Annotated in this window: 39 protein-coding genes; 16 read left to right on the top strand and 23 right to left on the bottom strand. The window is 46.5% G+C overall.

Annotated features, from left to right (window positions below; genetic code table 11):
* Positions 1–950: collagen-like domain-containing protein (locus AC27IJ_RS03140; RefSeq protein ID WP_487147408.1), on the top strand; the 950-nt coding region annotated here is incomplete at its 5' end.
* Between the two features lie 408 nt (positions 951–1,358).
* Here the strand turns inward: AC27IJ_RS03140 and guaA are convergent.
* On the bottom strand, positions 1,359–2,900 hold the full coding sequence (gene guaA, locus AC27IJ_RS03135; protein ID WP_312448259.1) for a glutamine-hydrolyzing GMP synthase: 1,542 nt from the start codon (positions 2,898–2,900) through the stop codon (positions 1,359–1,361).
* Positions 2,901–3,130: 230 nt separating this feature from the next.
* Entirely contained in the window at positions 3,131–5,956 is a 2,826-nt protein-coding gene (gene uvrA / locus AC27IJ_RS03130) for an excinuclease ABC subunit UvrA (protein WP_312448260.1), read from the bottom strand.
* Positions 5,957–6,663: 707 nt separating this feature from the next.
* On the opposite strand from uvrA, the gene AC27IJ_RS03125 reads away from it, so the two are divergent.
* The 3 genes from AC27IJ_RS03125 to AC27IJ_RS03115 all read left to right on the top strand — a co-directional run bounded on the left by AC27IJ_RS03125 (position 6,664) and on the right by AC27IJ_RS03115 (position 9,402).
* Positions 6,664–7,461 (top strand): class I SAM-dependent methyltransferase, encoded by a 798-nt coding sequence (locus tag AC27IJ_RS03125; protein WP_313260007.1) that lies wholly within the window; start codon positions 6,664–6,666, stop codon positions 7,459–7,461.
* A gap of 172 nt (positions 7,462–7,633) precedes the next feature.
* A complete protein-coding gene (locus tag AC27IJ_RS03120; RefSeq protein ID WP_313260005.1) occupies positions 7,634–8,548 on the top strand; it encodes an ABC transporter ATP-binding protein in 915 nt (304 codons plus the stop codon).
* Positions 8,545–9,402 carry an ABC transporter permease gene (locus tag AC27IJ_RS03115; protein WP_487147404.1) on the top strand — a complete coding sequence of 286 codons (858 nt, stop codon included), beginning with the start codon at positions 8,545–8,547 and terminating at the stop codon, positions 9,400–9,402. The genes AC27IJ_RS03120 and AC27IJ_RS03115 overlap by 4 nt, the downstream gene beginning before the upstream one ends.
* A 50-nt stretch (positions 9,403–9,452) precedes the next feature.
* On the opposite strand, the gene AC27IJ_RS03110 is transcribed toward AC27IJ_RS03115, so the two are convergent.
* The 10 genes from AC27IJ_RS03110 to AC27IJ_RS03065 all read right to left on the bottom strand — a co-directional run bounded on the left by AC27IJ_RS03110 (position 9,453) and on the right by AC27IJ_RS03065 (position 22,975).
* The gene (locus tag AC27IJ_RS03110) at positions 9,453–10,382 is read right to left on the bottom strand and encodes a BadF/BadG/BcrA/BcrD ATPase family protein (RefSeq protein WP_487147402.1); all 930 of its coding nucleotides are present in this window, start codon (positions 10,380–10,382) and stop codon (positions 9,453–9,455) included.
* A gap of 36 nt (positions 10,383–10,418) precedes the next feature.
* Positions 10,419–11,498 (bottom strand): SIS domain-containing protein, encoded by a 1,080-nt coding sequence (locus AC27IJ_RS03105; RefSeq protein WP_487147400.1) that lies wholly within the window; start codon positions 11,496–11,498, stop codon positions 10,419–10,421.
* Positions 11,499–11,549: 51 nt separating this feature from the next.
* Positions 11,550–13,919, bottom strand: a complete 2,370-nt coding sequence (locus tag AC27IJ_RS03100) for a glycoside hydrolase family 9 protein (protein ID WP_487147398.1) — start codon at positions 13,917–13,919, stop codon at positions 11,550–11,552.
* Between the two features lie 130 nt (positions 13,920–14,049).
* Positions 14,050–14,511: a RidA family protein gene (locus tag AC27IJ_RS03095; RefSeq protein WP_312448278.1), complete on the bottom strand. Its 462-nt coding sequence runs from the start codon at positions 14,509–14,511 to the stop codon at positions 14,050–14,052.
* Positions 14,512–14,534: 23 nt separating this feature from the next.
* A complete protein-coding gene (locus AC27IJ_RS03090) occupies positions 14,535–16,142 on the bottom strand; it encodes an N-acyl-D-amino-acid deacylase family protein (RefSeq protein ID WP_312448280.1) in 1,608 nt (535 codons plus the stop codon).
* Positions 16,139–17,260, bottom strand: a complete 1,122-nt coding sequence (locus AC27IJ_RS03085; RefSeq protein ID WP_487147395.1) for an alanine racemase — start codon at positions 17,258–17,260, stop codon at positions 16,139–16,141. The genes AC27IJ_RS03090 and AC27IJ_RS03085 overlap by 4 nt, the downstream gene beginning before the upstream one ends.
* A gap of 16 nt (positions 17,261–17,276) precedes the next feature.
* On the bottom strand, positions 17,277–19,784 hold the full coding sequence (locus AC27IJ_RS03080) for a beta-mannosidase (RefSeq protein ID WP_487147393.1): 2,508 nt from the start codon (positions 19,782–19,784) through the stop codon (positions 17,277–17,279).
* 15 nt (positions 19,785–19,799) lie between these two features.
* Positions 19,800–20,624, bottom strand: a complete 825-nt coding sequence (locus tag AC27IJ_RS03075) for a carbohydrate ABC transporter permease (protein ID WP_312448287.1) — start codon at positions 20,622–20,624, stop codon at positions 19,800–19,802.
* A 2-nt stretch (positions 20,625–20,626) separates the two neighbouring features.
* Entirely contained in the window at positions 20,627–21,550 is a 924-nt protein-coding gene (locus tag AC27IJ_RS03070; protein WP_312448289.1) for a carbohydrate ABC transporter permease, read from the bottom strand.
* Positions 21,551–21,631: 81 nt separating this feature from the next.
* The gene (locus AC27IJ_RS03065) at positions 21,632–22,975 is read right to left on the bottom strand and encodes an ABC transporter substrate-binding protein (protein WP_312448292.1); all 1,344 of its coding nucleotides are present in this window, start codon (positions 22,973–22,975) and stop codon (positions 21,632–21,634) included.
* 260 nt (positions 22,976–23,235) lie between these two features.
* Between AC27IJ_RS03065 and AC27IJ_RS03060 the strand changes: the two genes are divergently transcribed.
* Positions 23,236–23,874 (top strand): helix-turn-helix transcriptional regulator, encoded by a 639-nt coding sequence (locus AC27IJ_RS03060; protein ID WP_312448295.1) that lies wholly within the window; start codon positions 23,236–23,238, stop codon positions 23,872–23,874.
* A gap of 124 nt (positions 23,875–23,998) precedes the next feature.
* Here AC27IJ_RS03060 and AC27IJ_RS03055 read toward each other — a convergent pair whose 3' ends face one another.
* The 3 genes from AC27IJ_RS03055 to AC27IJ_RS03045 are packed head-to-tail and all read right to left on the bottom strand — an operon-like array spanning position 23,999 to position 29,395.
* Positions 23,999–27,406: an ATP-binding protein gene (locus tag AC27IJ_RS03055; RefSeq protein ID WP_487147390.1), complete on the bottom strand. Its 3,408-nt coding sequence runs from the start codon at positions 27,404–27,406 to the stop codon at positions 23,999–24,001.
* Positions 27,387–28,037 (bottom strand): DUF4194 domain-containing protein, encoded by a 651-nt coding sequence (locus tag AC27IJ_RS03050; RefSeq protein ID WP_312448298.1) that lies wholly within the window; start codon positions 28,035–28,037, stop codon positions 27,387–27,389. The genes AC27IJ_RS03055 and AC27IJ_RS03050 overlap by 20 nt, the downstream gene beginning before the upstream one ends.
* Positions 28,034–29,395 (bottom strand): Wadjet anti-phage system protein JetA family protein, encoded by a 1,362-nt coding sequence (locus AC27IJ_RS03045; RefSeq protein ID WP_313154452.1) that lies wholly within the window; start codon positions 29,393–29,395, stop codon positions 28,034–28,036. The genes AC27IJ_RS03050 and AC27IJ_RS03045 overlap by 4 nt, the downstream gene beginning before the upstream one ends.
* A 500-nt stretch (positions 29,396–29,895) precedes the next feature.
* Here AC27IJ_RS03045 and AC27IJ_RS03040 point away from each other — a divergent pair, with 500 nt between their 5' ends.
* Genes AC27IJ_RS03040 through AC27IJ_RS03020 form a run of 5 tightly spaced genes read left to right on the top strand, consistent with a single transcriptional unit; the run spans position 29,896 to position 33,170 of the window.
* Positions 29,896–30,312 carry a PTS sugar transporter subunit IIA gene (locus AC27IJ_RS03040; RefSeq protein WP_312448302.1) on the top strand — a complete coding sequence of 139 codons (417 nt, stop codon included), beginning with the start codon at positions 29,896–29,898 and terminating at the stop codon, positions 30,310–30,312.
* Positions 30,313–30,342: 30 nt separating this feature from the next.
* A complete protein-coding gene (locus tag AC27IJ_RS03035) occupies positions 30,343–31,080 on the top strand; it encodes a BtpA/SgcQ family protein (protein WP_313259199.1) in 738 nt (245 codons plus the stop codon).
* Between the two features lie 4 nt (positions 31,081–31,084).
* A complete protein-coding gene (locus AC27IJ_RS03030; protein ID WP_312448306.1) occupies positions 31,085–31,555 on the top strand; it encodes a PTS sugar transporter subunit IIB in 471 nt (156 codons plus the stop codon).
* 27 nt (positions 31,556–31,582) lie between these two features.
* Positions 31,583–32,362 carry a PTS mannose/fructose/sorbose/N-acetylgalactosamine transporter subunit IIC gene (locus AC27IJ_RS03025; protein WP_312448309.1) on the top strand — a complete coding sequence of 260 codons (780 nt, stop codon included), beginning with the start codon at positions 31,583–31,585 and terminating at the stop codon, positions 32,360–32,362.
* Positions 32,346–33,170 carry a PTS system mannose/fructose/sorbose family transporter subunit IID gene (locus AC27IJ_RS03020; protein ID WP_312448311.1) on the top strand — a complete coding sequence of 275 codons (825 nt, stop codon included), beginning with the start codon at positions 32,346–32,348 and terminating at the stop codon, positions 33,168–33,170. The genes AC27IJ_RS03025 and AC27IJ_RS03020 overlap by 17 nt, the downstream gene beginning before the upstream one ends.
* Positions 33,171–33,334: 164 nt before the next feature.
* Here AC27IJ_RS03020 and AC27IJ_RS03015 read toward each other — a convergent pair whose 3' ends face one another.
* Together AC27IJ_RS03015 and ftsH are read right to left on the bottom strand one after the other, a co-directional pair.
* A complete protein-coding gene (locus tag AC27IJ_RS03015) occupies positions 33,335–34,072 on the bottom strand; it encodes a GntR family transcriptional regulator (RefSeq protein WP_312448313.1) in 738 nt (245 codons plus the stop codon).
* 228 nt (positions 34,073–34,300) lie between these two features.
* Positions 34,301–36,280, bottom strand: coding sequence for an ATP-dependent zinc metalloprotease FtsH (ftsH, locus tag AC27IJ_RS03010; RefSeq protein ID WP_312503801.1), 1,980 nt, complete (start codon positions 36,278–36,280; stop codon positions 34,301–34,303).
* Between the two features lie 287 nt (positions 36,281–36,567).
* Here ftsH and pyrG point away from each other — a divergent pair, with 287 nt between their 5' ends.
* The 6 genes from pyrG (at position 36,568) to AC27IJ_RS02980 (ending at position 43,398) form a co-directional block, all read left to right on the top strand.
* On the top strand, positions 36,568–38,172 hold the full coding sequence (gene pyrG / locus AC27IJ_RS03005; protein ID WP_312503800.1) for a CTP synthase: 1,605 nt from the start codon (positions 36,568–36,570) through the stop codon (positions 38,170–38,172).
* A gap of 218 nt (positions 38,173–38,390) precedes the next feature.
* Positions 38,391–39,569, top strand: coding sequence for an ABC transporter substrate-binding protein (locus AC27IJ_RS03000; protein WP_487147383.1), 1,179 nt, complete (start codon positions 38,391–38,393; stop codon positions 39,567–39,569).
* A gap of 270 nt (positions 39,570–39,839) precedes the next feature.
* Positions 39,840–40,721: a branched-chain amino acid ABC transporter permease gene (locus tag AC27IJ_RS02995; protein ID WP_312448559.1), complete on the top strand. Its 882-nt coding sequence runs from the start codon at positions 39,840–39,842 to the stop codon at positions 40,719–40,721.
* A gap of 10 nt (positions 40,722–40,731) precedes the next feature.
* Positions 40,732–41,835 (top strand): branched-chain amino acid ABC transporter permease, encoded by a 1,104-nt coding sequence (locus AC27IJ_RS02990; RefSeq protein ID WP_312448561.1) that lies wholly within the window; start codon positions 40,732–40,734, stop codon positions 41,833–41,835.
* Positions 41,835–42,701, top strand: a complete 867-nt coding sequence (locus AC27IJ_RS02985) for an ABC transporter ATP-binding protein (protein WP_312503795.1) — start codon at positions 41,835–41,837, stop codon at positions 42,699–42,701. Before AC27IJ_RS02990 ends, AC27IJ_RS02985 begins: the two co-directional genes overlap by 1 nt.
* Complete coding sequence (locus AC27IJ_RS02980) at positions 42,688–43,398, top strand: ABC transporter ATP-binding protein (RefSeq protein ID WP_312503793.1); 711 nt, start codon at positions 42,688–42,690, stop codon at positions 43,396–43,398. Before AC27IJ_RS02985 ends, AC27IJ_RS02980 begins: the two co-directional genes overlap by 14 nt.
* 79 nt (positions 43,399–43,477) lie before the next feature.
* On the opposite strand, the gene AC27IJ_RS02975 is transcribed toward AC27IJ_RS02980, so the two are convergent.
* The 6 genes from AC27IJ_RS02975 to infB form a co-directional block, all read right to left on the bottom strand.
* The gene (locus tag AC27IJ_RS02975; protein WP_312448564.1) at positions 43,478–44,521 is read right to left on the bottom strand and encodes a C40 family peptidase; all 1,044 of its coding nucleotides are present in this window, start codon (positions 44,519–44,521) and stop codon (positions 43,478–43,480) included.
* Positions 44,522–44,555: 34 nt separating this feature from the next.
* On the bottom strand, positions 44,556–45,509 hold the full coding sequence (locus AC27IJ_RS02970) for a bifunctional riboflavin kinase/FAD synthetase (RefSeq protein ID WP_487147379.1): 954 nt from the start codon (positions 45,507–45,509) through the stop codon (positions 44,556–44,558).
* A 151-nt stretch (positions 45,510–45,660) separates the two neighbouring features.
* A complete protein-coding gene (gene truB / locus AC27IJ_RS02965) occupies positions 45,661–46,566 on the bottom strand; it encodes a tRNA pseudouridine(55) synthase TruB (protein WP_312448566.1) in 906 nt (301 codons plus the stop codon).
* A gap of 12 nt (positions 46,567–46,578) precedes the next feature.
* Complete coding sequence (locus AC27IJ_RS02960) at positions 46,579–47,529, bottom strand: DHH family phosphoesterase (RefSeq protein WP_312503790.1); 951 nt, start codon at positions 47,527–47,529, stop codon at positions 46,579–46,581.
* Between the two features lie 12 nt (positions 47,530–47,541).
* The gene (rbfA, locus tag AC27IJ_RS02955) at positions 47,542–47,904 is read right to left on the bottom strand and encodes a 30S ribosome-binding factor RbfA (protein WP_312448570.1); all 363 of its coding nucleotides are present in this window, start codon (positions 47,902–47,904) and stop codon (positions 47,542–47,544) included.
* 87 nt (positions 47,905–47,991) lie between these two features.
* The coding region (gene infB, locus AC27IJ_RS02950) for a translation initiation factor IF-2 (protein ID WP_487147375.1) at positions 47,992–50,291 on the bottom strand (2,300 nt) is incomplete at its 5' end.

The raw sequence follows: 50,291 nt of genomic DNA, 5'->3' as shown, positions 1-50,291 counted from the left end.
CTATCGGCGCTACTGGACCTACTGGACCTATCGGCCTTACCGGTGCTACTGGGCCTACCGGACCTATCGGCCTTACCGGTGCTACTGGGCCTACCGGACCTACCGGCGCTACTGGACCTACTGGACCTATCGGTCTTACCGGTGCTACTGGACCTACTGGGGATACCGGACCTGTCGGGCTTACAGGTGCTACTGGGCCTACCGGACCTATCGGCCTTACCGGTGCTACTGGACCTACTGGACCTACTGGACCTATAGGCCTTACCGGCGCTACTGGTCCTACCGGACCTATCGGCCTTACCGGTGCTACTGGTCCTACCGGACCTATCGGCCTTACCGGTGCTACTGGGCCTACTGGGGATACCGGACCTATCGGGCTTACAGGCGCTACTGGACCTACCGGGCCTACAGGCGCTACTGGACCTACAGGGCCTACAGGCGCTACTGGACCTACTGGACCTACTGGAGATACCGGACCTATCGGGCTTACCGGCGCTACTGGTCCTACCGGCGCTACTGGGCCTGCAGGTACCGCTGGGTTATCAGAATATGCTTATATCTACAATCTGGATGCTCAAGTTGTTGCTTTAGAGGCAGATATACTATTTAGTACCAATGGAATTATCGTCGGTACCATCGCACATGCACCCGGAACATCTACCATCCAATTTGGTAGCGCTGGTGACTACGCCGTTTGGTTTTATGCTGCTGGTGTAGAGCCCAACCAATTTACTGCCTTTCAAAATGGAGCTCCCGTTGCTGGAGCAGTATATGGATCAGGAGCTGGTACTCAAGCGAATCCAGGGATGGTAATTATTACTGCCGCCGCATCCGATATCTTAACTATACGAAATCATACAAGTACTGCTGCGGTTACGCTACAAACTTTGGCCGGAGGAACACAAATAAATACTAATGCTTCAGTATTGATTCAAAAGTTAAGCGCTTAGGATCATAAGATAATCAGAGATTGGATCAACCAAAGCAGCTGAGCGAACCATCATCCAACTGCTTTGGTTTGATTGCGTGACCAATATGGACCAGTCTATCCTTGTTTAAAGACAGTGGAAACATTCTGAAACACGTAATATGATAGTGGAAAATAGTTATATAATATTAATCTAATAATTCACCGACAGGGATATAAGCACTTTATCTTAAATCATAAGTGCCATCATAATATTCTTCCATTGTCACAATTCTCTCTCATGAAAATCCTAATTTCACAGTCAAGTCCACCGGCTTAGCCGGTGGCTTGCTCTACCCCTATAAGGGGTCATTACCGACATTCGGGTACCAATTGCCATAAAAAAAGTCCGGGAACCCGTACTAACACTAGGGGTTCCCGAAACTGTTTGTTATTCGAATTCTATCGTAGCCGGCGGTTTCCCCGTACAATCATAAAGTACCCGGTTCACGCCCTTCACTTCATTCACAATCCTTCTGGTCACTGTCCCTAAAACCTCCCAAGGCAGTTCCGCAGATTCAGCCGTCATAAAGTCAGAAGTAAGCACTGCTCTCAAAGCGATGGCATAATCATAGGTTCTCTCATCTCCCATGCAGCCAACAGAGCGCATATTGGTCAGTGCTGCAAAGTACTGTCCCAGTCCCTTATCAACACCAGCCTTGGCAATCTCTTCTCTATAGATCGCATCTGCTTCCTGAACGATTCTCACCTTCTCAGGAGTAATTGCTCCGATGATCCGGACACCAAGTCCCGGACCTGGGAATGGCTGACGGTAAACCAGATATTCCGGAATACCAAGCTCCAGACCGGCTCTCCTTACTTCATCTTTAAACAGCAGCCTCAAAGGCTCAATAATCTCTTTAAAATCCACATGCTCAGGAAGTCCTCCCACATTGTGATGGGACTTGATCACAGCAGATTTTCCAAGGCCGGACTCAATCACGTCAGGATAAATAGTTCCCTGCACAAAGTAATCCACTTTTCCGATCTTCTTAGCCTCATCCTCAAACACTCGGATAAACTCCTCGCCAATGATCTTGCGCTTTCTCTCAGGATCTTCCACCCCTGCCAGCTTATCATAAAAGCGGTCCTGGGCATTTACGCGGATAAAATTCAAATCATAAGGCCCTTCCGGTCCAAATACGGCCTCAACCTCATCTCCCTCGTTCTTACGAAGAAGGCCGTGGTCAACAAATACACAGGTAAGCTGTTTTCCGACCGCTTTTGCCAGCATAACCGCAGCTACGGAGGAGTCTACACCGCCGGATAAGGCACAAAGCACCTTGCCGTCACCAACCTTTTCCCTGATGGTTTCAATGGAAGACTCCACAAAGGAGTCCATCTTCCAGTCACCGGAACACTTGCAGACATTATAAACAAAATTGGAAAGCATCTTGGTGCCTTCCTGGGTATGCATAACCTCAGGATGAAACTGTACGGCATAAAGACCGCGCTCTTCGCATTCCATACCAGCAACCGGGCATACCGGTGTATGAGCGGTAACATGGAACCCTTCCGGCGCTTTCTCTACGTAATCTGTATGGCTCATCCAGCAGACCGTCTTGGAATTTATATTTTCTAAAATTTTACTGTCAGTCTCCACGTCAACTTCTGTTTTTCCGAATTCACTGACAGGTGCTGTGGCAACTTTGCCGCCCAGCATATATGCCATTACCTGAGTGCCGTAGCAGATTCCCAGAATCGGTATTCCCATATCAAAGATTTCCTTTGAACAGAGTGGGGAATCCTCCTTATACACGCTGTTTGGACCGCCTGTAAAAATGATTCCTTTCGGATTCATTTCCTTAATCTTGTCCAGAGACATTGTGTAGGGATGAACCTCACAGTAAACATTGCATTCTCTGACCCTTCTGGCAATCAACTGGTTGTATTGTCCACCGAAATCCAGAACGATAATCATTTCTCTCTCCACGGTATTCCTCCTAATATAGTCTTCAACAAATAAAGCTTTGGGTTACATTATATTCTACTTCCACTTGCTTGACAAGTATTTTCTCGAAATCTTCCCAGCCCTGTTTTTACAATTTGTTTCATTTTTATAAACAAATGAATCAAGCAGACATGCTTGCACATCCACTTGATTCACAAACTCAAAACGAAAAAAAATATTCTTTACAACCTTATCTCATTCAACCAAAGAACCTATTCCAAGTATTTTTTCACATAATACCCTGTGTAGGAAGATGAACATTCTGCTACCTCTTCCGGCGTACCCTGGGCAATTATCGTACCGCCCTTTTCGCCGCCCTCCGGTCCAATGTCAATGAGGTAATCCGCAGTCTTGATCACATCCAGGTTATGTTCAATAACAACCACCGTATTGCCGCCTTCCGACAGTTTACGTAAAATTTCAATCAGCTTATGGACATCTGCAAAATGAAGGCCGGTCGTAGGCTCGTCCAGAATGTAGATGGTTTTTCCTGTTCCCCGCTTGCTCAGCTCCGTAGCCAGCTTGATTCTCTGGGCTTCTCCGCCGGAAAGCTCTGTAGACGGCTGTCCAAGCCTGATATAGGAAAGGCCCACATCGTTGAGAGTGGCAATCTTCCTTGCAATGGTAGGAACATTTTCAAAAAATTTCAGCGCTTCCTCTACCGTCATGTTCAGGACGTCATATATGTTTTTTCCCTTGTATTTTACATCCAGTGTTTCACGGTTATACCGTTTTCCGCCGCAGACCTCGCAGGGAACATAAACATCCGGAAGGAAATGCATCTCGATCTTAATGATTCCGTCGCCGCTGCAGGCTTCGCAACGTCCGCCTTTTACATTAAAGCTGAAACGTCCCTTGGAATACCCCTTTGCCTTTGCGTCAGGGGTGGATGCAAACAAGTCACGGATCAAATCAAAGACTCCTGTATAAGTTGCCGGATTGGACCTAGGCGTCCGCCCAATGGGGGACTGGTCAATGGCAATGATCTTATCCAGCTGCTCCGTTCCTTCAATTACCTTATGCTTTCCAGGAATGATCCTGGCACGGTTCAATTTTTTCGCAAGGGTTTTGTATAGGATCTCGTTGACCAGAGAACTCTTTCCTGAACCGGACACACCGGTCACGCAGGTCATGACTCCCAGTGGGAAAGTCACATCAATGTTTTTTAAATTGTTTTCTGCCGCTCCCTTAACAGTCAGATAACCGGTAGGCTGCCTTCTCTCATTTGGAATCGGGATTTTAATCCGTCCGCTTAAATAAGCGCCTGTGATGGAATCCTTATTCTTCATGATCTGCTTTGCATTCCCCGTGGCAACCACATTTCCGCCGTGTTCCCCGGCTCCCGGGCCGATATCCACAATATAATCCGCAGCCATCATGGTATCCTCGTCATGCTCCACCACGATTACGCTGTTTCCCAAATCCCGGAGGTGCAAAAGGGTTTTTAACAATTTATCGTTATCCCTCTGATGAAGACCGATGCTTGGCTCGTCCAGAATATAAGCCACGCCTACCAGGCCGGAGCCGATCTGGGTCGCCAGACGGATTCTCTGGGCTTCGCCGCCGGATAAGGTACCTGTAGCACGTGTCAGGGTCAGATAATCAAGTCCAACATCAATGAGGAACGAAATCCTGGCCCGTATTTCTTTTAAAATCTGGTCTCCAATGGCGTGCTGCATAGGGGTCAGCTCCATCTCGTCCATAAAATTCCGGAACTTGACAATGGACATATTGGTAGCTTCATAAATGTTCTTATCCCCTACCGTTACAGCCAGGGATTCTTTCTTAAGCCTCATGCCGCCGCAGGAAGGACAGGGAGTGATCCGCATAAAGGATTCATACTCTGCCTTGGAGGACTCGGAGTAAGTCTCCCGGTATCTCCGGGCAACATTCTGGACCAGACCTTCAAATGCCACGTCATAAATGCCCTCTCCCCGCTGCCCCTTATAATGGACCTTAACTTCCTTTCCATTGGTTCCATTAATGAGAACGTCATGGACTTCCTTAGGATAATCTTCAAACGGCGTGTTCAGGCGGAATTTATATTCTTTTGCAAGAGCTTCCAGAACAGCCCGGGTATAGCTGCCCTTATCCGTACAGGACTGCCAGCCCAGCACCACAATGGCCCCCTGGTCAATGCTTAAGCTCTTATCCGGGATCATCAGATCCTCGTCAAACTCCATCTTATATCCAAGTCCGAAACAGTCCGGGCATGCGCCGAACGGATTGTTAAAGGAAAAGCTTCTGGGCTCCACCTCATCAATGCTGATACTGCAGTCCGGACAGGAAAAGCTTTGGCTGAAATTAATAGGCTGTCCATCCACCACATCCACAGTCATAAGACCGCCTGCCAGCTCCATAACCGTCTCAATGGAGTCGGTCAGACGCTTTTCGATTCCTTCCCGGATCGCAAGACGGTCTACCACAATCTCAATGGTGTGCTTGATATTCTTATCCAGTTTAATTTCCTCGGAGAGTTCATAAAGATTTCCGTCAATGCGTACCCTTACGTATCCACTCCTCCGGGCGTGCTCCAAAACCTTTGCATGCTCCCCTTTACGCCCGCGTACAACGGGAGCCAATAGCTGGATCTTCGTCCGCTCCGGCAGTTCCATGATCTGATCCACCATCTGATCAATGGTCTGCCTGCGGATTTCCCGCCCACACTTGGGGCAATGGGGAATGCCGATCCTGGCGTATAAAAGCCTCATATAATCATAAATCTCAGTAACCGTGCCCACCGTGGAACGGGGATTGCGGTTGGTAGACTTCTGGTCAATGGAAATAGCTGGTGACAGCCCTTCAATGCTCTCCACATCCGGCTTTTCCATCTGCCCCAGGAACTGCCGGGCATAGGAGGAAAGAGACTCCATATAACGTCTCTGCCCCTCAGCATAGATGGTATCAAAAGCCAGGGAAGACTTACCCGAACCGCTGAGGCCGGTTAGGACAACCAGCTCATTTCTTGGAATATCCACGGAAATGTTCTTTAAGTTGTGCTCATTGGCACCTCTTATCTTAATATACTGTTTTGCCATAATAAACTCCTGTAATAAACTCCTGTTATAAACTAAAATCCTGAATATGGAATGCGTACCATATCTGGTCCGCACCAGAATCACTCAGCAACCGATTTTCTCTATTATATCATATCTTTTTCTTTATTGCAAACATTTGTTCGAAGAATCCTTAACTTCTGCCGCGATTTATGACCAGCCAAGTTCCAACAGAATGCGTTCCGTATGCAATCTTTTCCAAGTGACAGGAGGAATAAAATAAGTTTTCCTGCCCGTTTTTCGCGCAGGTGCTGAATCTCCTCTTTTATTGCTGCATCTGATCCCTGTATATATTTGCATATTGGATGGTCATGGAAAGCTTGTCCTCTGAAATAATGGATGGTATAATATGGCATACGCAAAGCCAATGAGAAAGTACAAACTTTAATCTTCAAAGGCCAGGTTTCTGGGCATCGATATATTACGAATGAATATAGTAACGTGCTTTCAGATGGTGGATATACAGAACTAACATCATAGTTTCAAGAGTATAATTATAAGTAAAAAAGTATATGATGGATTCAACGCAGAAGGCACAAAACAAATTGCGGCGGCCAGGCAAAAAATCGCAGTAGACTTTTTAGCTCTGTTTGGAGTAGTTACACATAATGACAGAATAGGCGTGAGAGGTCTCACCGTTTTAATTGCTGAATAAAGTTTACAGTTTTAATGATCACGGAGGTAAGAGCATGAAAGAGATAGATTCAAACAAACACGCATGGAGCCAAGTCTCACAGGACCATTATTTTGCATTCAGGAAATCCCTTTTGGATGGAAGCCATAAGTTTAATAAATATATTCAAAATGAGCTTGGAGATTTGAGCGGTAAGAAGATAATACATTTACAATGCAATACCGGTGCAGATACTATACTGCTTGCAAGAATGGGGGCCAGTGCAACGGGTGTTGACTTAGTGCCGGATAATATTCACTATGCAAAAAAGCTGGCAGAAGATTTGAATATAACAAATATTGATTTTATAGAATCCGATATCATGAAGTTCATGGATCACCATAACGAAAAATATGATGTCGTATTTGTATCCGAGGGAGCAATCGGTTGGCTCCCTGACTTAAAAAAATGGGGAGAAACCATTCGTCATTTGCTTAAGGATGATGGATTTTTCTACGCTTTTGACAGCCATCCGTTTTTCCTGTCAATGGATGAACAAAAGCTTGCCAGCAATGTGATGGAAATAAAGTATCCTTATTTCGGGAAAGAACCCGACGTTGATGATTCTATAGGCGGATATGCATCAGAGGCAAAGCATGGTGTTAAGGCATATTTTTGGATGTATACTGTTTCAGATTTAATCAATTCCCTTGCTTCTGCGGGTCTGCATATCGAGCATTTTAATGAATTTAAGGAAAACTTTTTTGATGCTGGCGGCTTGCACAATGTAGGAGATGGACTTTTCAATTATGATCATAATACTGATAAGTTCCCAATGTCCTTCAGTATAAAAGCAACTGTGTATGACAAGTAAAGAAAAAAACCTGAAACGACGTTGCCATTTATATTTATAATGCCGGGACGGTTTGCTGATTGCAGTTTGCCGTCTTTTTACCGCTTACTTCGCCTTATTTACCGGATGCGGCTTCCGGTACTAAGCAGTCTCATAAGCTTTGATATAGCAGAGTTGAAAAGGGGATCATACTATGAACAAAATTATAGAAGTAGCCAACCTAAGAAAGAATTACGGCAAGATAGCCGCCGTAAAGGATATCAGCTTTTATGTGGAGCAGGGCAAGCTGTTTTCCTTTCTTGGTCCAAATGGTGCGGGGAAATCCACCACCATTGATACCTTATGTACTTTATTGGATTTTGACAGTGGGGAAATCACGATCAATGGGCTTGACCTTAGGCGGGATAGCCAGGCGATCCGGCAAATGATCGGCGTAGTGTTTCAGGACGGCGTGCTGGATGAGTTACTTACTGTAAGAGAAAATCTGACCATCCGGGCAGGCTTATATCAATCGGATAAAGCCGGGATTAAAAATTCCGTATATGAAGCCGTGGCAGCAACAGAATTGGAGGAAATTGTAGACCGGCCTTATGGTAAGCTTTCGGGCGGTCAGCGGCGCAGGGCTGATATTGCCCGTGCGCTGATTCATACCCCAAAGATCCTGTTCCTTGACGAACCTACGACCGGCCTTGATCCTCAGACCCGGAAAAGCATTTGGAACACGATCAGACAGCTTCAAATAAATACAGGTATGACGGTTTTTTTAACAACCCATTACATGGAGGAAGCTGCCGAATCGGATTATGTGATTGTAATCGACCATGGGGAGATTGCGGCCAAGGGTACGCCTGCCGCATTAAAGACGCAGTATACCACCGACACCTTAAGATTGTCCATTCTGGATGAGACAGCCCTGCGGCAAATCATGGAGGAACTAAAGCTGGATTTCACCGTTTCCGCAGGCGAGTTTGTTGTAAAGCTGCCGGACACCATGGCTGCTATTCCCATAGTAGAAAAATGCCAAAGCTATATCAACAGCTTTCAGGTCCTGCAGGGCACTATGGATGAAGCTTTTATCGGCATTACAGGAAGGGAGCTGCGGCAATGAGAGTTTTTATTGAACGGAATTTAAAGCTGTTTTTTCGTGACAGAAGTGCGGTATTCTTTTCTCTTCTTTCTGTTTTCATTATTATTGGACTTTATGCATTGTTTTTAGGAGATGTCTGGCTGAACAATTCCATGAAGGATTTAAGCCATGCCCAGGTTTTGATGAACAGCTGGCTGGTGTCAGGACTTCTCACAGTGACTTCCATCACCACCACAATGGGGGCGTTCGGTATTATGATCGATGATAAAGTACTAAAAATCAACAAAGATTTTGATTCTTCCCCCATAAAAAGAAGCAGCATAACCGGCGGTTATATTGGAAGTTCTTTTTTAATCGGTGTGATCATGTCCCTTGTTACAGCTGTGGTCTCGGAAATTTATATTGTGTACAGCGGCGGAGAGTGGCTCACTCCCCTGGCCTGCATCAAGGTCTTTTTGTTAATGCTTCTTACATCGTTAACCAATACTTCTTTGGTTTGCTTTGTCGTGTCTTTTTTCAACAGCCATAGTGCATTCGGTACTGCCAGCACCATTCTTGGCACTCTGATCGGGTTTCTGACCGGCATATATCTTCCCATAGGGACTTTACCTGCGTCGGTCCAAACGGTCATAAAAGTATTCCCTGTATCCCACGCCGCATCGCTGTTTCGCCAGGTGCTGATGGAGTTACCCATGCAGAACTCCTTTGACGGAATACCTGACATCTATTTGGAGGAATTTAAGGAGTATATGGGAGTGACATTCCGCTTTGGAGGGCATGAGGTAACTCCGGCAGCCAGTATTGTGATCTTACTCTGTACTGCGGCAGTGTTTTATAGCCTCTCCCTTTTCAATATGTTTAGAAAAAGGAGATAGGAGAACAAAGAGGGAGGGCGTCTTAAGACACCCTCCCGGAAATTATCCATTTACACTTTTTTTGCACTGCTTTCCGCCACATCAACCGCCACATCAAGGGCCCGCTTTTCCGGGATCTTAATCTCCATATTGAAGTAACTGTCCCCGACTGATTGGATCAGCCGTTCTCTTATGTGCTCATTGTTGACGAGCACGCTTCCCCATATCCATAGATGGGCAGCCTGATCCTGTCTTAAGTTCAGCTTCCTGCAGGTGTCTTTTACTAAATCAGCCAAAGCCTCTGTGCTTTCCTTTATGATGGAAATCCCAGCGTTTTCCCCCGCCTCAAAGGAACGGGAAGCCAACGGTGCCAGGGCCCCGATCACGGACTTTTCCATTAAATTTGCATTGATAAACCCATCAAGCCCGGATAAATCCATGATCCCGGTCTGTTCGCAAAAATCCCTGTAAAGGACCGGGCACTCTTCTCTCCCATCCATATGGCTGCCCACATGCTTCATTACACTCATTCCGATATGAAATGCGCTTCCCTCATCGCTTAAGATATGACCCCAGCCGCCGGTTCTTACCACTCTTCCGTTTTCATCCTTCCCGTAGCTGATGGAGCCTGTTCCTGATACAAGTACCAAAGAGGGGGATTCTGACAAATTCAAAAATATCTCACAGTCATTTTGAACAATGATGACATTTTCATGAAATCCCATATTGATAAATGCCCTGCGGCAGGACTCCTCCAATTCGGGAGAGTCAATCCCGCTTGCCGCAATGCAGATACCAGCACAGTCCCGGGGCTTAAGCTGCCTTTCCTCAAGCGCCGGAAGAACCAGATTTCTGTACCGCTCCTCGCTCTTCTTGTCTCCGTCCGTGTTGATGCTGCAGCCCTGCCCGTATACTTCCCCCAGGGATTCCCCTTCCAGGCTTTGCAGCTTCAGCCTTCCGGTCGTGCCTCCAATGTCCAGGCCCGCGATGTAACCTTTCATAATCTACCTTCCTTCTCCTTTAAGTGCGGCTTTCCGTTATTTACTCTTTGTTCCCAGTAAATCGTAAAAATCATGGAATTTAGGCCGGTCACACTCTATGGCCCGGTCCTCAGAGCCAAAAGCGCTTAAATACTGAAAAGCCGGCAATATTTCAAAGGGGGCAGTAAAGCTTGCTCCTCCCTTTTCCAGTTCCAGAAGGTTTGCCTTTGTCCTGACTCCTTTGACCGTAGAAATCACCCAGTCGTTGCAGCCTTTTTCTTCACAGTACGCGATCAGCTTTTCCATGGAGGAGCTATTAGCCTCCTCCGAGATGACAAACAGATTACAGATTCCTTCCTCAATGGTATTTTGTATCCCATGGGTATATTCTTCCACCTCATATGAGAATACCGGAACATACCACGTTTCAAGGAGCTTGAGCGCGCCTTCCCGGGCCGCAAGACTGCTTTCCGGGTCTGCAATGACAATTGCATGTTCGTGCTGTTTAAACCGGGAAATATTTTCTTTAAAATACTTCTCACATAAGGCAATATTGGCCCTTGCAGCCTTTATTCCCTCCATGAATCCGGAAATTATGTTTTCCGACTCTTCCATGGAAATCCGGCTTTCCTTCATAGCCGCTTCCAGGATCAAAAGCTCCAGCAGCAGCACCGTGGAGGTCATTCCCTTTGTTTTCGGGCCTACGGTTTCTTCCCCGCAAGGGACCAGATAATGCAAGTCCGCAAGCTTTGCAACCGGGGAAGAAGAGTCTGCGGTAATCCCTGCCACCACATATCCAGCTTCTTTCCATGCGCGTATGGCATTCATTGTGGAAACACTTTTTCCGGATTGAGAGGAAGCGAGAACCAGTGTTTTCCCTCTGTCACAGGAGCCTCGGGTTCTTAGAGCCTCGGCCGGTGTCATCACCCTGCAGTCAAAACCAGCTGCATTGCCGGCAAATTCAGCTGCGATCAGGGAGGCGATATACGAGCTTCCTGATCCAAGGAAAATCAGGTGTTCCATTGGAAGGTCTTTCATGTCATGAGAAAAGTCTGCAAAAACCTGTTCTCTGCTTCCAAGTATCTGCTCCCAGACCTCAGGCTGTTCCTTGATGTAATTTAATAATTGTTTTGCCATTTATTTCTCCTCCGGATTTTCATACCTGGCCGTAAGGCAGCCGTCTTCCTCTTAAATCAAATCAGCGGCAACCCACAAGAAACGTCCCGGCGGTGTTGTCCAAACCTCTCTGTAGGTGGCGATATTGGCTGGCGGCCAATAGGGAAGGTCTTCATTTCCCCTGGTCTGGACACCTACCGGCATCTCTCCAACGGTCTCCCCTAATAGAGCCGTATATTCCTGTCCGTAATGGTTTCCTTCCCCGTAAATTAATGACTGGCCAAAGGGATTCTTTCCAAGAGTCCAGTAAAGCTGCTCCCTGGCAATTTCAATTAACTCCCTATCTCCGAAATACATTCCTATGATGGAGGCAGCTTTTCCCATGGACAGCTGGATCGCTGAATTTCCACGGTAGGAAAACCACACCGGGAAGGTTCTTACATAGTATCCGTCTCCCAGATCAATGCCCCGCTTCAGCTGTTCCACATAATTGACCCGTTCTCTTTCATAATCAACCTTTGGATGGACCACATGGAAGGCTTCCTGGTCTTCTGCCTCGCTGATGTGATGAATTCCGGCCGGAAGCATGCCATAGGGCGCCGTATATTTTTGAAGGCCTTTTAAATACTCCCCATGGAGTTTTAAGCCCTCTTCCCACACCGCCTTTTTTTCATGCTCTGCAAGAGCACCGCATACCTCTGCCAGGGCCATGGCAAAAACCTGATCCCTTGCCTGATGGGAAAAATGCACGATATGGTTTTTGCTTTCATCCCTGTAGAAGAATCCCTTCATTGGCAGATCATCCCTGATCTCCTGACAGGAAATCACCTTATCTGCATACTCGGCAGCTTTATCATAAAAATAGCTGTCACCGGTGATTTTATAAATCCTTGCCGCCGCCCATGCTGCTACGGCATAATACTGGGAAAGGCTGGAGCCTGCCGTATGTTCCAGTAAATGATACGGTCCTTCCACGCCAACTTCCCGGAACCGATCATCGGCAAAACGGAAGTCTTCCTTAGCTGCATCTACGCACTTCCATGCCAGCTCCCGGTCCAGTTCCTTAAAGGCTTCTCCGGCACCGGCTTCTACTGCAGCAAAAACAAAGTTTTCAAAGGACCGGTTATGAACATCCGCTTCGCAATCGTCCAGATTTCCGATGAAGTTGTCGGTCCATCTGCGGATAGCCGCATGAGATGCCCGGTAGCCGTCTCCAAAGCGCATGCGAAGCACAAAATCCAGTCCCCAGTTGGCTTCTTCCATCATTCTGCGAAAAAGCATTGGATCAGAATCTTTCACCTTCCCTGCGGAAGCGATCATGGCATCTAAGATCTCTGCCGTCTGCATGGTCTGCTGGGAAACGTCCGCCGCGTCGTGCCAGCCTCCCGCATACACCACTTTCACACCGTTGTGTTCTGCGATCACATCCTGATGACAGGTTCCATGGCAGTTAGGAACCGGATAGCCGCACCGCTCACAATATAGGAAATTGGTCAGCTTCCACAAGGCGCTTTCCAAGACTTCATTTCCTATGATAAATCGTTCACTTACCGTATTTCCAAACCGGATCCTGTATGCGCCTTCGGTTTTTAAATCCGAGAAATCCAATATACTGAAGCTTCCCAGATGGTTTTCCACCTTCTCAATCTGTCCACGGTATGCCACTTCTTCTAAGCAGTCTTCTTTCACGATTTCAAACTCTTTGGCTGAGGTATTGGCGATTGCAGTTTTTCTCCCGTCTGTAAAGTAACCGGTTGTAGAAAATACTACTTCCTCTTCCTCACACTGCCAGCCATGGACTACTCCCGGCTTTACTTCCTGAAGCTGGATATCGCAGAGTTCAAATTTCAGATCATCGCCAGTACTCACTTCCTTGCCATAGCGGTGAATGTTAAATGAAATTTCCTCGATTGCATCATGGGCAATGGAATCGATTTCCCAGGTACAGGTATTCCATTCATTATTTTTCAGATTGATGGCATTAAAGCCTTCTCTTGAATAGACATCCGGTATCTTGGTTACCCCGTTATTGACAAAACCCACACGCACGATGGGGCTGTGAAGACCGGGGCAAATGGGACGGATCTTAAACCATATCCGGTTTCCTTTTCCCAGCTCCAGACCCTTCACATTCAACCTTGCGATATAGCTTCCAAAGGTGGCATAAAGTCCTGCTGCCGCATCGTTTGCCCGGACCTCATTATCCGGCCAGTGGTCTGCCCGTGACTTTGTTTCCAGGCACAATATGTTTCCATCCTTTACCTGAACTTCACCTTCACCGTCAAAGCTCCATGGCTCCAGGCTGGTTCCATCCCATAAACTCACAGAAGTCAAAACCGGCTTTTTTAAATTATAAGTCTCCATGCTTTTGTCGTATTCCGGTTTCAATGGGTAATGTACGTATAATGACTCTATTAAATTATTTTTAAATTGACGATCCATTTTTGCCTCCTAATAAATCAAGCGGATATGCTTTCATATCCAGTTGATACCCGGTAAAGCGGGGCACGCTGTTCATAAATTCAAGGTTAAAAGACGCTTTTCTTTCAGCCTTATCCCTCATTCAAAAAAATTATTCTTCAATTTCAAATATCGCTTCCGTTTCAACAGGAATATTTCCAGGCAATACGTTGACTCCTATGGCTGATCGGGCCGGTACATTCTCCTGTCCCAAAAGCTGTAACAGTAATTCACTTCCTCCATTAGCCACAGCCGGCTGCTCATAAAATGTATCCGCACTTGCCACAAAGGTAAGAATTTTGATCGCACGTTTTATCCGGTTCAAATCCCCGATTTTATCCTGTAACACTGCAAGAACATTTAACATGGCATCTCTGGAAAAGGTTTTTCCCTCTTCTGTGGTAAAATCATTTCCAAGCTTTCCACAAACCCCTTCTCCTCCGATCACCGGCCCGCAGCCTGATATGTATACCAGGTTGTTTCCAAATTCCTGGCACGGGGAGTATACTCCTCCCTTAGACGGAGCTGCCGGGATCTCCAAATTAAGTTCCTTCAGTTTTTCATAAATATTCATGTCTGCTTCCTTCTTTCCTTTTTTTACTTAAAACCCTTTCTTAACAGCTTCCCACTGGCGCGGTCCACAAGAATGCCGTCTGTCAGCACCTGTTTTCCTCCCATAAGCACCAGTTCCATGCCCGTACACGGGTCATGCTTTCCGGTGTAATCCGCATGATCCAGGAATCTCTCCGGCTGAAATACCAGAACATCTGCCTTGTACCCTGGCTTTAAAAGCCCCCTGTCCTCAAGTCCCATCCGTTTTGCAGGCAGATAGGTCATCTTCCTGATGGCCTGCTCCATGGACAGCACCTTTCGCTTTATAACAAAATCATTTAAAAATCTGGCAGTCGTCCCAAGGAGGCGGGGATGGGCGTTCTTACCGTCACCGCCGTACAGGGAGTCTGAAATCAGCAAGGTAAAGGGGAGACGGGCCACCGCATCCACATCCTCCTGGGACATGCTTAACACGATAATTCCCACTTTCCCGTTTTCTTCCACAAGTAAGTCTGCCACAAGACCGGAAGGCTCTTCATATCCCAGCTTTTCCGCCAGCGCACCAATTGTCTGTCCCTGCATAAACGCATTCTTCTCCAGGGTGACGGAGCTGATGATGATCCGGTCCCAGCCAATGCTTTCCGACATATTGTCCCAGCCCTGGTGGACCTTATTTAACTCGGACCGCAGCCTCTGCTTCCCTTCCGGACCTGATAAGCCTTTTACAAGAGCCTCGAAGGATTCTTCCATAATGGTTGGCGGAAGAAGGGACTGGAGGGTGGTGGAACCGCCGTCATAGGGGTAAAAATCCGCAGTGACATCCTGTCCGGATTCCCTTGCCTGTTCAATCCTTTGAATGGCCTCAAATATCTTGCGGTTCCAGTTCTTGATTCCCGTTGATTTCAAATGGCTGATATTTAGGGGAACCCCTGCCTTTGCCGCCACATCGATCACTTCCTCCACCGACTCCACCAGACTGTCTCCTTCTCCGCGGATATGGGTACAGAGAATACCAACCTTTCCGGCTGCCTTTACAACAGCCGTAAGTTCCTCCCGGTTAGAATAGCATTCCGGCTGATACATGATTCCCAGCGTAACCCCAAAGGCTCCCTGGGCCAATGCGCTTTTTACATACTCCTGAGCTTTTATGAGCTCTTCTTCCGTATATGCCTTGTTTCCAAAGCCCTTTAAAGCCACTTTGATGCTGTCCGAGGCCGCAAAGAAGCCCATGTTGACCGGAAGGTCTGCTGCTTCCAGAGCATTCCTGTAATCCTCATAGGTTTCAAAGGCCATATCCTCAGGCAGCCTTCCGATTACCGGCTCCAGATAATCATATAATTCCTTCCGCCATGAGGGAACCGAAGGAACAGGAGCAAGACCGCAGTTTCCCACAAAGGTGGTAGTGATTCCCTGGGCCAGCTCTATTTCACCAAAACGGGGATTGGTAAAGGCTGCAATATCGCAATGCCGGTGAATGTCAATGAAACCGGGCGTTACCGCTTTTCCGGAGGCATCGATCACCTGGGCGTCTTCTTTCTCAATATCCGGGGCAATTTCAATGATTTTTTCCCCCTCTATCAGAATATCGCCCTGAAACGGCATATCCCCGCTACCGTCATAAATCAATCCTTTTTTAATAAGAATGTACCTCATATCAACATTCCTCTTGCATCTACTTTTTGTTTTCTGAGAGAACCGTTTTCCAGAAGGTAAACGGAATTCTGCATATTGACAGCCGTACATACATGAATGGGTATCAGGGAAAGCACCTGGCCCACATGCAGCCCTGTCTCCCCGTTTATGGCTGTGATGATTCCATGTTCTTCATTCATTCGTGACAGCTTAAGGTTGTCATCTCCTTCCACCACCGCATATCCAGGATAGTAAAACGGCGGCTGTTCCGGAACCACATCCGTAGGAAAGCACTTGGTTCCTCCGTCTACCACGGCATATTCCGAGTGCTGGCAGCTGACTACGGTAGCATAGAACCGGACAGCGATCTCACTGATATCAGCCACCTTTTCCTTGGTCAGCATAAAATCGTCAAAAATGTAGGTGCCCGGACGGATCTCATTTACCATTCCCGTCTGCGCCACCTGGACGCCGGTGGGGGAAGAGCCGGCACTGATGTCCTGGAACTCTACTCCCGCGCCTTTCAACATCCTGGCAGTATCAGCCATCATGTTTCCCTCTTCCTCTGCAGCCAGCAGATTATCCTCCGTAGGCTTGCCGGACAGGATCAGACTCTTAAACGTATAAATACCCGTAAGGTTTAAATGCTTCATCTGTTTAAGGGCAAGGGCCAGTTCCACCGCCCGGTCCATGGATACTCCCGTGCGTCCGGCTCCCGTATCGATCTCCATACGGACCTCCAGGATCACATCCTGGTCAGAAGCCGCCTGATCCAGCACCTTTGCACCTTCCAGACTGTCAATGGCTAAAATGAGCCTTTTGATCCTTTTTGCCAGAGCAATCGCCCTCTTGATACGAAAATGTCCGATCATGGGATATGCAATGAAAATGTCCTCCATGCCGCCGTCAGCCATGACCTCGGCCTCGCTTACCTTGGCGCAGGTGATACCGCTTGCACCGGCCTTCATCTGCATTTCAGCAAATAAGGGCATTTTGTGTGTCTTGATATGAGGACGCAGCCGGCAGCCGGCTTTATCAGCCGCTTCCTGCATACGTTTAATATTCTTTTCCGCCAGATCCACATCAATAACCAGACAGGGGGTCTCTAACTGCTGTATCTGTTCCTGTGTAAGTTTCATCCTTCTTTCTCCCTTCTCAGCTTCCATAACTGTCAGCCACACTCCGCACCACCAGGTTCTCTTTCACCATGTCTGGGGTCATATGGTCTTTAAAATCTTCTTTGTTTACATGAACCGTAACTCCTTCCGGCGATGTGATGTCAAAGAAGTTATCAGAGAAAATAACATCAAAGTCCTTAAAGTAAAGCTCCACATACTGGCAGAAGCCGGCAGCTTTCACCGTGATTTCAAAGCTCTGCTCTGACTCTGAAACCGAAATATCATAAACCGGGGTGTTATAATCAAAATGCTTTGGTTTTACAAACAGCACCGTCCGTTCTGTAAGCAGCTCTTCTCCCCTGTACAGCCGGAATACGGAAAAAACAGAAGAACAAAGGGCTTCCTCATCAGTCCATGGAGAAAAATCCATTTCCATGCATTTTAACACCGACAGCGCCGGTAAGCCGCCTTCCCATGCTTCTTCCCATAATACCCTAAACTCTTGATCTTTAAGAAGAACTTCAGTCCTGCACTGCTGTTCCTCTCTGGTATCATTATGGACGTAATAGGAAACACGGGGAGATAATTCCTTTTCCTCGCCGATGGAGATCGTAACGGGCGAATAAAATCTGCGGGCTCCGTAATGGAGCGCTTTCCAGCGTCCATAATAGTCAATGCTCGCCCAGGATGCCACCGGCCAGCAGTCATTAAGCTGCCAGTAGAGAGAGCCCATGCATTGCCCCCGTTTTCTTCTCCAGTGTTCTACGCCATATTCAATGGCCTTTAACTGCAGGATCTGGGAGATATATGCCAGGGAATCCATATCCTTGGGATAAAGGAAGTAATCTGCTATGTAGTTTAATATTTTTCCGTTAGCCGCCGGGTTTTTCTGGTGGGATTCCATGACCTTGCTGAAAATATTCCGGTCCTCAGGTAAGGTAAATGAGGCTATGGTTTTGCTGTGGGGAAAGGATTGGAATCCATATTCCGAGCAAAAACTGAAATCCCCATATTCCGTGAAGGGTTTTCCTGAATGCCAGACCTCCCAGTAATGCTGATCTCCCCGGTCGGTCGCATTGGGATTATCAAAGGCTCCTCCTGATGAGGGAGAAGACGGCCAATAATAAGTAGTGTCATCACAGGCTCTTATTGCACGGGGAAGGATATATTCAAAGATCTTTGTATAGTCCGCCTTATATCTGGGATGATGGCCTTTCAACCTGGCCCACTCATCTGCCCAGCCCCACTCCATTTCATTATTTCCGCACCACAGGGCCAGACATGCATGGTGCCTTAAGCGCCGGACATTGTCCTTTGTTTCTTCCACAATGTCCTCTTCAAAATGGTCGTTTAATGCATAGACATTGCATCCGAACATCAGGTCCTGCCAGATTAAAATTCCTTCTTCATCGCACTTGTCATAAAAATAATCATCAGGGTAATAGCCTCCGCCCCAGACTCTTAAACAATTGAAGTTTGCGGCGGCGCAGTCTTCGATCAGCTGTGCGGTCCTTTCCTTCGTTACTCTTGTTAAAATATTATCTTCCGGGATATAATTTGCTCCCATGGTAAATATCTTTATCCCGTTGACCGTAATGGCAAACTCGCTTCCGTATTCATTCTTATCCGTGCTGACAGTCACCGTCCGAAGGCCAATCCGGCACTCATAGGTATCATGACAGGTTCCCGTATCATCAAGCAGGCGGATATTTACCCTGTATAAGGGATGCTCTCCCAGTCCGTTGGGCCACCATAGCCGAGGCTCTGGGATGGTCTCATCAAACTGCCATTCCCCGCTGCTGCGGACTATTTTGGATACTGGCCTGCAATCCGGATCTATTATTTCGGTCTCAGTAAACCATGTCTGCCGGTTTTCATCATAAGAGGAAAGCTGCTTTATTTTTACTTCAAATTTAAGCCCCACTCTGCCCTCTTCTCCATGGTCCTGCCTGATGCGGACATCCTGGAGTTTCGCTTCGCTGAAATATTCGATGGCTATATCCCGGAAGATTCCCATATCCGGAAGCTGCGGGCCCCAGTCCCATCCAAACATATAATGAGCCTTGCGAAGTGCCGCATTTCCGTGAATGCATCCAGTGGAGGCATAGAAGATATCATTTTCCTCATCCTCTTTTCTAACAAAGTCCAGCGGAGAGTGAAATAAGACCTCTATCCGGTTTTCCCCCTCCTGCAAGTGCTCTTTTACAGGGAAACGGTAGGTTCTGTGCATATCCCTTGTCTCCGCCACCAGGCAGCCGTTGATACGGATAGAGGCAATGGTATCGATCCCGGCGCAGACAAGTTCTGCGCGGGAAAAATCCAAATCCTCTCCTGACACCGTAAAGCTTCTCTTATATAGATAATCATTTGCCATCAATTCCCGGACAGCATACTCATTGCATCTCCAATAAGGATCCTCGATCAGCTTATGTTTCAGCATATGGCTGATCACCGTTCCCGGCACTTCTCCCGTATATACGGCATCGTGGGAGGCTCCTTCGGTATGCCATTCCCAAACTCCATTTAATGATTGTGTTTTTCGCATATATTCACCTGCTCATTACGCCTTCAAACCACTGGTTGCAATTCCTTCCACAAAGTTTTTCTGGAAAACCGCAAAGCATACAATGACCGGAAGAACAAATACAACCGCTGCCGCCATCAGCCTTGCCCAGTCCACGGAATACTCACTCATATACTGCTGAAGTCCCAGAGAAAGTGTATACATACCAGGCTTCGTTATAAAAATCAGAGGATATAAATAATCACTCCAGGCATCCAAAAAGGCATATATCCCGATTGTGGTTAAAACCGGTTTGCAAAGGGGAAGTGCGATTTTATAATAACGCTGGAATTCCGTAGCCCCGTCGATTTTCCCTGCCTCGATCAGACTGTTTGGAATACCTGCAAAAAACTGCCGGACAATGACAATATAATATGCCTTTCCAAAAAATGCAGGCAGGATTAAGGGGACGTATGTATTGGTAAGTCCCAGCTTGGAATAAATCTTATACAAAGGCACCATGGTAACTGTTATAGGTATCATCATCGTCGCCATGACCAGGCCTGAGATGATGTCAGCGCCTTTCCATCTTATTTTTGCCAGTGAATACGCAACCATGGGCGTGACCAGAAGCTGGCCTATAAGGGAGATGGCCGTGATAAACACCGTATTTCCCATGTACTTAAAATATGGAATTGCTGCAAAAGCTGCCGGATAGTTCCCCTTCACCCATTCACGGGGAAACAGCTTTACCGGAATGGTGAACGCATCGTTGTTGGTTTTGAAAGAAGTGAGCACCATAACCATAAAGGGTGATATGAAAATCAAAGCCAGCACGGCAACCATAGCAAAAAATAAAACTTTGCTTATATTTTTCTTCATCCTTATTCACCTCCGGCATTTTCTGTTGCTTTTCTCGTCACCTTGGTCATAACAACCGTCAGAACCGCAACAACGATAAACAGCAGCCACGCCATGGCCGAAGCCTTTCCCATCTTCAAATAGGTAAATGCATTATGGAATACATACAGCGGATACATAAGAATGGAATTTTCTGGTCCGCCGGCGGCACTTCCGCCTTTTACTCCGGCATTTGCAGTAACAATGATGTACACCTGCTGGAAATACTGGAATGCATTTATGGTGCTTAAAATGGCCTGATACACCAGAACATGAGCAATGCATGGTACCGTAATATAGAAAAATCTGGCGATTTTTCCGGCTCCGTCAATTTCGGCGGATTCATAATAGCTTCTAGGCACAGACTGTAAAGCTGACATGCAGACCAGCATCATGGTTCCGGTATTCCACGTTCCCATGAGGACCAGCGCCCACTTGGTATAATGGGCATCCATAAGCCATGCCGGCCCGCTGATTCCAAACCAGCCTAATACGTTATTGATGTAGCCGTAGGTAGGGTCAAACATCCAGATCCATACCATAGTCGCCGCAACCATGGGGATTACGGAAGGCAGGAAAAATGCTGTCCTGACAACCCCCCGCCCCTTAAAATCGGCGCATACGATGCTGGCCAGAAGCAGCGCTACGAACAGGTTGATCGGCGTAGATACAAAGGCCATAAATAAGGTATTTCCCAAACTCTTCCAAACAAGGGGGTCACTGAAGATGTCTTTGAAATTTTCAAGTCCCACCCACTGCGGAGCTGTTACGGCATTGAACTTTGTAAGGCTGTAATACAGAGAGCTTATCAGCGGATATACACTAAAAGCCAGAAAGCCCAAAATCCACGGAGATGAAAACAGCAGTCCGTTTATAAAATCCCGCTGTGTCGCGTTTCGTCCCTTCATTCCTTTTCCCCTCTCAAACAATAAGATTAGGGCACTGCAATATGCAGATTACTGCCTACAGCGCCCCTCATAAGTGAATTGCTATTTTAGATTTGCACTCTGTCCTGCAAGAGCTTTCAGTGCCTCTTCAGGAGTCTTTGCGCCTGAGTAGACCGTATCCAGTGTTGCATTGATCATGGATATGTATTCGTCAAAATCTGCCATTGCCGGATACTGAATGCCCTTTTCCAACTTCAGCGCGTCAATAAATTCTGCAAATCCAGGAACTGCCTTGATATCGGCATCATCGTATAAAGCTTTGACAGCCGGAAGATTTCCTGTTCCAAGGTCAATGATCTTGGCTCCTTCCTGACTGCAGAGCCATTTTGTAAAGTCCCAGGCTCCCTCTTTATTCTTAGCCATTGCCGGCACTGCCACAGAGTCAGTTTCATACCGGCTGGTTCCTCTCAGCTCCGGATTTGCCTGTGTACCGGGAATCAAGGTAATGCCGTAATCAACGGTGGAATTAAAGTTCTTCATCATGGTCGGCAGCCAGGAACCGTCAAGACGGAACAGCTGCTTGCCCTGGAAGAACATATCCTGTTCTGTATAACGGTTTGTATTTGCCGTACCGATAAACCCATCCAGAGCTTTTCCGCCAAACTGGTTTCTGAATTTTACGTTCATATTAAGACTGTCTAAAATGCCTGCGTTATCCGGGGTAACATTAGAATCCTCATCCCACCATCTTCCGCCAAATCCGTAGATCAGCTCCTGTCTGGCAGAAGCATATGGGAATAAGGGATATCCAAGCACCTCAATATTTCCGCTTCCATCTACCTTCGTAGCCTTTACTGCCATCTCATACATCTCTTCCATGGTTTTTGGCGGCTCGGTGTAACCGGCTTCCTTCAGCAGTTCCTTGTTGTAATACATCTGGATGGTGTATGCATCAAGTGGAAGGGCATAAATGACTCTGTCAATAGTATTTGCATTCATGGACTGCTCTGAATAAATGGAGGAATCAAAGGAGTCCTTGTCTGCATATGGCTGCAGGCTTTCCAGCAAGCCATTCTTCTGATACTGGACCACGGTCTGGTTGCTTATTTTGATTACATCAGGTGATTCGTTGCTGCTCATGGCTACGATTACTTTCTGGGCATCCGTAACGCTTAACCCTTCCACCTTATAATTGCTTTGGGAAGCATTGTACTCACTGATCGCCTTTTCATAGACAGCCGCTTCATCACCTGTGTTGTTGTACCAGAAAGTGATCACCTGTGCTTCCTTGTTTTCTGCCGGAGCAGATGTTTCCCCAACCGTTGTCTCTACGCCGGCTGCTGTTGTCTGTGCTGTGGTAGCCTGTGTTGAAGAACCGCTGCCGCAGCCTGTGACCGCCAATGCAGCCATACCTGCAGCCATGATAATACGAATTGCTCTTTTCATAAAATACCTCCTTTTAAAATATAGTTTGAACTTTTTGTTGATTACATTTCAACATTTTGTTTAACTCATAATCAATATATACTATACTTCTTATATTTTGTCAACAATAATAATCCTGTTTATTTAATTTTTTTGTTCGTTTTTTATAATATTTCTTTTTCACTTCAACAAAATCAATAAAAGCTTTATTATTACTGGACTTTATCTCTCATTTCATTTATAATTTATTTAGACATTTTGTTGAAAGGATAAATATTACTATGGGATATGTTTCTGATAACTTAAACCTGTTGTCTGATATTGCAAAATGCATTGCGATGCAATTCGGAGAAAACTGTGAAGTGGTTTTACATGATCTGACCCTGCCATATGACCAGACAATCGTCGCGATCTGGAACGGGCATGTGACCGGAAGAAAAGTCGGAGATGGAGGCACCAACGCCGGATTAGAGATTTTAAAGGGATCCACATCACCGGATGACCAATACAGCTATATCAACGCCACGCCCACCGGCCGGATTTTACGCTCTTCCAGCAAATATTTCCGTGACGAATATGGAAAAGTGAACGGAAGCCTGTGCATTAATTTAGATATTACAGATATGATTAAATGCGAAAGCACCTTACGGTCCTTTACCTGTTCTGGCTCCTCAGCCCTCACCCAGACCCCGGAACTGTTTGTAGGCAATGTTGATGAGCTGCTGGAGATCATGATGAAAGAAGCCATTAACATGACCGGAAAACCCGTGGGGAATCTGACCAAAGAAGAGAAGGTAGCTGTCGTCCACAACTTAGACGGAAAGGGGTTTTTCCTAATAAAGAAGGCTGCGGAAAAGCTGGCTGACTTTTTGGGATTGTCCAGATACAGCATCTATAACTATTTAAACGAAAGCCATTAGATCGCCATGATCGGTGAAAGAGTAAAGAGGGATCCAAAAAGTCGTAGAATGACTTTCGGGATCCCTCTTTTTTATATGAAACAATTACAATTCTAAAATCTTTGCAGCCGCGGCCCTGCTATTTTCAGGAATCCTGCAAATCAAGGTTGTCATCAAGTTCCTCCTCGTCGATCTCCCCTTCATCAAGCTCCCGCATCAGCTCCGGAAAGCTTTCCCGCTCGAATTCCTGAATGGATATGGACTTCTTATTAGGATTGGCGAATACAAAGGTCTTGTCCACATTCTCCACATAATTCTGAATCTTATCATTGGTTGCACTGATAATGGCCTGGAAGCCCAGTCCCCGGATCAGCTCAATGCAGCTTGCCACCTTCTCCGCATCCATCTTGGAAAACGCCTCATCAAGCACCACTAAGCGGAGGGTGGGATTTCTCTGTATCTTTGGAGACATGCTGATCCGGTAAGCCTGGGCAAAGCTTGCCAATAAAGCTACGTAAAGAGGATTCTGCCCCTCTCCTCCGGAATTCTTTTTGATCATCTTGCTTAAACGGATCTTAATGACCTCATCCTCGTTCTGAATGATCTGCTGCATATCAAAGGATAGGTACGTCCGGTAATCCGCATACTTATCCATGTTCCGCTTGGCCTCTTCCATCTCCTCCGGTGTGGCGTTTTCCGGCGGGATGAAGATGTTTATTAAGTCATTGATGATTTCCCCGTACTGGTTCTCATGTTCCATGGTGAATAAGTTCATCTGGTCATCCAGGGAATCCGTAAGATAAGCGGGATTTACCTCCAGGGAATTGTCCATGAACATGTCATAATATCTCCCATCAGGCCCTTTATTCCTTCCAATGACAAACTGATACTTATCCTTGCCGAAATCCAGCCTGCTGATGATCTTGTTCAGCTCATCTTTTCGTAAAAGTGCATCCCTTATGGCGCTTCGGATCTTGAACATAAAGTCATCCTTAAAATGAAGGACTGCAGACTTTGCCTGCTCAGCGGCCATGGTTTTATATTCCTCCAGATTTCCGCACTCCATGGTCTCAAGAAGACGGTCATATTCCCCATTATCCTTTGCAGTCAGGGAAAAATTCCGATTTGGATATTTTCTGGCATACTCACCCCTGGAGCCTACAAGGGCCTGGAATGCCTGATCACGGGCTTCTTCCGACTTCTTAAATTCTCCGAAAAATTCATTTTTAAGGCGGTCATACCGGCAATTTTCCCTGCTTTCCAAAATTTCTTTTACCTTAACTTCCAGCTCCTCATCCGGTTCAAATTCCCGTTCCTTTGAAACCAGCTCTTCCTGCAGCTGCAGGGATTCTCTGCGGAACCGTTCGATCTCGCTGTTGATGCCAAAAATCAGTTCTGCCACTGCACTCTGCTCTGCCCTTTTTCTATCACAGAGCTGTAAGATGGCTTCCCTTTCCTTCACCCATTCTTCTACATCCTGGGCCTTCAGCTTTTCAAACTTCTGTTCCAGCCGCCTGATTTCTTTTTCCTTTTCTTTAAAGGCCTCCATATCCTGCTGCCATTCCAGGTAAACGCCCGTGTCTTCTCCTAAGCTCTCCATGGATAAGATACGCTTGCATTCCTTTAAAACCTGTTCCTGAGGCTTTTTTTCCTCTTCCATGGAAACCAGATTCTTTTCCAGAAGCCGGATCCTTCTCCTGACGCTGTCCTTGCCGATATATGCAAATTTGGTATAATTATCTGGATTCATATGCTGCAGGCGGAACGTATGGTATAGCATGCAGTCAGGGGTCACTCCAATGCGGCTGCGGCGCAGCTCTTCCAAGTTCCTGCACTTGACGACCTTTCCCAAAAGCAGGTCAATGTACGGCTGCAAATAAGCCTCTCTCACCGTAACCTCTTCGGCAAGACCATCTTTCACTACTTCATAGGAATTCTGCCCTGCCTTTTCCGTATCCAGAACTGCCACATTAAAATATTCAGTCCTGTCCAGTTCCCCGTAAGCCGCCATGGCTGCTTCTGCATAGGCCGGAGCCACTACCAGGGACAGCTTATTATTGCCCAGATAGCCTTCCACCGCATTTCTCCAGGTCTCATCCCTGATATCCAGAAGGTCTGCAAGCACATGGACCTCCACCGCCTTGCCGGTTTCCTCCAAAAGCCGCTGCTGGATCAGGGACCGGGCACGTTCTAAATATTTTGGATATGCCTTATTTCCGGCTTTTAGCTGGGCCAGTTCTTCACTTGTCTGGCGCTCTTTTTTCCGGATATCCCGGAGAATTCCTTCTGCTTCTTTTTGAGCTTCTTCTGTTTCCTTTCTCATCTCAGCAATGGATTTTTTCAGGCGGTTTAACTTTTCCTCATCAATGGTATTATTTTCAAATTCTTCTATATCCCATATGGTCTGGTTGGAGGTTGCCTCTTCGTCGATCCATTCCTTCAGCCGCTCCCCTGTCTGAGACCATTTGGTAACGCTCTTATTTAAATGGTTTGATAATTCCTTCGCAGTGTCCAGCTGATTCTTAAGATCCTCATAGCCGGTGGAAGAAATCCGCCCAAGGAGCTCATTTCCCTGTCTGGTCAGATCTTCCGTCTGCCCTTCTAACGCTGTCCGCTGGCTTTCCTGACGGTCTAAATCCTCTCTGGCAAGCCTGGACTTATCTGTTAATGCCTGGATCCTTGCCTGATAATCCAGAATTTCCATCCTGCGGAAGAAATATGTATTTTGTCTTATCTCCGCTTCTTTTTCACAAACTGCTGAGAATTTTTCCCTCATTCCATTTAAATAACCGATCTCAATAACCGTGTCTTCAATCTTCTTCCGCATCCGCCCGTACTGCATGACGCTTTCCTGCATGTCCTCAATGTGGATGTCCTGCTCCATGCAGATGTATTCCTTTACAAAATCCTCCAGCTTGATGTTCATGCGGAAGGGAATGGCACGTTTGAATAAAAGGGGGAATTTCTCCGAATCAAGACCGCCTAAGTATACATCATACAGCTGCCTGCGGAACCGCTCGTTATGGGAGGTTGCAAAATAATCTTCTTTTGCGTAAATGGTCTGCAAATAAGCAGATACTTCCTGAGTGGTCATGGTCCTGGAACCGGTACGGTAGCCATTTTCCCAAAGAGGGCCTTTGTGCCAGAAGAATTTTCTGGATATTTCATTGGTTGCCGTCTCCACATCAAAGACAATCCCAACGCATTGGCATTCTCCTGTATCCGTCCGTTTTAGTTCCAGCACAATGGTGGCGGAGAAATTCTGGTTCCGCAAATAGGCAAATTCATTGTTCTCACCGATATTCACCATACCGCGCAAATATTCGATCAGGCTCCGGTCGGAATCATCAGCCGCTGCCTTATTAAAGAATCCCCGGCCGTCAGTATTGGCATAAAGGAGAATCTGCATGGCATCAATGACCGTAGACTTTCCGCTGCCGGAATGTCCGGTAAAAAAGTTGATCCCCTGGTTAAAGGATAAGGTTTTCCGACTGATATAATGCCAGTTATTAAGGAGTATCCGGGACAGGGCTTCAAATTTCTGATTCGTCATCGTCATCGTCTCCTTCTCCAAGTGCTTCTAACAGGGCCCGCACATCATCTCCGAACAACACCACATTGATGCTGGGATAGATGATCATGCGGCTGTCCCCATCCAAGTCCTCCAAAATATCCAGAGGCTCCAAAATCTGATACTTTTTTAACAATGTGATTGCCCGACGGATTTCCGTCGGGGAAGGCTGTTTCTTAAATAAACGGTAATTTCCCAGCTTTTCATGAATCTCGCTTAATGTGGTGTAGATGTTGACACTGGTGGAAACTGCCGCCATCTGTTCATCATAGATCAGTTTTAAGATCAGTAAATAAAGGGTAGCCAGTTTGGGAAGCTTGTCTCCCACCGTGTTCTCTCCCTGGATATAAATAATGCCCAGCTGGCTGTTTTCAAGAACAGACACTCCGCTGACTGCCAGATAGGCCCGGATAAATTCCAGATGCTTGTTGCAGATTTTAAATTCCGGATTATAGGCAAACCGGTTGGTACGCTTGTCGTACTTATGCTCCAGAACAAAGGTCTGCTGCTGAAGAAGCCTTAAACCTGCTCTTACCTCTTCCTTTTCTCCCTGTCCCAAAGCGTCAAAATATGGAATCTGGCAGATGATGCCAGCACTTTCTTCATAGGTCATGATTCTTTCCTCCTTACAAATACCAGCTTTGGATAGCGGTATCTGCCGTTGTCAATGAGCTCCGCCTCCTGCTCCTCCACCTGATACATGCTTTTCCTTCTGGTAGAGTAATCATAGGCCAGGATCAGCTTTTCAAATTCCTCAGGAGAACCCACCGTATCTTCTTTTACTTCCATACGGCCATTTTCCAGATGGGCTTCGATATAGCTTTCGATCTCCTTCCGGCTGTAGCGGCTTTTTAAACGGTTTAAATTCAGGATCTCCTCCATGGTAAGCTCTGCAGGCTCTTCCTCCGGCATTAAATTCTCCTTAAAGCCTGTCCTGGTCCTTCTCTTTTTATAGAGGGATTTCTCAGAGAGTATGGATACCTGGGATAAATTCATGAGGCCCCCCACTTCCTTTACAGCCTCATCCGGATCCTCTGTTTCAGACAGGTGATTTAAAAGCCTGATAACAAGCCCCTTCATGCTGTCCTCCTGATTTAACAGATAGTTAAGCCTTGTAACCGTAGCGCGGATATACCTGGAATGCTCCTTGTCCATGTTGGCAATGCGGTGCTCGATATCGTCAAATCCCCGTTCGATCTGATCCAGCTTTTCTACAATATCCCCTGCCGTTACCTTCTGGCCGCTGCGGCGGCTCATCTGCCCGATCCATTCTGTATCTTCCCGCATGGAGCTGATCCACCGCTTGATATCATTTTTGTAAAGATAGAAATTATCCGAAGTTTTCAACATATGGTATTTCTTTTTTACGATTTCTTCCACATATCCTTCCAGATGTTCCTTTAACAGTTCCCCATACGCTCTCTTCTCCAAAAGGCTTGCAAAAAATTTGTCCATGTTGTGAAGCATGTCCTGCAACGTCTTGTTAAGCCGCTTTGTATTAATGTAAGCCGTATTCAAAAGGCTTACGCCGGCCCTGGGATCATTTTTCAATGAGAAGAGGATTGCATAAACGTTCTGGATATAAATCTGGGTCTCATCCTCTTCATCACTTGCAAGCTTAAAAAACGCCTCGATCATGACGGCAGCATAATCAGGAATTACGATATTGACCGTCATGGAGGCATAGTCATCCACTTTCCGAAGCCATCCTGCCCTTAACAGCCAGTTTAAGACCCTGACCGCGGTCGGCTCTAAGGCATCCGCCTCATCTTCCAGCTCATCCTGCCAGATGACCAGCCGTTTAGCCGTAAAATATTCTTCCAGAACCTGAATACACACCTCCCTGCTTAAAAAGTAGTTGCTGTATTCATATTCCTCATTGATTTTTAACAAAGCTTCTATGTAGGTGGACCGGTTAATGGAACGGAACAATCCCCAGAACCGGTCCGGTATCTCATTCATTAATATCATTTGATTCTGCCTCATCTCCTGTTTTTTCTGCTTCCTCTGACTAAAACCATGAAGTACCGGCTTTATCTTATAAAAGCAGACAAAAAGAAACGGCTATCACCATTTTGACAGCCGATTGATCTTCGTTTTCACTGGTTTTTCTTTTAATCCAAGGCTTACTTCTTTATATTATATCAAAAATCCCCTTTTCTTACAATAAAATAATGGAAACAGGCGGCGTAAATTTACTTTTGAAAATGAAAAAACAGAATTACCCTGTGATAATCAATCCTCATTGTATACCGCCTGTTTTTTAGTATTTTATACAACTTTCACAACATATGTTATAACGTCTTTAAGTATATCTTAACATTTATCCTTATTAACTTTAGATAATCAAGTTTTTTTTAGCAAATTATTGACAGTTTGAATAATACGTGTTAACATGAGTTATGAAATAATTTCATTTAAGCAACAGACAGCTTTTGTGTTGACAGAAACCTATTTTAAGGAGACCAGCTATGAAAAAAATTATTATTGCGTCTCACGGAGATTTATCCAAAGGGATGAAAAATTCTCTTCAGATGATATTAGGAACTATGGCCGACCCCATCGTCACCTACAGCCTGTATCCAGGCCAGAGTGCTTTGGATTTTGCCAAACAGATATCTGAGGAGGTTCAAACCAATCCGCAGGATGAGTACGTTATCTTTACCGATGTATATGGTGCAAGTGTATGTACCTCAATGTATCCCTTGACTGCAAACCCTAATGTATTTCTATTTGCAGGCATGAACTTAAACCTTATCATTGAGTATATGGTATCCTACCCCAATCCTTTGAGACAAGAAGACATTGAACAGTTGTTACTGCTTTCCAGGGAAGGCTTACGGCAAGTAGCACCTGATGCGGCAGAATCGCAAGATGAAGATTTTTAATATAAATTAATAGGAAGGAGATTCTTTATAATGATAAAAAATGATTTTCTGGCGTTATTCGCCAAACCAAAACCAGTTATGGGCATGATACATCTTAAAGGAATTGATGATAATGATGTTTATCAACGGGCACAGAAAGAAATTGATATCTATTTGAACAATGGAATTGATGGTATTATTCTGGAGAATTATTTTGGTAACTACTACCAATTAGACAGAATACTGGAATATGCCCACACTCAGGACCTGCCCATACCATATGGAGTCAACTGCCTGAACATGGATGTCATGGGCTTTGAATTGGCCAAAAGGCACAGTGCTTATTTTGTTCAGCTTGATTCTGTTGTGGGTCATGTAAAACCAAGAGATGAGGCTACGGTAGAAGCATTTTTAAATATGTACCGTGAACGCAGCAACGTACCTGTCATGGGCGGTGTACGATTCAAATACCAACCTGTCTTATCCGCAAACACAACCGAAAAGGATCTGGTGATTGCAAAAAGCCGTTGTGATGCGGTGACCGTGACACAAGATGCAACTGGACAGGAAACTTCCATGGACAAGATCCTTCAGTTCAGAAACGCGTTGGGAGATTTCCCGCTAATCGTAGGAGCAGGAGTAACCAAGGAGAATATACGCAGCCAATTTGAAGTGGCCGATGGAGCGATCGTAGGCAGCTACTTTAAAGATACAAGGAAAGATACAGGTGAGCTTTGTGGCAGTCATATAAAAGAACTGATGGAACTAGTTAACGATATAAGGAGGTAATGATATGATTAAAATGGTAAGGGTGGACCATAGGCTGCTTCATGGTCAGGTAGCATTTGCTTGGACCAAAACTCTAGGCGTAGACTGTATTCTCATTGCCAATGATGAGGTGGCAAAGGACACATTGCGTATGGGGGCTCTTCGGATGGCCGCTCCGTCAGGGGTAAAATTAGTAATCAAAAGCATGGAAGATTCCATAGCCAACATTAAGGCAGGAAAAACAGACAAATACAACCTTTTTATCCTTCTGGAATCTATTGAGGATGCCTATCGCCTAACTAAAGAGGTTCCTGAAATTAAATTTATCAATCTTGGCGGTATAAAATCCGCCTCTGATAAACGTCAGATTTCTAAAGCCATCTTTGTATCTGATCAGGACTGCGACCTGCTTCGCAAAATGAATGACAAAGATGTGAAATTGGAAATACGCATGGTTCCTGACGAGAAACCTTTAAATGCCATGGATTTAATCTAAATAATACTTACGAAAGGAGAATAAAATATGCAAAGCTTAGGATTCCAGGCCGCCCTGCTATTTTTAGTTGCGGCATTCGGTTATTTGAACAGCTTCTTTGGAAGCGGTAACATTGGGCGCCCTATTATTATGTCCACACTGACAGGCCTTGTATTGGGGGACATGCAATTAGGTATCATCACAGGTGCCACCCTGGAATTAATCTGGCTGGGAGCCTTTCCTATTGGTGCCAGCAATCCGCCTGACTATACTGCCGGTGCAGTGATCGGCACCTCCTATGTAATACTTTCCGGTTCCGATGCTGCCTCCGCAGTACTTCTTGCTGTTCCAATCTCTACTCTCTGCGCTATGTTGTCCAATTTCTTAATGATGTTTGTAGTTCCCATGATTGGTGCGCGGGCCGACCGCTATGCAGAGAAAGGTGACTGCAATGGTGTGGATCATATGCATTATATGGCTATTATTGCCCAGGTTATACCTCAATCTCTGATTGTTGCACTGGGCTTCTATCTTGGAGTACCGGTCATGGAACAGATTGTAAACGGTATACCAGCATGGCTGAATGACGGCTTAAACTATGCCACAGGGATTATTCCTGCCATTGGTTTTGCCATGATAGCAAGAATGATTATGAACAAACAATTGTCCTGCTTCCTTTTCCTTGGCTTCCTTCTGGCTGCCTATTTAAAAATGCCGGTTATCGGCCTGGCTGGCATCGGGTGCTGCATTGTAGCATTCCTGCATTTTAATTCCCATGAAGAAAAGGCAGTTGTAGAAGGAGGTTCATTCGATGACAACGAATTCTGAGAAGAAAAAAATATCCCAAAAAGAATTGAAACAAATTTATATACGCTCCTGCCAATTGGATATTTCCTGGGACTATGAACGTCAGCAGCATCTTGGCTACTCCTATGGCATGACACCTGTTATCCGCAAACTGTATCCCGGCGAGGAACATAAAGAAAAGCGCATACAGGCATTAAAACGGGGTCTGGAATTTATGGCTATTACCCCACAGCTTTCCACTCTGCTTATGGGTATCAATGCGGCTATGGAAGAAGAAAACGCCTGCAACCCCGAATTTGACGGTAATTCCATAAACGCAGTTAAAACCTCTCTAATGGGACCTTTGGCAGGGATTGGCGATTCACTGATTCCTGGAACCCTGCGTATTATCGCTGCAGGGATTGCAATCTCCTTTGCACAATCAGGCAATATCATGGGTCCGCTTCTGTACTTGCTGATTTTTAATATTCCAGCCTTTATTATCCGCTATTACTGTTTAAAATATGGTTATGGGTTAGGATCCAGCTTCATCTCCAAGGTTGCTGACAGTGGAATCATGCAGAAAATATCCCACTATGCAGGTATCATTGGTCTTATGGTAATAGGCGGTATGATTTGTAACCAAATCTGGCTTGACTTACCAATCATGGTAGGAAGCGGTGATTTTGCTGAGCCCTTGACCAACTATTTGGACCAGATCATGCCCTGCCTGGTTCAACTTGGACTGTTTGGAGGCATGTACTTCCTGTTAGGTAAGAAAGTAAAGACCACCACCATATTAATCTCTTTGATTATTGTCTGCTGCGCACTTTGTTTTATCTTCAGATAAATTATAACTATCATTGGTGATTACGCATTATTACATTAAAAACCGATAGCACTGAAAAAGCCCATATTTCTCAGAGGAATTATGGGCTTTTAAAATATGATTCTTTTAATTATTTTATATCTATTTGAAAGGTTTTTCTTACATTCTTTGCTGGTGAAAGATGATTAATCAGACTGATTAATAGATTTAACTGTGAATTTATAAATATCTGTTCTGATATACTGCTGGTTAAAGTATAGAATCTGTCCCTGATCCCCAAGCACGCTCTGGCTGACGCACAGAAGTGGCATTCCCACTACACAGCCAAGCACTTCCGATTGCTCTTTATTTGCATACTTAATATCCATAATGTCATTAAAAGAATGAGCTTTTTTGCCAGTTCGTTTTCTTATAATATCCATCAGTTGATTATTCTCTACATCTTCGTTTAAGATAAACTCCAGATTGGCATGAAAATAATCTTCTTCCAGAATGGACGCCACATCGTTAACCAAGCGCAGCCTCTTTATGCAGATCACCCTTTCCCCTTCATCAATTCCCAGATGTCTGGTAATCCACTTGTCCCCCTCTATCAGCCCTTTTGAAATGATCTTCGTACTTGGTCTTTTCCCCATTTTCAAGCAAGACTTAGTAAAGCTTCCTTCTTCCGATATTGTATCCATATAAACTGGCATGGTGACAAATGTTCCTTTTCCATGCTTCTTTTCCAGAATGTTCTCGTTACATAGTTTCTGTATGCCACTGCGTACCGTAACGCGGCTGATCTTATACATTTCACTTAGCTTCGCTTCCGATGGAATCATGTATCCTACTGGATATTCCCCTGATTTTATTTTAGCCAATATGGTATCATATAACTGCTGATATAATGGTGTTGCAATATTATCGTGAAACTCCTCCATAGCAACCTCCTGCTCCGAATCTTTACCCGTTTTTGCTATAACTATGGAATATTTTAACATATTACTGTAAAAATAACAACACAGCTTAACACGTATTCCTATACAAGACATGATAACACGTATTATTACTTTGGTCAATACCTTTCACCAAACAGGCAGACAAAGGATGAAAAAAGCAGCTGCTGCACGGCTCTGTCCATGCATCAGCTGCCTGACGTTTCTCAAACATTAATCTTTAACATTTCCAACATCAATAACGGATTCTTTTATTTCCTTCTTTTCATCCGTCCAATCGGAAAGTCCGTCTTCCACTTCCTTTGACTCTTCGCTTTTTTCGGAATTCTTATTCTCTTCCTTTGGCTCCGGAATTCCCTTTGCCTCCCGGAATATCTTCATGAATTCCTTACCGGTAATGGTCTCTCTCTCAATCAGGAATTCTGCGATCTTATCCATTACATCCCGGTTATCCAACAGAAGGCTCTTGGCTTCTTCATAAGCTTCCTTGAGCATTTTCATGACTTCATCATCCACCTGGGAAGCAGTGGCTTCCGCACAGTTCATTACAGTACGTCCGCTTAAGTACTGGTCTTCTTTGGTTGCCAGTCCCATAAGGCCGAATTTCTCCGACATGCCGTACTGGGTGATCATAGCCCGCGCCACCTTGGTGGCCTGTTCAATATCATTGGCTGCACCTGTGGTTACGGTGTCAAAGACAATATCCTCTGCCGCGCGGCCGGCCAGATAGCCTACCAGCATGGCATGAAGCTCTTTCCTGGAATTTAAGAACTTTTCTTCTTCCGGTACATGCATTACGTATCCCAAAGCACCCATAGTCCTTGGAACGATGGTGATCTTCTGCACAGGTTCCGAATCCTTTTGAAGGGCGCTGACCAGAGCATGTCCCACTTCGTGATAAGAAACAATGCGCCGCTCCTCTTTGTTAAGGACACGGTCCTTTTTCTCTTTACCTACCAGCACCACTTCCACAGCCTCAAATAAGTCCTTCTGAGACACCGCATGCCGGCCGTTTTTCACCGCCAGGATGGCGGATTCATTGATCATGTTGGCAAGATCGGAACCAACGGCTCCTGAGGTTGCCAGAGCAATGGCATCTATATCGACGGTATCGTCAAGAAGCACATCCCTGGAATGAACCTTTAAGATATCCACACGGCCTTTTAAATCCGGCTTATCTACAATGATCCGGCGGTCAAACCGGCCCGGACGGAGAAGGGCAGGATCCAGGATCTCAGGGCGGTTGGTGGCCGCCAGCACTAAAAGTCCCTTAGAGGAATCAAAACCATCCATCTCAGAAAGCAGCTGGTTTAAGGTCTGCTCTCTCTCATCGTTTCCTCCGCCGAATTTGGAATCACGGCTCTTTCCGATGGCATCTACCTCGTCAATAAAAATAATACAGGGAGCGGATTCCTGGGCCTGCTTAAATAAATCCCGGACACGGGAAGCTCCCACACCTACAAACATCTCTACAAAATCAGAACCGGACAGAGAATAAAAAGGAACATGGGCCTCTCCTGCAACCGCCTTGGCAAGCAGGGTTTTTCCCGTTCCGGGAGGTCCTACAAGAAGCGCTCCCTTGGGAAGCTTTGCACCGATCTTTGTATATTTTCCCGGATTATGGAGGAAATCCACGATTTCAGTTAAGGATTCCTTTGCCTCATCTTCCCCCGCCACATCCTTAAATGTAATACCTGTTTCCTTCTGCACATAAACCTTGGCGTTGCTCTTTCCGACGCCCATGAGTCCGCCTCCGCCGACCCTGCGCATCATGAAGTTCAAAAGGAATCCCATGGCTGCAAACAGGAGTAAGTAGCTGACAATGGTCTGAATGAAAAAGTTACCGTCACGGCGGGTCCGAAGGGTTTCCACTCCGGCAGTGCGAAGGCGCTCCGCCAGATTTAAATCGTTGTCCATCCTTACCGTATAATAGGTAACGCCAGGTTTATATCCTTCCCAGGTCTTCTTGGGGTTTATGGTAATCTTTGTATCCTCAACATTTACCGACTCCACCTGCTTTTCATCTACCATATTCATAAAGGTATCATAACTCAGTTCTTTATTGGTCCTCGTCGTAATCGCGCCGTGCAGATATGAGATCCCTGCTACCGCAATAAGAAACGCGATGACCCATATGGCGATGGCCTGGGTATTCTTCGGCATCTTATTATTATTTTGATTCTTGTTATCCATCTGTGTGAATTCTCCAATCCGGATAGTTTCTACCCATTATATACCTCTATCATTATAGTGTCAGTTTCCCCATAAATCAAGAAAAGAATTATTAAATCCTTATAAACACCCTGGCTGGTTTTATTTAACAATCATGACCTTCTTAATCATATGAAAGCTTCCATACAGAATTTTACACTTAATATTCTAAGTTTTTTTCATAAGACTCTGGATTTTTTCAAAAAATAGCTGTATAATGTCATTTTTAAAAATATTCACATACTATCACAAAAGGAGGTTACACTGTTATGTCAGTGAAATACGTATTTGTCACCGGAGGCGTCGTGTCCGGGCTTGGCAAAGGTATTACCGCAGCATCTCTTGGACGTCTGCTGAAGGCCAGAGGCTACAAAGTCACGATGCAGAAATTTGATCCGTACATCAACATTGATCCAGGAACCATGAATCCGGTACAGCATGGTGAGGTTTTCGTCACCGAAGACGGCGCTGAAACCGATCTTGACCTTGGCCACTACGAACGTTTTATCGACGAAAACCTGACTCAGAATTCCAACGTTACCACCGGTAAGGTCTACTGGACCGTACTGACCCGTGAACGGCGCGGGGACTTCGGGGGAGGCACCGTACAGGTTATCCCTCACATTACCGACGAAATCAAAAGCCGTTTTCACTGCAGCAACAGCAACTCCTCTGAAACAGAAATCGCCATCATAGAAGTAGGCGGAACGGTAGGCGACATCGAAAGCCAGCCATTCCTTGAAGCGATCCGTCAATTCCAGCACGAAGCAGGCCACGAGAATGTCATTCTCATCCACGTGACCCTGGTTCCATATCTAAAGGTTTCCGGCGAACTTAAAACCAAACCAACCCAGGCCAGTGTAAAAGATTTACAGGGAATGGGTATCCAGCCCGACATCATCGTATGCCGTTCCGAACTGCCCCTTGATGACGGAATCCGAAGCAAAATCGCACAATTCTGTAACGTTCCCAAGACCCATGTACTCCAAAACCTGGATGTGGAAGTATTGTATGAACTCCCTCTTGCCATGGAGGAAGAGCATTTAGCGGAAGTCGCATGTGAAAGCTTAAACCTCCCATGCCCCAAGCCGGACTTAGCAGAGTGGACTTCCATGATCGAAAACTGGAAGCATCCGGAAAAGGAAGTGACAGTCGCCCTTGTGGGCAAGTACATCCAGCTCCACGACGCCTATATTTCCGTAGTGGAATCATTAAAGCACGGCGGTGTCTTCTACCGGGCCAACGTTCATATTAAGTGGATCGATTCAGAGCTTGTAACCGATGAGAACGCAGCCAGTTTCTTCAGCGATGTGAGCGGAATTCTGGTTCCCGGCGGTTTTGGCAGCCGCGGCATTGAAGGAAAGATTTCATCCATACGTTATGCCCGGGAAAACAACATCCCATTCCTTGGTCTCTGCCTTGGAATGCAGATGGCCATCGTGGAATTTGCCCGCCATGTGGCTGGCTTTGACGACGCCCATACCTCAGAACTTGATGCAGACACCACCCATCCGGTCATCCACTTAATGCCGGACCAGAACGGCATCGAAGACATCGGAGGAACTCTTCGCCTGGGTTCCTATCCCTGTGTTCTGGACAAGTCTTCCAAGGCTTATAACGTGTATGGGGAAGAGCTGATCCATGAGCGTCACAGGCACCGCTATGAGGTAAACAATGACTACCGGGAAGATCTGGAAAACGCGGGAATGAAGCTCTCCGGCATCTCCCCGGATGGACGGATCGTGGAAATGGTGGAAATTCCTTCCCATCCCTGGTTCATCGCCACCCAGGCTCATCCGGAGTTTAAATCAAGGCCGAACAGACCGCATCCGCTGTTCCGGGAATTCATCCGCGCGGCCATTGAAAACCAGTAAACAATTGGATTTCCAGGTAAAAACAGGGAGTCCGGACTCTTATCAAAGAGCCCGGACTCCCTGTTTTATTGCAAAACTAATTTTTTTCTTTAAATTATTATTTTCTTTCATTTTTTTCTTGCACTTTTTCAATCTTCTGTATATAATATAATGCAACGTGTATCTGCACGAGAGACAGTTGTATTTGTATGAGATACACATAAAGGAGGATAATCATTATGAAATTGAAAAAAGTATTTGCAATCACTCTTGCAGCATGTATGAGCGCCAGCCTGGTCGCCGGCTGCAGCACTGGTTCCTCATCTTCTGCCTCCGGCGGAGCAAAGGTCGTCAAGATCGGTGTGTTTGAACCTACCACCGGAGAAAACGGAGGCGGTGGGTTACAGGAAGTCATGGGAATGCGTTACGCAAACAAGACCCATCCAACGGTTAAAATCGGAGGAGAGGAGTATCAGGTGAAACTGGTGGAAGTGGATAACAAATCCGATAAAACAGAAGCCGTCAACGCAGCGCAGAAGCTTGTGAGCGAAAAGGTTTCCGTAGTGCTTGGAAGCTACGGCTCCGGTGTTTCCATTGCTGCAGGACAGATATTTGCAGATGCTAAAATTCCTGCCATAGGCGCCTCCTGTACCAACCCTCAGGTAACCCAGGGAAATGATTTCTACTTCCGGGTATGCTTCCTGGATCCGTTCCAGGGTACGGTTATGGCCAATTATGCCAATGACAACGGGGCAAAGACGGCTGCCGTCGTTACCCAGTTAGGAGATGATTATTCCTCCGGCCTTGGTTCCTTCTTCAAGACAGCGTTTACAGGCTTAGGCGGCACGATTGTAAGCGAAGAACAGTTCCAGACCAACCAGACCGACTTTAAGGCGATCCTTACAAACATCAAGGCTCAAAATCCTGACATCATCTTTGCACCATCCTCCATAACCACGGCTCCTCTCATCATCAAACAGGCCCGTGAACTTGGAATTACAGCTACCATCGCTGCCGGTGATACCTGGGAGAACTCCACCATCATCGAAAACGCCGGCAATTCCGCAGAAGGCGTCGTCCTTTCCACTTTCTTTGACGAAGCGGAACCGGCCAATGAGGAAGCTGCTTCCTTCATCTCCGGCTTTAAGGGCTATTTAAAGGAAAATAAGCAGGACGAAATCATCCCGGCCGTATCTGCATTGGGCTATGATGCTTACCTCTGTGCATTAAAGGCAATTGAAACCGCAGGTTCCACAGACGGCACAGCCATCCGTGATGCATTAAAAGGCGTATCCATTGACGGCGTTACCGGAAGCATATCCTTTGATGAAAATGGAGATGCCAAGAAAGACATGGCGTTCATCAAGACCATTGAAAACGGCAAGTTTAAATTCTTAACAACTACTACGGTAAAATAATCAAAGATACCGTGACAACGCAGTCATTACCAGATGAGTGGGGACGTATTTCCTTCCCCACTCGTTCCATTTGCGCACATAATGAGCCGAACGGAAATACTTGCATTTTCATTCGGCGAATGCCGCGTAATTCATTACATATTATCAGAAGCAGAAAGCACTTCCGATAATCGGATGAACGGGCTAAAAGACAGCCCTTTTATCGAAACCTGCTTCGCAAGTTCCGATAAGCCATATTACATACTCAACAGATAGGAGGCATCACGCCACATGAGTCTTACAACCTTTTTACAGCAGTGCCTGACCGGTATCTCCCTGGGCGGCGCCTATGCGCTGATTGCCATTGGCTATACCCTGGTTTACGGTATCCTGCGGCTCATCAACTTCGCCCACGGCGACATCTTCATGATGGCCGGTTATTTTATGATATTTGCCATGGCAAGTTTTCCATGGTACATTTCTATACCATTGGTATTACTGGTCACCGTATTATTAGGCGTATCCATTGAACGGGTAGCTTACCGCCCCTTACGCACCGCTCCCAGAATGTCCGTCATGATTTCTGCCATCGGCGTCTCTTACCTTTTGCAGAACTTAGCAACCTATCTGTTCACAGCTCTGCCAAAGGGATATCCGGAAATTCCCTTTCTTAAAAAGATCTACCAGATCGGCGGCCTTTCCGCATCCTTTGTCACATTCTTAACGCCGGTCCTGACCCTTATCATTGTTTATGGACTTATCGCCCTGATCAATAAGACAAAAATCGGCATGGCCATGCGCGCAGTTGCAAAGGATTATGATACTGCCGCCCTTATGGGAATCAAAATTAACCGCATCATCACCTTTACCTTTGCCATTGGCTCCCTTTTAGCAGCTGCCGGGTCCGTGCTTTATTTTACGGACCGTATGACCGTATTCCCCTTTTCCGGCTCCCTGCCTGGCTTAAAATGCTTTGTTGCCGCAGTATTCGGCGGTATCGGCAGCATTCCAGGCGCCGTGATCGGAGGCTTTATCTTAGGCCTGGGCGAAACCGCCCTGGTAGCCATGGGATATTCCACCTTCAGCGACGCATTTACCTTTGTTCTGTTAATCATCATTCTCCTGATCAAGCCTACGGGACTGTTCGGCGAGAAGACGACCGATAAAGTGTGAGGTGCCCACTATGAAGAAAAAAGCAGTTTCCAAAAACAAACTTTATACCCTGGCCGCTCTTCTGGTCATCATCGGCCTGCTGGCTTTCTTACAGGCTAACAGTGCCCAGTACAGCTATCAGATCTCCATCCTGGAGCGAAGTGCCATTTACGCGGTGGTTGCCGTTTCCATGAACCTGCTTACAGGTTTTACTGGATTATTCTCCTTAGGCCAGGCCGGTTTCATGGCAATCGGAGCCTATACTGTAGCCATCCTTACCATTCCTGTTGACAGCAGGGCAAGCGTTTACTACGTTAACGGCATCTCTCCTGCTATCGCAAACTTGCAATGCCCTTACTGGCTTGCCCTTATTATCGCAGGACTCCTTGCCGCAGCCATGGCCGCCCTGATCGGCATTCCGGTGCTCCGGTTAAAAAGTGATTATCTGGCCATTGCAACCCTGGGCTTTTCCGAGATCATCCGGGCTGTCATTGCGGCTCCCCAGTTAGACAGGATCACCAACGGTTCTTACGGATTAAAAAGTATTCCCGGTTTTCCCAACTTATTTACAGCCTTTGGGCTCCCGGCCCTTTGCATCCTTTTAATGGTCCTTCTCATTAATTCCTCTTACGGACGCGCGTTTAAGGCTCTCCGTGAAGATGAAGTGGCCGCTCAGGCCATGGGACTTAACTTATTCCGTTACAAGGAGCTGGCCTTTGTCATCTCTTCCTTTTTCACAGGCGTAGGAGGAGGACTTCTGGCCATATTCATGCGCTCCATTGATTCAAAGACCTTTTCCATCAACTTAACCTACGATATCCTGCTGATCGTAGTCCTTGGAGGTATCGGAAGTATTACGGGAAGTGTCATCGGCGCCTTCCTGGTCACCGCGGGAAGAGAATGGCTCCGTTTCTTTGATAACCCTCTGGTTATCGGAGGATTTGAAGTACCCCTGTTCCGCTCCGGTTTCCGTATGGTCATCTTTTCTATTTTATTGATGGCTGTGGTGCTCTTCTACCGCCGCGGGATCATGGGCAGCAACGAATTTTCCTGGGAGGGGCTAGGACGGCTTATCCGCAGCATTCCATCCAGGCTAAAGAGGAAAAGCAAAGCACAGAAGGGAGATAACGCATAATGTCAAACACAGCAAAAACTCCGAATAACGTGCTCCATATGCAGGACATTACCATGCAGTTCGGCGGCGTTGTGGCTGTAAACGGTTTAACCCTTGACGTAAACCAGGGAGAGATCGTGGCCTTAATCGGCCCCAACGGCGCGGGAAAGACAACCGCATTTAACTGTGTTACCGGTATTTATGAGCCTACCTTCGGGCAGGTGGATTTTATGGGGGAAACCATTCTTTCCAACGCACCAAAGGGAAAAATGAAAAAAACGTATCTGGGGGAAGTAACACCGAGGCCCATTCCGGTGATCAGCAGCACACCGGATGTGATCACAAAAAAGGGCATTGCCCGTACCTTCCAGAACATCCGCCTTTTCGGACAACTGACCGTATTCGACAATGTGCTCATTGCCAAGCACATGCGGGCTAAGCAGAACGTATTTTCCGCAACCCTCCGGCTAAACCGTAAGGAAGAGGAACGGATGCGGGTGGAGACCACTGCCCTTTTAGAGGAACAGAACCTGCTTCATTTAAAGAATGAGATTGCCTCTTCCCTTCCCTACGGCTTACAGAGGCGTCTGGAAATCGCAAGAGCCCTTGCAACGGAGCCGAAATTTCTGCTTCTTGACGAACCGGCTGCAGGCATGAATCCCCAGGAAACCCAGGATTTAACGGATTTTATCAAACAGATCCGGGATTCCTACCATCTTACCGTATTCATGATCGAGCACCATATGGATCTTGTCATGCAGATTTCGGACCGCATCTATGTTCTGGATTTCGGCAAGCTGATCGCACAAGGAACTCCTGATGAAATCCAGAACAATGAACGGGTAATTGAAGCATATCTGGGGGTGAGCGACGATGCTGAAGATTGATAACTTGCGAGTGAATTACGGCGGAATTGAAGCCGTTAAAGGAATTTCCTTTGAAGTGCCGGATAAGAGCATTGTAACCTTGATCGGGGCCAATGGGGCAGGAAAAAGCACCACCTTAAAGTCTATTGTCGGGCTGGTGAAACCATCTGCAGGAAGCAGCATCACCCTGGATGGGGAAGAATTGATCGGCAAAGATACGCCGGATATCATATCTAAGGGAATTGCCCTGGTGCCGGAAGGGCGCCATGTGTTTCCGGATATGACAGTTATTGAAAATATCAAGATCGGAGCTTATTTAAGAAATGACGATCTTAAGGAAGATATTGACTGGGTCTATGATTTATTTCCCCGGTTGAAGGAAAGGAGCTGGCAGCTTTCCGGAACCCTATCAGGAGGCGAACAGCAGATGCTGGCAGTTGCCAGAGCTCTTATGAGCCAGCCAAAGATCCTCATGATGGATGAACCCTCACTTGGGCTTGCTCCATTGATTGTAAAGGATATTTTCTCCATTATCCGGGAGATCAATAAGAAGGGAGTAACCGTGCTCCTCATCGAGCAGAACGCCAATATGGCCCTTCATACGGCCGATATCGGCTACGTGCTGGAAACCGGGCGGATTACCTTGTCAGGATCCGGGAAAAAGCTGTTGGCCGACGAGTCGGTAAAAGCGGCTTATCTTGGAAAAAAGAAGGACTAAAAACAAAGGTTGCAGTCAGGCGGCCCCTTTCTTACGGGGCGTCAATCTGCAACCTTTGCGTTTGTTTTTACTGTCATTGTCACTGGATCACCCGTCGTATGGTGACCGGCTTTCTGTAATTCCAGGAGGAGATTTTGATCCCGCTCCTGCGGTTTGCCGCATGGACGATCTTTCCCTTTCCAATATACATGGCCACATGGTCGATTTGCCTTCCACTTGCGTAGAACAGCAAGTCGCCAGGCTCCATGCTGGAAGCCGGTATGACTTCTCCCTCTTCGGCCTGCTGCCTGGAGGTACGGTCTAAATGGACTCCTGCGGCATTCTCCATGACATACTGGATAAAACCTGAGCAGTCCGCCCCCGTATTGGGATTGGTGCCGCCCCACTGGTATGGGTTCCCCACAAACCCGACCGCATAGTTTACGACCTGATCACGAAGATCACTGCTACTTTCCGCTTCAGGTATGGTATATGCGACCGTGGCATTTTCCGGTATATATGCATAAGCTGTCTGACCCTTATACTGGATTTTCGCCCATCCCCCGCTGCGGGAGATAAAAGAATAAGTTTCACCTTCGTGAATCTTGCCCAGTACTTCAGAATCCGTATTCGGTTTGCTGCGGACCCGAAGGGTTTCGGTGTCTACCCGGAGCATCAGCCTCATATTATAGTAGGCAATTGCTCTGGCTTCCTGTCCGGTGACCAGATATTTTCCGTATACATAACCGGTTACCTGTCCTGACTTTATTTTATACCAGCCATTTACTTCTGACAGCACACTGCTGCCGGCATGGTTTTTCAATTTCCCCACGATTTCCGCATCATTCTTTGGTTCTTTCCTGATGTTCAAGGAATCCTCCACCACACTCACTCCAAGATTCTGAAAGATTGAGTTGAAGGTTCCATACCTCACTTTTTCCTGCGTAAGACCGGCCGACGTTTCCGTTCCTTCCTGTTTCATGGATTCCTGATATTGATCCATGTAGACCGAAATGCCTGCTACTGGCGAACCGGTCTTGACGGAAGGCTCTGATTTTGCGGCTTGTACATCTGCTGTTCCTATCCATACGGCGCTACCGCATGCAATAGCAAAGCCTAGTACCTTCCATGCTTTGTCAGTCATATGCACTTTCCTTCGCAAGTTTTAGCCTTTCCTTTTACAAATGAGTGATTTGCTGATCTGAGAGGGCTTTTAAATACCGCATCCCATATTCTCTGTCCTTCCCGATCTGTGCCTTTAATTGTTCCAGCCCTTCAAATTTCCGTTCAGGACGGACAAAATGCAAAAGCTGTACTTCTATAGTCTTTCCATAAATATCCTCATTTATACCATAAATAAAAGTTTCTGCACCAACAGGTGAAATTCCCTCCACCGTGGGCTTTCTTCCGATGTTGGTAATACCCCCATAATAAGTACCTTCTACATATACTTTGGACACATACACGCCGAATAATGGAAGGTGTTTTTCCGGCGTAGGCATGATATTGGCCGTGGGGAATCCAAGAACAGTCCCTCCGATATGGTTGCCGTGGACCACGGTTCCATGTATGGCATATGGCTCTCCCAAAAGTTCGTTGGCCTTTTCCATATTTCCGGCATCCAGCTGTTCTCTGATGTAAGTACTGCTGATATCCCGGTGGTCATCCTGCTCTTTTGGAATAACGATCAGTTCATATCCATACCGGTTTTTCCACTGGTTAAGGCTGTCCGCATTTCCCGCTCCCTGATACCCAAAGGAACAATCCGTGCCAACTACGATGATCCTGGCATTCATCTGGCCTGCCAGAACACGCTTTACGAATTCCTCCGGCTCCATATGAGAGGTTTCCTCTGTAAATGGATATTCCACTAGATAATCGATACCGATCTTTTCCAGATTATTTTTTCTCTCCAGATTGGTAGTAATAACCTTCTGGAGGCTACCTTTCATGAGGGCATTAGGGGACATGTCAAAGGTAAGGACAGCCGTCTTATACCCTTTTACTTCCTTTATCTCTCTCATCCGCTTTAACAGCTTCTGGTGGCCTCTGTGGCGTCCGTCAAATTTCCCCAGGGTTACGACCGCAGGCTCTTCAATCTGAAATTCTCTGGTTCCGGTTATATATTCCATGATTCATTTCCTCTTTCCTGCCCTGCGTTCTGGGCATAAAGGTATGCCTCCCAAGGCGTTCCTCTCTCTTGCACGGCTTCTCAGGGCATATAGGGATCCCTGGAAGGGGTTTCCTCTCTCTTGCCCTGCTTTCCGGGCTTACCAGTATGCCTTAAGGCGTTCCTCCCAGAAATACCTTTTGAGGCTTAAGAAGCTTCATCTCTCTGTCTGGTCCGTAAACTCCGATGAACTGGTTCCTGCTGTCATATACCCTTACAGGCCCTTCAGGAACCCTGGTATCTCCCTCTGCCTGGTTCCTGTAAAAGGGATTTCCATTATGCACCAGCTTGTCAAAATCCGGCTTCATCTTAAGGGCCGGATACTCTGAAAACATCTTGTCCACAGCCAGGATATGGCCTTCCAAGGTTCCCGAATCCCGAAGTTCCTCGATCCGGGCCAAAGTAAGGCTGTCCTTTAAGCAAAACCCGGAAACCTGGGTGCGGAGAAGGGATTCCATGCATCCCCCGCAGCCAAGCTTTCTTCCGATATCATAACAAAGGGTCCGGATATAGGTTCCCTTGGAACAGGTCACGGTCATGGTTACCCGGGGAAGTTCTATCCGGTCTACACGGATCTCCAATATCTCCACGGGCCTGGCTTTCCGCTCCACTTCTTTTCCGGCTCTGGCCAGCTCATAAAGCTTTTTTCCATTCACCTTTAAAGCAGAATACATGGGAGGAATCTGATCGTAATGGCCCAGAAAGCTGAGCACAGATTCCTTCACCTGAGCCTCATCTATATTGACCGGATATTCCGCCAGAACTTCTCCCGTAGTGTCCTGGGTATCGGTTTCCCTGCCCAGAAGCAGGACTGCCTCATAGGTTTTGGTCTTATCCGTCAGCATATCGCAAAGCTTGGTCGCCTTTCCTAAGCATACGGGCAGCACTCCTTCTGCCATTGGATCCAGGGTTCCTGTATGACCTATCTTTTTCTGCTTTAAAATACCTCTCATTTTCGCCACAACGTCATGAGAGGTAAATCCTTTTTCTTTGTATACATTGATAATGCCGTCTGCCATAGCTCCTGTCTCCTAGTTAAGCTGTTTTGCAATCTGGTTCGACAGATTGTTGATTACGTCATGAACGCTTCCTGCCATGGTACAGCCGGCCGCTTTTTTATGACCGCCGCCGCCGAAATAAACGGCAATTTTACTCACATCAAGATCCGTGGTGGAGCGCAGACTCACCTTATACTCCCTGCAGGAGACCTCATACATGAATATGGCGCATTCCACACCCTCTGTGATTCGAAGCTGATCAATGATTCCATCCATATCTGCACCGGTGACACCGTAAAAATCCATGTCTCTTTTGCTTATGGCACTGAAAATGCACCGGTTATTATGAAAGGTTATGCTCTCCAGTAAAGCCCTGCCCAGGATCTGGTTCTGGATATAGGTTTTCCGGTAAAAGCTGTCATCAATGATCTTTGAAAAATCGATGCCCTTTTCCATTAACTTCCCTGCAATCTCCATGGTTTTCCTCGAGGTGCAGTCATATTTAAACACTCCGGTATCATGGATGATGCCCGTATAAATGCATTCCGCTATCTCCCTGGTGATCTTATTTTCATCCAAAAGGCCGTAGAGCACCTCACAGGTCGAACTGGCATCATCCTGTACTATATTCTCTTTTGCGTATCTTAAATTGGTAACGTGGTGATCCACACAGAGACTTTTTTTTGCGGTAGTGAAGAACTTTAATGCCTCTCCGAACCGGAGCGTATCGCTGCTGTCAAGACAAACACAGAGATCATATTCCTTATCCTCTGTAAAGTCGCTGACAATGCGGCTAAAATTCCTGAGATAATCAAATTTTGAAGGTGGGGTCTCAAGATAAACCACAGCCTTCACTTCCGGATGATGCTCTTCCAGATAGTTGTAAGCCGCCAGACAGGAACCGACGCAGTCCCCATCCGGACGGACATGACCGATGATTGCTACCGTTTTTACATCTTCAAGCACTGTGTCAAAAAAACTCACAAGGGCACCTCCCTAATCTCTGATATCTTTTGTTACCTCGTCTATTAATTTGGACATATTTACTCCATATTCAATGGATTGGTCCAGAATAAACTTGATTTCCGGCGTGTTGCGAAGGTTCACTCTCCTTGCCAATTCACGGCGGATGTAGCCTTCTGCACTCTTTAATCCTTCAATGGTGGCCTTTCCGGCCTCCTCATCTCCCAGAATACTGATGAATGCCTTACAGAATTTTAAATCCGGGGTAACCTGGACGTCAATCACGGTAGTCATGGGATGGATTCTTGGATCTTTGATTCCCAGACGGATGATTTCGCTTAACTCCCTCTGGACCTCCATGTTGATTCTTGTATTCTTTATACTGTTTTTACGCATGTTATTCCTTTCGCTTTTTGTCCGCAGTTTCAAAAAGACCAGCCCGCATTACGGGCTCATCTTTTCAAAATTCCAGGATGCAGGTTCCTAGCGGGGAACCTCTACCATGGCATATGCTTCAATCATATCGTCTTCCTGGATATCATTAAACTTCTCAAATACAAGGCCGCACTCGTAACCTGTTGCAACTTCCTTCACATCATCCTTAAATCTCTTTAAGGAAGCCAGAGGACCATCGTAGATCTTTTCACCGCCACGTGTGATGCGGACGCTGCAGCCTCTCTGGAACTTTCCATCCATTACGTAGGAGCCTGCAATGGTACCTACGCCGGATGCTTTAAAGGTCTGGCGCACGATTGCGTGGCCGATGATCTTCTCTTCAAACACAGGATCAAGCATGCCCTTCATAGCTGCCTCTACATCCTCAATAGCCTGATAAATTACCTTGTAAAGCCTCATATCCACTTTTTCCCGGTCCGCTATGGATTTTGCAGTCACATCCGGTCTTACGTTAAAACCGATGATGATCGCATTTGATGCTGAAGCCAGGGAAACGTCAGACTCATTAATTGCGCCTACGCCTCCGTGGATCACCTTTACCATAACCTCTTCATTAGACAGCTTCACAAGGCTCTGCTTTACCGCTTCCACGGAACCCTGTACATCCGCCTTCACGATGAGCGGAAGCTCCTTGATGTTACCGGCCTTAATCTGGCTGAATAAGTCATCCAGTGATAACTTAGCCTTTGTATCTTCCAGTAATTTATTCTTTCCTTCGGAAATAAATGTCTCAGCAAAGGTTCTTGCTTCTTTCTCGTTTTCGGTTCCGACCAGGACTTCGCCTGCATTTGGAACATCGTTAAGTCCTAAAATCTCAACCGGAGTGGAAGGACCTGCTTCTTTTACTCTGCGGCCCTTGTCATCCATCATGGCGCGGACTTTTCCGTAACAGGAGCCAGCGGTAACCGTATCACCTACGCGAAGGGTTCCCTTCTGAACCAGTACAGTAGCAACCGGTCCTTTGCCCTTATCAAGCTCAGCCTCAATAATAAGACCTCTTGCCCGGCGGTTCGCATTTGCCTTTAATTCTTTTACTTCTGCGGTTAGAAGGATCATTTCCAGAAGTTCCTTGATGCCTTCCTTTGTATGGGCAGAAACCGGAACAAATACGGTGCTTCCGCCCCAGTCCTCGGGAATCAGTTCATATTCTGACAATTCCTGCTTTACCTTATCAATATTGGCACTTGGTTTATCAATCTTATTAATAGCGACAATGATCTCCACTTCGGCTGCCTTAGCATGGTTGATTGCCTCCACGGTCTGAGGCATCACACCGTCATCGGCTGCTACTACAAGAATTGCGATATCAGTAGACTGAGCACCTCTCATACGCATGGCGGTAAAGGCTTCGTGTCCCGGAGTATCCAAAAATGTGATCTTTTCTCCGTTTACTTCAACGGTATAAGCACCAATATGCTGCGTGATTCCGCCTGCCTCTCTGGAGGTTACATGGCTTTGGCGGATAGCATCAAGAAGGGACGTTTTACCATGGTCTACATGGCCCATAACGCATACTACCGGCGGTCTGGAAGCCATATCTGCCACATTTTCCTCTTCCTCTTTCAGCAGCTCCTCAATAACATCTACTTTTATTTCCTTCTCGCAGAGAACATCATATCCCATGGCGATCTCTTCTGCCTGCTCAAAGTCGATTTCCGTATTAAGCGTAACGATCTTGCCCTGTAAAAACAGCTTCTTTACAATGGCAGAGGGTTGAAGCTTCATCTTCTCAGCCAGCTCCTTAATGGTCATAACTTCCGGGAGCGTTATGGTCTTTATCTCTTCTACCTTAGGCTCTACATGCATCGGAGGCTGAACCGTACCCTTTAAGGTCTTTCCGCCCTTAACCTGTGCCCTTTTCTTGGCCTCGTCATCTTTATCTCTTTTATCAAATCTGTCGTTTTTATAAGCGTTCTTTGTGGCTCTGTTACTGGTAGGTTTTGCCTGGATTGGAGTATCAAAGGACTTTGGAGCCGCATCTCTGCCTGTACGTGGTCCCTGTGGTCTTCCGTCACGGTTGCCCTGGTAGCCTCCCTGACCCTGTGGGCGATTTCCCTGGTAGCCTCCCTGACCCTGTGGGCGATTTCCCTGGTAGCCTCCCTGGCCCTGTGGGCGATTTCCCTGGTAGCCTCCCTGGCCCTGTGGTCTTCCGTCGCGGTTGCCCTGGTAGCCTCCCTGGCCCTGTGGGCGATTTCCCTGGTAGCCTCCCTGGCCCTGTGGTCGATTTCCCTGGTAGCCTCCCTGACCCTGTGGTCGGTTACCCTGGTAGCCTCCCTGGCCCTGTGGTCTTCCATCGCGGTTGCCCTGATAGCCTCCCTGGCCCTGTG

The sequence above is a fragment of the Lacrimispora sp. YZC11 genome (genome assembly GCF_057543815.1).
The sequence above is the reverse complement of the archived record's forward strand: the minus strand, read 5'-3'. Positions and strand labels throughout refer to the sequence as shown.

What these genes read in the sequence shown, in the direction of transcription:
- AC27IJ_RS02975 (WP_312448564.1), bottom strand. Translation starts at nt 44,521, where the DNA reads ATGACTGACAAAGCATGGAAGGTACTAGGCTTTGCTATTGCATGCGGT.
- AC27IJ_RS02970 (WP_487147379.1), bottom strand. Translation starts at nt 45,509, where the DNA reads ATGGAATATATAACCGGAACCAGAGAATTTCAGATTGAAGAGCCTGCG.
- AC27IJ_RS03095 (WP_312448278.1), bottom strand. Translation starts at nt 14,511, where the DNA reads ATGAATATTTATGAAAAACTGAAGGAACTTAATTTGGAGATCCCGGCA.
- AC27IJ_RS02990 (WP_312448561.1), top strand. Translation starts at nt 40,732, where the DNA reads ATGAAGAAAAAAGCAGTTTCCAAAAACAAACTTTATACCCTGGCCGCT.
- rbfA (WP_312448570.1), bottom strand. Translation starts at nt 47,904, where the DNA reads ATGCGTAAAAACAGTATAAAGAATACAAGAATCAACATGGAGGTCCAG.
- AC27IJ_RS03045 (WP_313154452.1), bottom strand. Translation starts at nt 29,395, where the DNA reads ATGATATTAATGAATGAGATACCGGACCGGTTCTGGGGATTGTTCCGT.
- AC27IJ_RS03040 (WP_312448302.1), top strand. Translation starts at nt 29,896, where the DNA reads ATGAAAAAAATTATTATTGCGTCTCACGGAGATTTATCCAAAGGGATG.
- AC27IJ_RS02995 (WP_312448559.1), top strand. Translation starts at nt 39,840, where the DNA reads ATGAGTCTTACAACCTTTTTACAGCAGTGCCTGACCGGTATCTCCCTG.
- AC27IJ_RS03090 (WP_312448280.1), bottom strand. Translation starts at nt 16,142, where the DNA reads ATGAGGTACATTCTTATTAAAAAAGGATTGATTTATGACGGTAGCGGG.
- AC27IJ_RS03070 (WP_312448289.1), bottom strand. Translation starts at nt 21,550, where the DNA reads ATGAAGGGACGAAACGCGACACAGCGGGATTTTATAAACGGACTGCTG.
- AC27IJ_RS03115 (WP_487147404.1), top strand. Translation starts at nt 8,545, where the DNA reads ATGAGAGTTTTTATTGAACGGAATTTAAAGCTGTTTTTTCGTGACAGA.
- AC27IJ_RS03025 (WP_312448309.1), top strand. Translation starts at nt 31,583, where the DNA reads ATGCAAAGCTTAGGATTCCAGGCCGCCCTGCTATTTTTAGTTGCGGCA.
- AC27IJ_RS02985 (WP_312503795.1), top strand. Translation starts at nt 41,835, where the DNA reads ATGTCAAACACAGCAAAAACTCCGAATAACGTGCTCCATATGCAGGAC.
- AC27IJ_RS03085 (WP_487147395.1), bottom strand. Translation starts at nt 17,260, where the DNA reads ATGAAACTTACACAGGAACAGATACAGCAGTTAGAGACCCCCTGTCTG.
- AC27IJ_RS03125 (WP_313260007.1), top strand. Translation starts at nt 6,664, where the DNA reads ATGAAAGAGATAGATTCAAACAAACACGCATGGAGCCAAGTCTCACAG.
- AC27IJ_RS02980 (WP_312503793.1), top strand. Translation starts at nt 42,688, where the DNA reads ATGCTGAAGATTGATAACTTGCGAGTGAATTACGGCGGAATTGAAGCC.
- AC27IJ_RS03080 (WP_487147393.1), bottom strand. Translation starts at nt 19,784, where the DNA reads ATGCGAAAAACACAATCATTAAATGGAGTTTGGGAATGGCATACCGAA.
- AC27IJ_RS03020 (WP_312448311.1), top strand. Translation starts at nt 32,346, where the DNA reads ATGACAACGAATTCTGAGAAGAAAAAAATATCCCAAAAAGAATTGAAA.
- AC27IJ_RS03035 (WP_313259199.1), top strand. Translation starts at nt 30,343, where the DNA reads ATGATAAAAAATGATTTTCTGGCGTTATTCGCCAAACCAAAACCAGTT.
- truB (WP_312448566.1), bottom strand. Translation starts at nt 46,566, where the DNA reads ATGGCAGACGGCATTATCAATGTATACAAAGAAAAAGGATTTACCTCT.
- AC27IJ_RS03105 (WP_487147400.1), bottom strand. Translation starts at nt 11,498, where the DNA reads ATGGCAAAACAATTATTAAATTACATCAAGGAACAGCCTGAGGTCTGG.
- AC27IJ_RS03050 (WP_312448298.1), bottom strand. Translation starts at nt 28,037, where the DNA reads ATGACCTATGAAGAAAGTGCTGGCATCATCTGCCAGATTCCATATTTT.
- AC27IJ_RS03075 (WP_312448287.1), bottom strand. Translation starts at nt 20,624, where the DNA reads ATGAAGAAAAATATAAGCAAAGTTTTATTTTTTGCTATGGTTGCCGTG.
- AC27IJ_RS03110 (WP_487147402.1), bottom strand. Translation starts at nt 10,382, where the DNA reads ATGAAAGGTTACATCGCGGGCCTGGACATTGGAGGCACGACCGGAAGG.
- AC27IJ_RS03055 (WP_487147390.1), bottom strand. Translation starts at nt 27,406, where the DNA reads ATGACGAATCAGAAATTTGAAGCCCTGTCCCGGATACTCCTTAATAAC.
- AC27IJ_RS03015 (WP_312448313.1), bottom strand. Translation starts at nt 34,072, where the DNA reads ATGGAGGAGTTTCACGATAATATTGCAACACCATTATATCAGCAGTTA.
- AC27IJ_RS03000 (WP_487147383.1), top strand. Translation starts at nt 38,391, where the DNA reads ATGAAATTGAAAAAAGTATTTGCAATCACTCTTGCAGCATGTATGAGC.
- AC27IJ_RS03065 (WP_312448292.1), bottom strand. Translation starts at nt 22,975, where the DNA reads ATGAAAAGAGCAATTCGTATTATCATGGCTGCAGGTATGGCTGCATTG.
- AC27IJ_RS03060 (WP_312448295.1), top strand. Translation starts at nt 23,236, where the DNA reads ATGGGATATGTTTCTGATAACTTAAACCTGTTGTCTGATATTGCAAAA.
- AC27IJ_RS03100 (WP_487147398.1), bottom strand. Translation starts at nt 13,919, where the DNA reads ATGGATCGTCAATTTAAAAATAATTTAATAGAGTCATTATACGTACAT.
- pyrG (WP_312503800.1), top strand. Translation starts at nt 36,568, where the DNA reads ATGTCAGTGAAATACGTATTTGTCACCGGAGGCGTCGTGTCCGGGCTT.
- AC27IJ_RS03120 (WP_313260005.1), top strand. Translation starts at nt 7,634, where the DNA reads ATGAACAAAATTATAGAAGTAGCCAACCTAAGAAAGAATTACGGCAAG.
- ftsH (WP_312503801.1), bottom strand. Translation starts at nt 36,280, where the DNA reads ATGGATAACAAGAATCAAAATAATAATAAGATGCCGAAGAATACCCAG.
- uvrA (WP_312448260.1), bottom strand. Translation starts at nt 5,956, where the DNA reads ATGGCAAAACAGTATATTAAGATAAGAGGTGCCAATGAGCACAACTTA.
- AC27IJ_RS03030 (WP_312448306.1), top strand. Translation starts at nt 31,085, where the DNA reads ATGATTAAAATGGTAAGGGTGGACCATAGGCTGCTTCATGGTCAGGTA.